At 48.9% G+C, this 57,671-nt stretch carries 47 protein-coding genes (2 of these 47 running past the window's edge); 17 read left to right on the forward strand and 30 right to left on the reverse strand.

The window, feature by feature from the left end; translation table 11 throughout:
• Positions 1-134, forward strand: partial view of a YebC/PmpR family DNA-binding transcriptional regulator gene (locus T325_RS07685; protein ID WP_036912141.1) — the final stretch only. 595 nt of this gene lie to the left of the window's left edge; only the last 134 of its 729 coding nucleotides appear in the window; its start codon lies off the left edge, out of view; it ends in the stop codon at positions 132-134.
• Positions 135-172: 38 nt separating this feature from the next.
• Here the strand turns inward: T325_RS07685 and T325_RS07690 are convergent, their stop codons facing one another.
• Positions 173-559 (reverse strand): hypothetical protein, encoded by a 387-nt coding sequence (locus tag T325_RS07690; RefSeq protein ID WP_036912143.1) that lies wholly within the window; start codon positions 557-559, stop codon positions 173-175.
• A gap of 103 nt (positions 560-662) precedes the next feature.
• Here T325_RS07690 and lepA point away from each other — a divergent pair, with 103 nt between their 5' ends.
• Both lepA and T325_RS07700 read left to right on the forward strand, forming a co-directional pair.
• Complete coding sequence (lepA, locus tag T325_RS07695) at positions 663-2,444, forward strand: translation elongation factor 4 (RefSeq protein WP_036912145.1); 1,782 nt, start codon at positions 663-665, stop codon at positions 2,442-2,444.
• Between the two features lie 34 nt (positions 2,445-2,478).
• Positions 2,479-3,081: a Crp/Fnr family transcriptional regulator gene (locus tag T325_RS07700; protein WP_036912148.1), complete on the forward strand. Its 603-nt coding sequence runs from the start codon at positions 2,479-2,481 to the stop codon at positions 3,079-3,081.
• Between the two features lie 38 nt (positions 3,082-3,119).
• Here the strand turns inward: T325_RS07700 and T325_RS07705 are convergent, their stop codons facing one another.
• The 14 genes from T325_RS07705 to T325_RS07770 all read right to left on the reverse strand — a co-directional run bounded on the left by T325_RS07705 (position 3,120) and on the right by T325_RS07770 (position 21,094).
• Positions 3,120-4,544, reverse strand: coding sequence for an ATP-binding cassette domain-containing protein (locus tag T325_RS07705; RefSeq protein ID WP_036912150.1), 1,425 nt, complete (start codon positions 4,542-4,544; stop codon positions 3,120-3,122).
• Positions 4,531-5,109 carry a crossover junction endodeoxyribonuclease RuvC gene (gene ruvC, locus T325_RS07710; protein WP_036912152.1) on the reverse strand — a complete coding sequence of 193 codons (579 nt, stop codon included), beginning with the start codon at positions 5,107-5,109 and terminating at the stop codon, positions 4,531-4,533. Before ruvC ends, T325_RS07705 begins: the two co-directional genes overlap by 14 nt.
• A 3-nt stretch (positions 5,110-5,112) precedes the next feature.
• Entirely contained in the window at positions 5,113-5,955 is an 843-nt protein-coding gene (locus T325_RS07715; protein WP_156097659.1) for a hypothetical protein, read from the reverse strand.
• 450 nt (positions 5,956-6,405) lie between these two features.
• Entirely contained in the window at positions 6,406-8,814 is a 2,409-nt protein-coding gene (feoB, locus tag T325_RS07720) for a ferrous iron transport protein B (protein WP_036912156.1), read from the reverse strand.
• A gap of 88 nt (positions 8,815-8,902) precedes the next feature.
• Entirely contained in the window at positions 8,903-9,835 is a 933-nt protein-coding gene (locus tag T325_RS07725) for a hypothetical protein (protein ID WP_146063149.1), read from the reverse strand.
• Between the two features lie 6 nt (positions 9,836-9,841).
• A complete protein-coding gene (locus tag T325_RS07730; protein ID WP_036912159.1) occupies positions 9,842-11,305 on the reverse strand; it encodes an MBOAT family O-acyltransferase in 1,464 nt (487 codons plus the stop codon).
• 5 nt (positions 11,306-11,310) lie between these two features.
• Positions 11,311-11,553 (reverse strand): acyl carrier protein, encoded by a 243-nt coding sequence (locus T325_RS07735; protein ID WP_036912161.1) that lies wholly within the window; start codon positions 11,551-11,553, stop codon positions 11,311-11,313.
• A gap of 34 nt (positions 11,554-11,587) precedes the next feature.
• Complete coding sequence (locus T325_RS07740; protein WP_036912163.1) at positions 11,588-12,307, reverse strand: SDR family NAD(P)-dependent oxidoreductase; 720 nt, start codon at positions 12,305-12,307, stop codon at positions 11,588-11,590.
• 4 nt (positions 12,308-12,311) lie between these two features.
• On the reverse strand, positions 12,312-12,734 hold the full coding sequence (locus T325_RS07745) for a MaoC/PaaZ C-terminal domain-containing protein (protein ID WP_036912165.1): 423 nt from the start codon (positions 12,732-12,734) through the stop codon (positions 12,312-12,314).
• A 15-nt stretch (positions 12,735-12,749) separates the two neighbouring features.
• Positions 12,750-14,489, reverse strand: a complete 1,740-nt coding sequence (locus T325_RS07750) for an HAD-IIIC family phosphatase (RefSeq protein WP_036912168.1) — start codon at positions 14,487-14,489, stop codon at positions 12,750-12,752.
• Positions 14,490-14,497: 8 nt separating this feature from the next.
• The gene (locus T325_RS07755; RefSeq protein WP_036912171.1) at positions 14,498-15,199 is read right to left on the reverse strand and encodes an ABC transporter ATP-binding protein; all 702 of its coding nucleotides are present in this window, start codon (positions 15,197-15,199) and stop codon (positions 14,498-14,500) included.
• Positions 15,200-15,219: 20 nt separating this feature from the next.
• Positions 15,220-18,579: a preprotein translocase subunit SecA gene (secA, locus tag T325_RS07760; protein WP_036912174.1), complete on the reverse strand. Its 3,360-nt coding sequence runs from the start codon at positions 18,577-18,579 to the stop codon at positions 15,220-15,222.
• A 92-nt stretch (positions 18,580-18,671) separates the two neighbouring features.
• Positions 18,672-19,907 (reverse strand): alkaline phosphatase family protein, encoded by a 1,236-nt coding sequence (locus T325_RS07765; RefSeq protein ID WP_036912177.1) that lies wholly within the window; start codon positions 19,905-19,907, stop codon positions 18,672-18,674.
• 26 nt (positions 19,908-19,933) lie between these two features.
• On the reverse strand, positions 19,934-21,094 hold the full coding sequence (locus T325_RS07770; RefSeq protein ID WP_036912180.1) for an Lnb N-terminal periplasmic domain-containing protein: 1,161 nt from the start codon (positions 21,092-21,094) through the stop codon (positions 19,934-19,936).
• Between the two features lie 103 nt (positions 21,095-21,197).
• Between T325_RS07770 and T325_RS07775 the strand changes: the two genes are divergently transcribed.
• From T325_RS07775 to T325_RS07790, 4 genes are all read left to right on the forward strand, one after another.
• A complete protein-coding gene (locus tag T325_RS07775; RefSeq protein WP_036913519.1) occupies positions 21,198-22,490 on the forward strand; it encodes a membrane protein in 1,293 nt (430 codons plus the stop codon).
• The gene (lptC, locus tag T325_RS07780; protein WP_081911105.1) at positions 22,463-23,122 is read left to right on the forward strand and encodes an LPS export ABC transporter periplasmic protein LptC; all 660 of its coding nucleotides are present in this window, start codon (positions 22,463-22,465) and stop codon (positions 23,120-23,122) included. Before T325_RS07775 ends, lptC begins: the two co-directional genes overlap by 28 nt.
• An 11-nt stretch (positions 23,123-23,133) precedes the next feature.
• The gene (locus T325_RS07785; protein WP_036912183.1) at positions 23,134-24,408 is read left to right on the forward strand and encodes a hemolysin family protein; all 1,275 of its coding nucleotides are present in this window, start codon (positions 23,134-23,136) and stop codon (positions 24,406-24,408) included.
• Positions 24,409-24,499: 91 nt separating this feature from the next.
• Complete coding sequence (locus T325_RS07790) at positions 24,500-26,635, forward strand: SurA N-terminal domain-containing protein (protein WP_036912185.1); 2,136 nt, start codon at positions 24,500-24,502, stop codon at positions 26,633-26,635.
• A 54-nt stretch (positions 26,636-26,689) separates the two neighbouring features.
• Here T325_RS07790 and T325_RS07795 read toward each other — a convergent pair whose 3' ends face one another.
• The 6 genes from T325_RS07795 to T325_RS07820 form a co-directional block, all read right to left on the reverse strand.
• On the reverse strand, positions 26,690-27,373 hold the full coding sequence (locus tag T325_RS07795; protein WP_146063148.1) for a hypothetical protein: 684 nt from the start codon (positions 27,371-27,373) through the stop codon (positions 26,690-26,692).
• Positions 27,374-27,462: 89 nt separating this feature from the next.
• Positions 27,463-27,879 carry an N-acetylmuramoyl-L-alanine amidase gene (locus T325_RS07800; protein ID WP_036913524.1) on the reverse strand — a complete coding sequence of 139 codons (417 nt, stop codon included), beginning with the start codon at positions 27,877-27,879 and terminating at the stop codon, positions 27,463-27,465.
• Between the two features lie 170 nt (positions 27,880-28,049).
• On the reverse strand, positions 28,050-28,610 hold the full coding sequence (locus tag T325_RS12405; RefSeq protein ID WP_051949786.1) for an HU family DNA-binding protein: 561 nt from the start codon (positions 28,608-28,610) through the stop codon (positions 28,050-28,052).
• A gap of 256 nt (positions 28,611-28,866) precedes the next feature.
• Positions 28,867-29,052: a DUF4248 domain-containing protein gene (locus T325_RS07810; RefSeq protein WP_143058282.1), complete on the reverse strand. Its 186-nt coding sequence runs from the start codon at positions 29,050-29,052 to the stop codon at positions 28,867-28,869.
• Positions 29,053-29,163: 111 nt separating this feature from the next.
• Positions 29,164-30,984: a VapE domain-containing protein gene (locus tag T325_RS07815; RefSeq protein WP_081911107.1), complete on the reverse strand. Its 1,821-nt coding sequence runs from the start codon at positions 30,982-30,984 to the stop codon at positions 29,164-29,166.
• 2 nt (positions 30,985-30,986) lie between these two features.
• On the reverse strand, positions 30,987-31,337 hold the full coding sequence (locus T325_RS07820; RefSeq protein ID WP_036912192.1) for a hypothetical protein: 351 nt from the start codon (positions 31,335-31,337) through the stop codon (positions 30,987-30,989).
• Between the two features lie 352 nt (positions 31,338-31,689).
• On the opposite strand from T325_RS07820, the gene T325_RS07825 reads away from it, so the two are divergent.
• From T325_RS07825 to T325_RS07860, 7 genes are all read left to right on the forward strand, one after another.
• Positions 31,690-33,615 carry a class I SAM-dependent DNA methyltransferase gene (locus T325_RS07825; RefSeq protein WP_036912195.1) on the forward strand — a complete coding sequence of 642 codons (1,926 nt, stop codon included), beginning with the start codon at positions 31,690-31,692 and terminating at the stop codon, positions 33,613-33,615.
• On the forward strand, positions 33,612-34,592 hold the full coding sequence (fic, locus tag T325_RS07830) for a protein adenylyltransferase Fic (protein ID WP_081911108.1): 981 nt from the start codon (positions 33,612-33,614) through the stop codon (positions 34,590-34,592). Before T325_RS07825 ends, fic begins: the two co-directional genes overlap by 4 nt.
• On the forward strand, positions 34,589-35,668 hold the full coding sequence (locus T325_RS12595) for a restriction endonuclease subunit S (protein ID WP_081911110.1): 1,080 nt from the start codon (positions 34,589-34,591) through the stop codon (positions 35,666-35,668). Before fic ends, T325_RS12595 begins: the two co-directional genes overlap by 4 nt.
• A gap of 22 nt (positions 35,669-35,690) precedes the next feature.
• The gene (locus tag T325_RS07845) at positions 35,691-36,617 is read left to right on the forward strand and encodes a hypothetical protein (RefSeq protein ID WP_036912198.1); all 927 of its coding nucleotides are present in this window, start codon (positions 35,691-35,693) and stop codon (positions 36,615-36,617) included.
• Between the two features lie 9 nt (positions 36,618-36,626).
• Positions 36,627-39,776 (forward strand): type I restriction endonuclease subunit R, encoded by a 3,150-nt coding sequence (locus T325_RS07850; protein WP_036912201.1) that lies wholly within the window; start codon positions 36,627-36,629, stop codon positions 39,774-39,776.
• Between the two features lie 35 nt (positions 39,777-39,811).
• Positions 39,812-41,596: a tetratricopeptide repeat protein gene (locus tag T325_RS12410; protein WP_051949788.1), complete on the forward strand. Its 1,785-nt coding sequence runs from the start codon at positions 39,812-39,814 to the stop codon at positions 41,594-41,596.
• 108 nt (positions 41,597-41,704) lie between these two features.
• Complete coding sequence (locus T325_RS07860; RefSeq protein WP_036913540.1) at positions 41,705-42,037, forward strand: DMT family transporter; 333 nt, start codon at positions 41,705-41,707, stop codon at positions 42,035-42,037.
• A gap of 46 nt (positions 42,038-42,083) precedes the next feature.
• On the opposite strand, the gene T325_RS07865 is transcribed toward T325_RS07860, so the two are convergent.
• Genes T325_RS07865 through T325_RS07885 form a run of 5 tightly spaced genes read right to left on the reverse strand, consistent with a single transcriptional unit; the run spans position 42,084 to position 49,754 of the window.
• On the reverse strand, positions 42,084-44,477 hold the full coding sequence (locus T325_RS07865) for a TonB-dependent receptor (RefSeq protein ID WP_051949789.1): 2,394 nt from the start codon (positions 44,475-44,477) through the stop codon (positions 42,084-42,086).
• A 51-nt stretch (positions 44,478-44,528) separates the two neighbouring features.
• Positions 44,529-45,182 carry a M15 family metallopeptidase gene (locus T325_RS07870; RefSeq protein ID WP_036912204.1) on the reverse strand — a complete coding sequence of 218 codons (654 nt, stop codon included), beginning with the start codon at positions 45,180-45,182 and terminating at the stop codon, positions 44,529-44,531.
• Positions 45,183-46,673: a phosphatase PAP2 family protein gene (locus T325_RS12415; protein ID WP_051949790.1), complete on the reverse strand. Its 1,491-nt coding sequence runs from the start codon at positions 46,671-46,673 to the stop codon at positions 45,183-45,185.
• A gap of 9 nt (positions 46,674-46,682) precedes the next feature.
• Positions 46,683-48,878, reverse strand: a complete 2,196-nt coding sequence (locus T325_RS07880) for a sodium-translocating pyrophosphatase (protein WP_036912207.1) — start codon at positions 48,876-48,878, stop codon at positions 46,683-46,685.
• 42 nt (positions 48,879-48,920) lie between these two features.
• A complete protein-coding gene (locus tag T325_RS07885; protein WP_036912210.1) occupies positions 48,921-49,754 on the reverse strand; it encodes a hypothetical protein in 834 nt (277 codons plus the stop codon).
• Between the two features lie 107 nt (positions 49,755-49,861).
• Between T325_RS07885 and T325_RS07890 the strand changes: the two genes are divergently transcribed.
• Genes T325_RS07890 through dnaB form a run of 3 tightly spaced genes read left to right on the forward strand, consistent with a single transcriptional unit; the run spans position 49,862 to position 53,332 of the window.
• The gene (locus T325_RS07890) at positions 49,862-51,136 is read left to right on the forward strand and encodes a replication-associated recombination protein A (RefSeq protein ID WP_036912213.1); all 1,275 of its coding nucleotides are present in this window, start codon (positions 49,862-49,864) and stop codon (positions 51,134-51,136) included.
• Between the two features lie 13 nt (positions 51,137-51,149).
• Positions 51,150-51,776, forward strand: coding sequence for a trimeric intracellular cation channel family protein (locus T325_RS07895; RefSeq protein ID WP_036912215.1), 627 nt, complete (start codon positions 51,150-51,152; stop codon positions 51,774-51,776).
• Between the two features lie 8 nt (positions 51,777-51,784).
• Positions 51,785-53,332, forward strand: a complete 1,548-nt coding sequence (gene dnaB, locus T325_RS07900; RefSeq protein WP_036912217.1) for a replicative DNA helicase — start codon at positions 51,785-51,787, stop codon at positions 53,330-53,332.
• Positions 53,333-53,372: 40 nt separating this feature from the next.
• Here the strand turns inward: dnaB and T325_RS07905 are convergent, their stop codons facing one another.
• The 4 genes in view from T325_RS07905 to T325_RS07920 are tightly spaced (at most 1 nt apart) and all read right to left on the reverse strand, a layout consistent with a single transcriptional unit that may run on beyond the window.
• Positions 53,373-55,034, reverse strand: coding sequence for a tetratricopeptide repeat protein (locus T325_RS07905; RefSeq protein ID WP_036912219.1), 1,662 nt, complete (start codon positions 55,032-55,034; stop codon positions 53,373-53,375).
• Positions 55,031-56,689, reverse strand: coding sequence for a DNA repair protein RecN (gene recN, locus T325_RS07910; protein WP_036912222.1), 1,659 nt, complete (start codon positions 56,687-56,689; stop codon positions 55,031-55,033). The genes T325_RS07905 and recN overlap by 4 nt, the downstream gene beginning before the upstream one ends.
• A 1-nt stretch (position 56,690) precedes the next feature.
• On the reverse strand, positions 56,691-57,599 hold the full coding sequence (locus tag T325_RS07915; RefSeq protein ID WP_036912224.1) for a type IX secretion system protein PorD: 909 nt from the start codon (positions 57,597-57,599) through the stop codon (positions 56,691-56,693).
• Positions 57,599-57,671, reverse strand: the 3' portion of a protein-coding gene (locus T325_RS07920; RefSeq protein WP_036912227.1) for a 3'-5' exonuclease. 782 nt of this gene lie beyond the right edge of the window; the window shows 73 of its 855 coding nt (coding positions 783-855); its start codon lies off the right edge, out of view; it ends in the stop codon at positions 57,599-57,601. Before T325_RS07920 ends, T325_RS07915 begins: the two co-directional genes overlap by 1 nt.

The following is a 57,671-nucleotide window of genomic DNA, read 5'->3' on the forward strand; positions in this document are numbered from 1 at the left end:
AGTTCACACGTATTCCTAACGACCTGAAAGAGGTAACTCCAGAGCAGCGTGAGACCATCGATAAGATGGTAGAGAAACTTGAGGACTTCGACGATGTCCAGACGGTTTACACAAACATGCAGCCTGAAGCATAAAAACAAAATCCCTCGCCAGTTGGCGGGGGATTTCTTATTTAATAGTCTTTATCTGTCAGAGTTACTTCCATCAGGATCTTCGAAGGGTCTTTCTCCGAACGATAGGTGTAAGTAAATCGATAATGATTATCTTTGTAGGTTTTCATCGCAGTGCTGTTCTTAAGGTTTTCCTTCAGAATCTGCTCTCCGCCGATTTCTTCCATCACCCCCTCACGATCGGCTATGCCTGTCAGTGTATAATAATAATGTAGGGTGTGGGTCTCGCGCTCAAAAGTGAGACTGTCAATGTTAATATTCTTGTCAAGTTTCGCAGGACAATTCTTCTTGGTGTACTCTCTGGCCTCTCGGGCACAACGGTCTTCAAGGGATTCCTGACAAGAGGCGAAAATAAACGCAAATAAGCCAATAAGGCAGAACTTTTTCATAATGAATGCTATTTTTTGCCTGCAAAGATACAAAAAAAAGCAAAATTATTCTGTTTCTACTCCTTTTTTTGTAACTTTGCATTTCAAAGTCAGACAAATTTACATGAATCATATAAGAAATTTTTGCATCATAGCGCATATCGATCATGGCAAGTCGACACTTGCAGACCGTATGCTTGAGTTCACCAAGACCATTCAGGTTACGGAAGGACAGATGCTCGACGATATGGATTTGGAGCGTGAACGTGGTATCACTATCAAGAGTCACGCCATCCAGATGGAATACAAACATCAGGGCGAGAACTATATTCTGAACCTGATTGATACTCCGGGACATGTGGACTTCTCATACGAAGTAAGCCGTTCGATAGCAGCCTGTGAGGGTGCGCTGCTGGTAGTCGATGCTACCCAGGGTGTACAAGCACAGACCATTTCTAACCTCTATATGGCTATCGACCATAATCTGGAGATTATCCCTGTTATCAACAAAATCGATATGCCCAGTGCTATGCCCGACGAGGTTGAAGATGAGATCATCGACCTCATTGGTTGCGACCGCTCTGACATCATTCGTGCTTCGGGTAAGACTGGTGAAGGTGTGGAGCAGATCCTCGACGCTGTGGTGGAGCGTATTCCTCATCCCGTAGGTGACGAGAAAGCACCTTTGCAGGCATTGATTTTCGACTCAGTGTTCAACTCCTTCCGTGGTATCATCGCATATTTTAAGATTGTAAATGGTTCAATCAAGAGTGGTGACCATGTGAAGTTCTTCAACACTGGTATGGAATATGACGCCGATGAGATTGGTGTGCTGAAGATGGATATGATTCCCCGTAAGGAACTGAAGACGGGCGATGTCGGCTATATTATCAGTGGTATCAAGAACTCTAAGGAGGTAAAGGTGGGTGATACGATTACACATGTCGCTAATCCGTGTTCCGCAGCCATTGAAGGCTTCCAGGAGGTAAAGCCCATGGTGTTCGCTGGTGTTTATCCCATCGATCCTACAGATTATGAGAATCTGCGTGCCTCACTTGAGAAACTGCAGCTTAACGATGCCTCGTTGACTTTTATGCCAGAATCGTCTATTGCTCTTGGATTTGGTTTCCGCTGTGGTTTCTTGGGACTACTTCACATGGAGATCGTACAGGAACGACTTGACAGAGAGTTCGATATGGATGTCATCACCACAGTACCCAACGTTAGCTATATGTGCTATACCAAACAGGGTGAGGTGAAGGAAGTACACAACCCTTCAGGACTTCCCGACCAGACGATGATTGAGCATATTGAAGAACCCTATATCAGAGCTTCGATCATTACGGCAGCCGACTATATCGGCCCTATCATGACGCTCTGTCTCGACAAACGAGGAGAACTGATTGATCAGCAGTATGTTAGTGGTAATCGTGTCGAGCTTCACTTTATGCTTCCATTGGGCGAAATTGTGATTGACTTCTACGACAAGCTGAAGAGCATCTCAAAGGGCTATGCCTCGTTCGACTATCATATCGATGGCTTCCGTCCCTCAAAACTTGCTAAGCTTGACATCCTGTTGAATGGTGAACCTGTCGATGCCTTGTCTACGCTGACCCATCAGGATAACGCCGTGACTTTCGGACGTCGTATGTGTGAGAAGTTAAAAGAGCTTATTCCACGTCAGCAGTTCGATATTGCCATCCAGGCAGCTATCGGTGCGAAGATCATTGCGAGAGAGACGGTGAAGCAAGTTCGTAAAGACGTGACAGCCAAGTGTTATGGTGGTGACGTGAGCCGTAAGCGTAAGTTGCTTGAAAAGCAGAAGCGTGGTAAGAAGCGCATGAAGCAAATCGGTAATGTGGAAGTGCCGCAGAAAGCTTTCCTTGCCGTGTTGAAGTTAGATTAGTTTAGAACAATAATAAAAGAATAATATAAGACCTATGCCTAACATTAGTATTACAACCAGAGATGTGGCCCGAGAGCTTGCTCGTCGTTATTCTACGATGACGCATGATGAGTTGGACCTTCTGGAGAGTATCCTTGTACCCATGAAGTTCGCCAAGAATGAGATGATTCTCAAAGAGGGCGATGTATGCACTAACATCTATTGGGTGGTGAAAGGACTGGTTCGCCAGTTCTATTATAAGAACGATAAAGAACTCACAGAATATATGGCGACAGAGAATTCTATCGTTATGTGTATTGAGAGCTTGTTTCACGAAGTGCCTACATATCTGCAAATCAAGGCGCTTGAGCCGACCATCCTCATCGCCATGCCTAAGGCCGACCTCGAGGCTGTGGCCATGAAGAGTGTGAACATCCAGATCCTGTATCGTAAGATTCTGGAAGAGTCGCTCATTCTGAGTCAGCATCATGCTGACATGTTACGTTTTGAGAGCGCTCAGGACCGCTATATGAAGTTGGTTAAGAATCAGCCACAGCTGGTACTGCGAGCACCGCTGGTCTACATCGCAAGTTATCTGCAGATGACACCAGAGACTCTCTCGCGCGTTAGAACAGCAGCGCTGATGGAAGGAAAATAAAAATAAAAGCTTCTCAGTAATGAGGAGCTTTTTTATTTTCAGTGACGCTCGAGAAACAGAGCGTGGTCTATACAACCGGGCAGCTCGTTCTGATAGTGCGTGACGTAGATAAGCGTCTTATTGTCGTCTTTGCAATAATCGTCAACAATATGCTTTACCATTCTCCGGTTCTCATCGTCGAGACCGTGAAGTGGCTCGTCGAGAATCAGCAGGTCGGGCTCCTTTACAAACGCACGGGCCAACAACACCAGTCGCTGTTCGCCACTCGACATCTCCATGAACTTACGTTCCGCCAGATGGCCTGCACCAAACACCTCAAGCCATTTACGGCATCGGGCTTTTTCTTCCTCGTTAGCCCTCACATACAGACCAACCGTATCTTTCAGTCCGCTGGCCACGATTTGCAAGGCAGGGATGTTTTGCTTATAACTGCGATGCATCTCTGGCGACACATAGCCTATGTGGCGTTTTATATCCCAGATGCTTTCGCCACTACCGCGTTTATGACCAAAGAGCGATATGTCGCAGGCATAACTCTGGGGATTGTCGGCACAAACCAGCGAGAGTAGGGTAGACTTACCTGAGCCGTTCTGACCAGAGAGCGACCAGTGTTCGCCTTGATGAACCGTCCAGTCCAGGTCTTTTAGTATTGTCCTTGCGCCATAGCGTATGCTTACCTTGTTAAACCTGATGACCTCTGGAGTTGCTGTCGACAAGCCTAATCGTGTAGGGTTCTGCTTTACCGCATCTTCTGTCTGCTTTGGTATGTGAGGCTTTTTGGGCATCACATGCATATCCCTTACCTCTACGATATGTGTAATGAAGTCAGGTATCTCATCGGTCTTGGCCAATACAAGAATGATTTGCAGCCCCTGCTCGCGTGAGAGTGTGTCGAGAAGATCTTTCAGTTGCTCACGTGTCTGAGCGTCGAGACCGATGAAGGGATTGTCCATAATGAGCACCTTGGGATGACTGAACAGCGACGAAGCCAGTTTGAACTTACGCAACTCACCACTCGACAGCAGGATGATATACTTGTCGAGCAGAGGCTCCAGATGAAACAGCTGATAGATGTGCTGTTGCAACGCCCTACGTTCAGGCGTGTCCTCACCAGCCAGTTGGAATGCTTCTTCAAGCTTGCTTCCTACAGTAGGTGTCTCCTCGTCAATCTCCATCTGATTCCAGCGCTGCTGTAAGAAGTACGTGCGGTCGTTATCGCCGCCGTAGGTATCTCGGAAGGATATGTGTCGTATGTTGTTATATGGCGTATCGAAGGCATATCTCACCATATCGGGAAACACAGGATGTCTCCCCGTTATCATGTCCACCAGCATCGACTTGCCCGCACCGTTACGTCCTGTGATAGCTATATGTTCCCCTTCGTCGAGACAGAAGTCTACAGGTTCCGCCATCGCCCAGTCGGGCTTCTTCGTCCTTCCGGCTATGATTTCAATCGTCTTCATCTTTTGTCTTACGCTTAGACACTTTGTCTTGGTTCTTATTCACAAAATCCTTCCATCCCCGATACTTCACATCGCTTACGGGACGCCCCATCTGCAGGTAGTGACAATAGGCTGCTCCCAGCGCATCGGTGGCATCCATAAACTTACCCATCTCGTCCTGAGGAATCTTCAGTAGTCGCTGTAACATACCTGCCACCTGTTCCTTCGACGCATTACCATTACCTGTAATGGCCATCTTGATCTTCATAGGAGCATATTCGTGGATGGGCACACCATGGCGTATGGCTGCTGCAATGGCTGTTCCCTGAGCTCTGCCGAGCTTCAGCATCGACTGCACGTTCTTGCCGAAGAAAGGCGCCTCAATGGCCATTTCGTCTGGTAGGTAACCGTCGATAATGCCGGTCACACGCTCGAAGATATGGCCCAGTTTCAGGTAGGCGTCAGGGAACTTACGCAGGTCGATGACACCCATCGTCATCATCTGTGCCTTTCCGTCCACCACCTTCAGCAGACCGTATCCCATGATCGTTGTACCGGGATCGATGCCTAATATCACTTTCTCCATCGCTTATATTGTCACCTTAAAGCGGTAGATCTTTCCTCTTTCAAGCGGATATTTTTCCGTCAGTTTTATGGCCTTGTCGCCCACTTCAAAGACATCTATTTGGTCCCTTCCACTTATCTCCTCTATGTAAGCGTTGCCTCCGAACTGGAACTTCAGCGTATAACCTTCCTCAAGATCTCCTTCGAAGAAGACGGGAGCATAGAAAGTCTGCGTGATCTCACCATCCGACATATTGAAATCACTATTGTGTCCACTATCGTTAAGATAATAGCTTAAAGAGCCGAATTCCGTCGCGAAGAAATTCCCGGTGTATTCTTTGGTCGTTACATGTAGCATGCCTCTCCTGGCAAATACCACATTATTATCTTCATCTTCTTCGTCGTCATTGGGCTTGGCAGAAATCTTGATTGTATTGATTTTTTCACTTCTATAACTCCAACCCAGGTTCTTGCAGGTAGCCTCTATCTCGAATATGCTGATCTGGTGCTTCAGGTTCACGGAGGCGAAATCTCCATGGATGGTCACCTCGCCAATCATCACGTCAGCGTCTTTAAGGGTGCTTGGATTCTCATGCTCCAGTGGCCCAAGAGGTGTAGTGAGTTCCCTCAGGACGATAAATGGGGAGCCGATATTCACATCACCAAAGAGTGAAGTTCCTGCGTAACTATCGATGTTCGGATAGAGGCAGATGATCTGGTCGCCCTCATTTCCTGTCCACGTTCCGGAAAAGTCCGCCTTCTTACGGCCATCCTCTCCTGTGGAAAAAAACTTATCTACGGCCGTGATGCCGCTTTCATCGAAGGATATCACCGTGATGGCTTCTTCTTCGTTCCAGGAGACAGTCATGCCAGTAGATGTAAGCTCGTAAGCGGTTCTGGTGTTTTGCGGTGTATCTATAGATGCGTGAATGGTTAGTGGCTTACCTTTTTTCTCCTCAGGAATCTCTGAGTCCTGACAACTGTTTAGAAACACGACCGCAAAGGCTGCCATTGTGAGGATATTTATTATGCGTTTCATCTTTCGAGCGTTTTTAGTTAGAATTCCAGAGGATCACCATTCCAGTCATACGGCATGTCCGGAACTTCTCCGCTGCCAGTCAGGAGTGGCTGCTGTTGATTAAACTGATAGGCCTTCACCGAAGGTTTCTCATACTTTAGTTTTTTTTCATTCATAAAGAGCGTCTATGTTTTATTGATTTGTGTGCAAAGATACGAATTTAATCGGTGATAATAGAATTTATAAGGAAAAAGTTTACACTATTCCCTTTTTTACGCTTACACTGTCGGTTGTAAGGGGTTATGCCATCAGACTGCCTATCTGGTAGACCAGCGCAGAAGCAATCCAGGCGACAGCCGTTGTGTATAAGGCTGCGAAGAGTGCCCAGCGCCATGAGCTGGTTTCGTTCTTGATGGCTGCTATGGTGGCGATACAAGGGAAGTAGAGCAGAATGAATATCAGATAGGCGTATGCTGCCACAGGGGTGATACCCTCCTTGATCATCTGCTGGCGAAGTCGTGTATATTTCTCTGTATCGTCGCTGAAGCTGTCATCGTCGCCAAAAGAATCATCGCCTGAGTAAAGCACACCGATGGTAGATGCCACGATCTCTTTTGCGCCTACACCAGCCAACAGGCTCACATCGAGTTTCCAGTTAAAGCCCTGAGGCGTGAAGATAGGCTCGATGCTCTTACCCATGCGTCCTATGTAGCTCTGTTCCTGCTGCTGTTCGCTGGAGAGCTCGTCGTTGTGGGGGAAGTAGCCCAGTGCCCACACGATGATCGAAGCCACGAGTATGATACCACCCATCTTCTTCAGATACTCCTTACCTTTCTCCCAAGTGTGACGCCAGATGGCTTTAGCCGTAGGCCAGCGATAGGGAGGCAGTTCCATCACGAACGGCGTGTCCTCGCCCTTGATGACCAGGGTAGCCATCAGTTTGCTGACGATGACTGCCACGAGGATACCGATGGCATACAGCGACAGCAATACCCATGAACGGTATTGTAATGAGAAGAACGTGCCGGCTATCATGATGTAAATAGGCAGACGTGCCGAACAGCTCATAAAGGGTAGTATCATCATGGTAATGATTCGTGAGCGTCGGCTCTCGATGGTACGGGTGGCCATCACTGCCGGTACATTACATCCGAAGCCCATGATCAGGGGGATAAACGACTTACCGTGAAGTCCCATCTTGTGCATCAGCTTGTCCATGATAAAGGCGGCACGTGCCATATAGCCCGAGTCTTCCATCAGCGAGATGAAGAAGTAGAGGATAAGAATCTGAGGCAAGAACACGATCACTGAGCCCACACCACCGATGACACCATCGACGAGCATGGCCTTCAGGGGTCCGTCTGGCATCGTTTCCGTGAGTTTCTCGCCCAACCATGCCACACCTTCCTCAATCCAGTCCATGGGGTACTGTCCCAAGGTGAATGTCGTCTCAAACATGATATAGAGCAGCAGGAAGAAGATCGGGAAACCCAGATACTTGTGCGACAAGACGCGATCAATCAGGTGGGTTGTCTTATAAGTGTCTTTCTTCGTGCCGGTCTTGAACTCAGCCTCTTTCAGCGCACCTTGTATAAAGCCGTACTTGGCATCCATGATAGCTGTCTCTGAGTCGTCGCCAGTCTCTTCTTTCACACGTGCCGACGCCTTGTCACGCTCATTGGTCAACGTTTGGAAGTCTTTCATGCGCTGTTCACTCGACATGTGTTTTCCCAGATAGTCGAGCACCTGACTGTCGTGTTCCAACAGTTTCAGCGCAAGATATCGGGTAGAGTAGTGCTGGGTGATATGCTCGTCGGCCTTCAGGTATTTCTGAATGCGGGTGATACCGTCTTCTATCTCATGCCCGTAGTTGATGTGCAGGTGTCGTGAGAACTTGCTGGCTCCCTCGTAAACCTGGATTACTGCCTTGAACAGCTCTTTCACGCCCATTCCGTTCTTGAATGAGGTAGGAATCATAGGCATACCGAACAGTGTGCTGAGCGTATCGAGGTTCACATGGTCGCCACGACGTTCAAACTCGTCATACATGTTGAGGGCACACACCATGCGTATGTTCATGTCCACCAGCTGGGTTGTCAGGTACAGGTTACGCTCCAGGTTAGACGAGTCGATCACGTTAATCACCACGTCAGGCATCTTCTCCGTCAGGTGTTCTCTCACATAGAGCTCCTCGGGTGAATAGCATGACAACGAGTAAGTACCTGGCAGATCAGTCAGGTTGAACTCATAACCGAACATGGAGGCATGTGCTTCGGTGGCATCAACGGTCACACCGGAGTAGTTGCCCACGTGTCCGTGCGCTCCTGAGGCGAAATTGAAAAGTGAAGTCTTACCACAGTTAGGATTACCCACCAGTGCCACATTGATGACACGACGCTCCTTCATGGCCTCGTGGTGGATATAGTCGTCTTCATGTCGATGGTCGTCGGGGTTGATACTGAAGGTGGTGGCTTCCATGGGTGTTTCTGCCGACACAACCTCGATATTGTCAGCTTCCTGATGTCGCAATGACACCTCATAACCCATCAGCTTATATTTGACAGGATCTTGCAATGGCGCGTTCAACAGCACTTCCACTTCCTTGCCCTTGACGAATCCCATCTCAATGATACGTTTGCGGAATCCGCCATGGCCCTGCACCTTTACTATAACACCTTTCTCACCAGTCTTCAGTTCCGACAGTTTCATATGATAATCTTACTTCTTAAATCCGCTGCAAAGGTACGAAAATAATCTTGCAACTCAGTTGCATCCGATTGCAAGTTAACTAAAATACCTACTTATGAGGATAGATGACCTCGGAAAGCATTTGTGAGAACTTCTCAGCTCCTGTATCTGTGAGATGACTCGAGTCGTTGAAGTCGTCGGCCACAAAGCCTTCGGCATAAATGAAATTGTAGAATTCGATATGCGGGTATTTCTTCTGAAGCTTTTCTATGAACTCCATCATGTCGCGATACATCGTCTCTGTAATACGGTCTTTATAGGTCTCGTAAACAGGGGTTGTCACCAAGAGGAAACGTACGCCTTTCTTCTGAGTCACCTGAGCGATGTCGTCATAGACCTGCCACATCTCCTGATAGGCCTCTTTGTCAATCTCCAGGTCAGGCGACAGTAAGGCTGGTCGTGCCTTCGTTTCCCATCCGCTGTTACGGTCCTTGATGTCGAGTTTCACATAGCCTAACGAGTCGCATTCCTGCAATACCTGCGTGTTGTTCCAGAAGCGCGACATGAAGTTCAGTTTTGAGTTCAGTATCTCAGACCAGTACCAGATAGGGTCGATACGGGTACCCATATATTTTGTATGCATGCATCGGCAGGTGCCTACCAGACTGACGGGCCCTTGACCGTTCTGATGCTCCTGAATCTCTCGGTTGAAGAAGAAGTTGGTATAGTCGACAGGCATCACCAGCACCTTCAGACTGTCCATCCGCGGAACATACATCTCTGCTAAGGCGGCATCGTATTCTTTCAAACGGGCGGAAATGGCCAGATTAAAAGTCCCCTCACCAATCATTTCCGGCTTTACCGCTTCCTCTATATGCGAACTGCCCAGAAGCAGCACCTTGATGTCGTTCAGATGTGCCTCCATGTACTGATGCTTATAAGCATAGATGTTGGGCCTGTAAAGAAGTGCCACCTCTATGATAGCAATCATGAGTACGAGCAATGTCGCGAAACAAGAGAGTGATATGATAAACTTTTTCATCTTTCTTTAGAATTGGAAATAAATGAAAGCCTGGCTCTGACCGGTAAAGGTGATGATGAGCAGAATCAGAAACAGATAGAGTCCCCAGCGTATGATTCTGTTGTTGAACAGCGGGGTGTCCGAGAACTGCAGCGCATGCTGCTTGTCACGCTGAATCCACTCAAGAGCCAACAGGATGATGGCGAACAGACAGAAGAGCTTACTGTAACTGTCGATGATCGATGGTCCTTCGAAACCGTTGGTTACGAGGCATGAGAAATACTCATAGGCTTGTCCGATAGAGGGCGCACGAAAGACGGTCAGACCGATGGTCACTAACCCGTAGGTGGCTACCATCTTCCAAAGGTCCTTGGCAAAAGGCAGACCGTGGTTGTTGGCTTTCAGTTTCTTTCTCTTACCGAAAGCGCCTGAGAAGACCAGAGGGATGAACAGTAATCCGTGATAGAGACCGAAGAATCCGTATGTCCAGTTGGCGCCATGCCAGAATCCGATGACAAGCAGATTGATGATGGCTGCAAAGGCGATACCCCAGTTTCCTATCTCGCGGAAGGCGATGTTCAATGGCATAAACACATAGTCGGTAATCCAACTGGTGAGCGACATATGCCAGCGTCGCCAGAATTCAGCCATGTTACGTGCCAGGAAGGGATGATTGAAGTTCCTGGCAATGTCGAATCCTAACAGCTTGCCTACACCAATGGCCATATTGGAATAACTGTCAAAGTCGGCATATAGCTGCAGGGGATAGATCAAGGCAGCTATCAGCAGTGTCACCGATGACAATGACGAGTAGCTGGCCCATGCCTGGTTGGTGATCATGGCCAGGTTGTCGGCGATGCACATCTTCGTAAACATACCCCACAGGATCTGTCGGCATCCGTCTGCTGCCAGCGCATAGTTGAGCGTATGAACACGCTGCAACTGAGGCAGAAACTGGTTAGGACGGTCGATAGGTCCCGACAGGATCGTCGGGAAGAAGGATATGTAGTCGGCAAACTCTAACAGACCACTCGGCTGAATATGTTCGCGATGTATCTCAATGATATAGCTGATGAGCTTGAACGTAAAGAAGCTGACGCCGATAGGCAAGATGATGTTCAGCGTACTCCAGTTCACGTTGAACCCTATAGCCTGCAGCACGCTGGCGATAGAGTCGGCGAAGAAATTCAGATACTTGAAGTAGAACAGCACGGCAATGCCCAGGACGACGCTGAACGTCGTGATGTGCGAGGCTTTGCGTGTGTGTTCCTGGTCCATCTCATGACGCAGCCAATGACCAAGGTAATAGAACACCAGGATAGCTCCCAGAAGCAGGGCCGTCATGCGCCAGTCTGTATAGCCGTAGAAAAAGAAGCTGACCAGTAACAGCCAGACGTTCTGAAAACGCGGGTTACTCCGACAGACTGGCAGGTAGTATACGATGAATACTACGACGAAGAATATCAGGAAACTGAAGGAATTAACAACCATCGGTGTTATTTGATTTTCTCTTCCATTGTATTAACCATCTCTCCGACATTCTTCCACTTCATGATCTCAAGAGATGTGAACTTAATACCGAAAGCCTTCTCAATAGCCACGATCAGCTGAATATGACTCAGCGAGTCCCATTCTTCAATGTCATTGGCACTGGTCTCGTCTGTCAGTTCCACTTCGTCCAGATCGAGTACGTCAATAAAGATTTCGCTAAGCTTGTTAAAGATTTCTTTTCTTTCCATTGTATGATTCTTTTTACTTGTTTTCCTTTTTACTTTAAAACATGTGTTGAGCCGCGTTGATAGGTATCTCAACGCCATTCAGCTGCTGAGTGGTATTCAGCAACTGGCACACGACCTCTGCAACCTCCTGTGGCTTCAGGAGCTCTTTCAGCGGATGGGCATTCTTCATCTGTTCCAACTGGAAGTCCTCCACCTGTCCGAAGTCTGTCTGCATGTAGTCGGGAAGGATGCAGTTCGAAGTGATATTAAAACGCCCCAGTTCCTTGCTCATGCTCTTTGACAGCTGACGGATATAGGCCTTTGTCGCTGTATAGACGGAAAAGCCTGTTGGCGGCACGTCCATCACATAAGAGGTAATGATATTGATAATCTTACCGAACTTACGTTTTCTCATCCCTGCAATACAAGCTTGCGAGATCTTGATGAGCGGCATGACATTACATCTGAACGACTCTGAGAACGCCTCAGGGTCTGTCTTGAAGAAATGTGTGCCTTGGGGATTGCCTGCATAGGCATTATTGATAAGTACGTCAATGCTTTCTGCCTCGAGGTTCTCTACAAACTGATTGACACTGGCCTCGTCGCAGAAGTCCACCTGAACGGCTTTCACGTTCTTATAGCTGTCTGCAAGGGCTTGAGCGTCAGCCTCATGCCTGCAATATGTGAAGATAATGTTGTGACTGGCGTCAGCCGCACATGTCTCTACCAATGCTTTTCCTAATCCGGTGGAACCACCTGTAATCAATATGTTCATAGGCTTAATGAGCTAAGAGTCCTATTTGTACATGACCTTTCGCAACCAATTGCTTGCCTGCTTCGTCCATCTTATAGAACTTCAGTTTGTAATTGATGATATTCACAGCCTCAGATACGGTATCGATACTGGCCTGCAGCGTAATCTGATCATTCAGGAATACCGGCTTGTGGAAACTGATATCCTGCGACTGGATCATGACGTGTGGAGTGGGGAGGCACATCCCGACAAAGTGCGAGATGAAGGCATTGAGGATATTCCCGTACATCACACATCCCTTGAAACCCTTTTCGCGAGCAAATGTCTCATCAGTGTGCAGTGGGTTCATATCCCGACTGCAGCGCTGAAAGCTATCGTACACCTCTTGTGTCACCTGATAGACTTGCTCTATATGAGCCGTCTGTTCTGCGAGTTCTGTTATTGTCATCTCGAAGAAGTCTTTTTATGCTTTTTCCGTTTCAATATAGCATTCCCTCTCCACATACTGGTCTACATCCAGTACGTACTGAGTGGTAGGTGTCTCTTGAAGAAGCTTGAAACCAAGTTCCGGGTAATGGTGCTCTACCATCTTGTTCTTTAAGGTAGGCAGGTATTCTCCGACAATCCTCTTGTACCCCTGCTCTTTGGCATATCTCACCATCGTGTTCAGGGTGAAGTTCTCCATGCCTCTCTTCAGCACGCGGCAGCTCATAAACCATGTGTCGACAAAAAGCGTCTCCGCGTCTTGTTTCTTCATGATGATAACCGCAATAAGACCGTTATCGCCAAACTTGTCTTCAAGCGTGAAGCTCAGGTCTATCACGTCAGGATCCTGTGCCAGTGCCTCGATGTCGGCTTCTGTGTAGCGGATGGTTCTCAGGTTAAACTGATTGCTCCGCTGCGAGAGCTGTGCCACACGTGGCGTGTTGAACTTGGTGAATCCGCTGACAGTCGATACCATGTTGAGCGATTTCAGGAAATCGGCTTCGTTGCTGAAAGTCTTCTGCAGCGACACGCGCTGGGCTTCCACCTGATACTGCTTGGTGCGGTCCTTGTCGGCCTGACTGTACGATGCCGTCTCAAAGAGGTTCAGCGAATACAGGTATTCCAGATATTCTCCCGGGTCCTCGGGCAGTTCGGGCACTGTGATGCCTGGTATGTTCTCGCGGACCATGTTTCTTTCAAAGGGATTGTCATCGAGGAACACCATCGAGTCGAATCCGATGTTCAGAATGCTTTGTATGGTTCGTATATTGTCGACCTTGGTTTCCCAGTTTGCCTGGAATACGGCGATGTCGCTCAACTTCAGCACCATGTCCGGATGCTTCTCAAACGGCTCTTTGGCGGTGTCTTCATTGTTCTTTGAAGCCACACAGATAATGATGCCTCGCTGCTTCAGTTTCTTAAACCACATCTGGAATTCGGTGAAAGCCTTACCGATGCCCAGTCCGTGTCCGAGCTGTATGCCTTCGATGCCGTCATCACCGATCACGCCTCCCCATACCGTATTGTCGAGATCCAGAATCAGACACTTCTTGAACTGTCCCTTGACGGCACAGATGATGTCCATCACGCGACTGGCCACATAAGGCAGTGCGTCGATACTCAGCACCATCTCTGTACTCACATATACATTGGGAGCAAACATGAAGTCTCTTCCGAACTTGTTCTGCAAACCGGCTATGTCACAGACATACAGGTTTGGGTATTGCTGTGAGAGATCCATCAGTGCCATGTTCAGACTGCGCACCTGATAGGTCAGCGACGATGTTACCTTGGTGGCATAGCTGCCGAACACGGTATCGTCGATCTCCGGATAGTTGAGACAGATGATTTTCTTGTTGGCAAAGGCAGGATTGCTGCAGACCGATGCGACGAAGTCGGTTCGCTCTTTAGCCAGGTTCTCCTGTTCTGCAACAGTCAGCAGGGCATGCTTTTCTCCGAGTTTGTGGGTTGACTGGAATAAGACGATAAAGTCTGCATCAAACTGATACAGCTCGCTTGAAGGGTCGAGGAACTGACGCTCTACCTGATTATACTCAGCCTCGAAGAGGTTAATGTTGTATCCGCACTCAACGCCGACACCTCTGATGGCTGTGGCTAAGAACTGGGTAGCTGTGTCTCCTACAAGGGCAACCTTAAACGAGGGCAGTCCTTCTGGGATGTTTTTGGTCTTCTTCTTCAGTTCTTTGAATTGCAGCATACGCGGTATTACTTAGTTTCGAAATAGTTTTCCAATTCAGCACGGGCCGATCCGTCGGTGTTGGGCATGTCGTTGATGATATGTCCCTTCTCAAGCAGTGTGATACGTGTTGAGATGTCAATCGTGTGCTGCAGGTTATGACTGGAAATCAGGATGGTAGCACCCGTCTGACGGTTGTATTCCGTCAGCTCGTGCTTCAGGATGTTCTGCGACGAAGGATCCAGGAAGTTGAACGGCTCGTCGAGAATCACCAGTTTCGGACGATTGAACAGGGCTGAGATGATACCCACCTTCTGCTTGTTACCTGCAGAGAGGTTGCGAATCAGCTTCTTTTGCCCGAACACCTCACCGTTCGACAGTCGCTCGAAATCCTTCAACCGCTCGTCCACGGCCTCGGGTGTCATGTCGGTAATCTTGCCGATGAAGGCGAAATACTCCTCAGGTGTCAGGAAGTCAATCAGGAATCCCTCATCGATATACGAACCGGTGGTAGCTTTCCATTCCTCACCCTGTGCGGGGTTCATGCCGTCGATGAACACCTGTCCCTCGTCGGGCTTGAGCAGATCAAGCAGCATGCGGAAGAGCGTTGTCTTACCTGCACCGTTGTTACCTACAAGACCAAGGATATCCCCGTCGTTGATGGTCAACGCGGGAATATCACATGCTATATTCTGTCCGAAACTCTTTTTAAGGTTTTCAATCTTAATCATATCTTCATTGGTTTGGGGGATTAGACAATACCCTTTCCGTGACAGTTCTTGAACTTCTTGCCAGAACCGCAGGGACATGGATCGTTACGTCCGGGCAGCTTATCCTTTACGATGGGAGCGTGCTGCTGGGCACGGGTGTCGTGCTGTGCGGCTGCTCTCTGATTAGGATCAGTCAACTGCTCCTCGCCGACCTGCTGTTTCGACTCGGTGTACTGCTGGCGCTGTGTGCGCTGTTCTGGAGCGGCCTCCTGTACCTGCTGCTGCAGCTCAGGAATCTGTCCGCGTGTCAGGATAGAACAGATGCGGTTATACATCTCGTTGATCATATCGTCCCAAACCTTGGCGCTCTCGAGTTTGAAGATCAGGAGCGGATCCTTCTGCTCGTACGAGGCATTCTGTACAGAGTGCTTCAGCTCGTCGAGCTGGCGCAGGTTCTCCTTCCATGAATCGTCGATGATATGCAGCAGGATAGCCTTCTCAAACTCCTTCACCACGCTCTTGGCCTCACTCTCGTAAGCCTCCTTCAGGTTACATGGGATGTTGTACATCTTACGGCCGTCGGTGATGGGCACCATGATGCGCTCATACATCTGGCCCTGGTTCTCATATACATTCTTGATAACGGGCAGAGCCACGTTCTGAATGCGCTCGGTCTTACGGTTGAAGTTGCCGATAGCAGCCTGGAAGGCATTCTCTGTCAGCACCTCACGCTGCTGGTTGATGAACTCCTCGCTTGTGAAAGGCACCTCCATCGACAGTACGTGCAGGAACTCTTCCTTGCAGCCCTCGTAGTCGTTGTTCTCGATGATGTTCACCACGCGGTCCCAGATGATGTTGGCGATATCCATACCGATACGCTCACCCATCAGGGCGTGACGGCGCTTCTCGTAGATCACGGTACGCTGCTTGTTCATCACATCGTCGTACTCGATCAGGCGCTTACGGATACCGAAGTTGTTCTCCTCAACCTTCTTCTGCGCACGCTCGATGCTTCTCGAGATCATGGGGCTCTCAATCATCTCACCCTCCTTGAAGCCCAGACGGTCCATCACCGAGGCGATACGCTCAGAGGCGAACAGACGCATCAGCTTATCTTCCAGAGATACATAGAACACTGAAGAACCCGGGTCACCCTGACGACCGGCACGACCACGCAGCTGACGGTCTACACGGCGGCTCTCATGACGCTCTGTACCGATGATGGCCAGACCGCCTGCAGCCTTTACCTCGGGCGACAGCTTGATATCGGTACCACGACCTGCCATGTTGGTAGCGATGGTCACGGCACCCAGTCCGTTGGTCGACTGACCTGCCAGAGCCACGATGTCGGCCTCCTTCTGGTGCAGCTTAGCGTTCAGCACCTGATGAGGAATCTTTCGCATCGACAGCATCTTCGACAGCAACTCAGAGATCTCGACCGACGTTGTACCGACGAGGGTAGGACGTCCTGCGTTACGCATCTTCTCGATCTCCTCGATCACGGCGTTATATTTCTCACGGGCTGTCTTATATACACGGTCATCCTGGTCGTTACGGATCACAGGACGGTTGGTAGGAATCTCCACCACGTCGAGCTTGTAGATATCCCAGAACTCACCAGCCTCGGTCGAAGCGGTACCGGTCATACCTGCCAGCTTGTGATACATACGGAAGTAGTTCTGCAGGGTGATGGTGGCGAATGTCTGTGTGGCAGCCTCTACCTTCACGTGCTCCTTGGCCTCTACAGCCTGGTGCAGTCCGTCGCTCCAGCGGCGACCTTCCATGATACGGCCGGTCTGCTCGTCCACGATCTTCACCTCGCCGTCGATGACCACATACTCGTCGTCCTTGTTGAACATACAGTAGGCCTTCAGCAGCTGCTGCAGGGTATGTACGCGCTCACTCTGTACGGCGTAGTGGTTCAGCAGCTCGTCTTTCTTGTCGAGACGCTCCTGATCTGTCAGACCAGTCTCTGCCTCGAGTGCCGACATCTCCGATGTGATGTCGGGCAGCACGAACAGCTCGTTATCTTTCACCTCGTTAGCCAGCCATGCCGTACCCTTATCGGTCAGGTCGCAAGAGTTCAGTTTCTCGTCAACCACGAAGTAAAGGGGCTCCACGCACTCAGGCATACGACGGTTGTTGTTCTCCATGTAGATATTCTCTGTGTTCTGCATGCCGGCCTTGATACCCTCCTCAGAGAGGAACTTGATCAGCGGCTTGTTCTTCGGCATAGCCTTGTGCGAACGGTAGAGCGACAGGAAACCGGCGTCGAGCTTCTCCTGACCATCCTTCTTGTTACCAGCCTCTACCAGCTTGTTACCCTCGGTGATCAGTGCCTTGGCATCGGCCAGATACTGGGTGGCCAACTGTCGCTGCACACCCACCAGCTTCTCTACCAGCGGCTGATACTCCTCGAACATCTGGTCGTCGCCCTTGGGGATAGGACCAGAGATAATCAGCGGTGTACGGGCATCGTCGATCAATACCGAGTCAACCTCGTCGACGATGGCGTAGTTATGTGCGCGCTGTACCAGGTCGGCAGGCGAGATGGCCATGTTGTCACGCAGGTAGTCGAAACCGAACTCATTGTTCGTACCGAAGGTGATATCAGCCTGATAGGCCTTACGACGCTCCTCAGAGTTAGGCTGGTGCTTGTCGATACAGTCAACGCTCAGTCCATGGAACATGTAGAGCGGTCCCATCCACTCAGAGTCACGCTTAGCCAGATAGTCGTTCACGGTTACCACGTGTACGCCGTTACCGGTCAGTGCGTTCAGGAATACGGGCAGGGTAGCCACGAGGGTCTTACCTTCACCCGTTGCCATCTCGGCAATCTTACCCTGATGCAGAACCACACCACCGAACAGCTGTACGTCGTAGTGAATCATTTCCCACTTCAGGTCGTTGCCACCGGCAGTCCAGTGGTTGTGGTAGATGGCCTTGTCGCCATCGATGGTGATGAAGTCCTTACGTGGGTCGGCTGCCAGCTCACGGTCGAAGTCGGTAGCGGTAACCACCGTCTCTTCGTTCTGTGCAAAGCGGCGTGCTGTCTCCTTGACGATGGCAAACACCTCAGGCATCACCTCGTTGAGGGCGTCCTCGTAGATTTCGAGCACTTCCTTCTCGATCTTGTCGATCTGGGCGAAGATGTCGGCACGCTCGTCAATCGGTGTGTTCTCGATCGTTGCCTTCAGTTCTGCGATACGTGCCTTCTGCTCGTTGGCAGAGTCCTGTACCTGCTTCTGTAATACCTTGGTACGCTCACGGAGCGCATCGTTGTCCAGACTCTCGATCTGTGGAGATACGGCCTTCACCTTCTCCACAAGGGGTTGAATGAGTTTCATGTCGCGGGTGGACTTATCACCGAACAGCGACTTCAGAATCTTGTTAAAATTCATATCTTAATATATTTTTTTCCTATTAATGTTTATAAAACGGGTGCAAAGATACAAATAATTGGCCGAAACACCAAATATTTGTCGGATATTGTTCAGAACAATGGCTCTGATTTGCACGCGTTGGGTGCCCTGATACGGATGGCCTTGGCAATAGAGGGGGCTATCCGTTCGATGGAAACGGGTGTTTTAATGGTTTCAGACATGATGCCCGAACCATATATGATAATGGGAAAATAAGCCAATTGGGTCTTCACGGGCGACTGCTCGTGGGTGTCTTCATTCTCAATCTGCCAACCGGGATCCAGCTCAATGACGAGATCGCCCGTATGTGCTTCATAGAGGTGGTTCTCAACAGCTTTCACGCCCGACATCTGCAGCAGGAACTCCTTGGCTCGCTGCAATACTTCGTTTGTCGTAAGGCGCTTATTCTCTATCAGTTGCCTGCTGATGTACAACTGATTCTTGAAGTGTGCTTCAACATACTTGCCCTGTCCCCACAGACCTCCGAAATACATGTTCAGCAGGTTGGCTGTGCGGTTGATGTAGAATGTACCTGCAGGTATGTTGAAGCGCTCCAGGTCGGCACGTTTCTCCTCGGTATATCCCGTACTGGTTATCAGGAATAGCGCCTGGTCTTTACCCACCTGCGCCTCTGTCTGCTGCAACAGACGTGCAATCTCCTGGTCCAGCTGTATGTAGGTCTGTCGGTCATTGCCGCTGGCGTCGTAGGTCAGCAGCAGCAGGTCGGCAATCGAGTCTTGTCCCAGCGCATGGTCTGCCATGCATCTCAGCGCCCGGTCGGTAATGTCGGCTGCCGTCCAGCCTTTCTTCGGCGTGTCGTTCCATACCGTTCCGTCGGCAGTATGCCCTGCCGCCAGCATCGCCACCTCCTTGGTAGGAGCCACGGCAAACACCTTTCCCTGTCCCTGGGTGGCGCGTTTCAGCTCGTCGCCGATGGTCGAAACCGCCATGTCGCCTGGTGTCGGCGATACAGGGCGCAGCGACTGACGGTCTATCCACTGACTACCCGTAATGGTGTGATAGAACGGTGTGGTACCGGTGACTACTGACGAAATGGCAGAAGCCCTGTCAACATCTGCAAACGGATAGCGGGCATTCTCGAACACCAGTCCTTCGGCCAACAGCTTCTGCAGCCCCTCCCTCGACGAGAACGCTGGCGCGTAGAGGTCGAGCAGGTCGCTTCTCAGCTGGTCGACGGTGACATTCACGACAAGCCTTGGAACCTGTCTGGTTCCTGCCTGTCCCTGTGCCTCGGCATGCCATGCCAGAATCGACAGAAGTGTGATATAGAGATAACGATTCCTCACCGTTTGTCTTTTACTGTTTTACCTTTTTACTGTTTTATCTTCAGGTTTACTATCGCTCTTATCAGCAAACATAATGCCACAATTGAGATACCCTCGGCATAGCTCTGGAACACCCCTGCGATGGCAAACAGCATGAGCATCGTGAGCAGCACCCATCCCCACTTGCGTCGTTTCCCCTTGATGATAGCGGGGATAAACACCAGCGGCAGCGGGTTGAACAGCAGGATGTTCAGATTGACGGATGTCGTAGGATGCTGCGAGAAGATCATCACCGTCAGCACGATACCCGCCAGCGACTGTATGGTCATGAGCGTCACGTCCCACCATTTCATGGTCTTCTTGCGCTTCCACTCATAGAGGGCGATGCCTATCGACAGCAGCAAGAGCAACAGTGCCACTTCCGTGGGCGACAAGATGAAGTCGGGCTCTATCCGCTGCACACCCGGTGCAACGATCAGGCGCTGCTCCTTCACCAGCGGACGGTATTCGCCATTGGCATATATCCTTGCCCTTGCAAAGTCGTGCATCAGGTTCATCGGCAGGAACTCCTGCTCCGTGCGACTGGTCTTGAAGTCGGCCTTCAGTCCCAGCAGCATGTCGTTGCCGCACTTCGACCACAGGTGGTTGCGGTTACACTCGCGTACCATATCCCTGAAAGTCGGGTTGTAGTCTTCACGCGCCTCATACACCACCTGTCCGTTCACGCAACTCTCAATCACGTCTCGGGGCTTGGTAGAGCAGTTGTTGTAGAAGAAGTTATAGCGGTAGACACGGTTCCCGGGCTCCAGGTTCTTCGCCAGGGCCTCCTGTAACAGGCGCTTCTCGTCGGCCGTCAGGTTCAGCACCTGTTCGGTCACGCTGCTGCCCCATTGCTGATAGTAGGGCCAGAACACGTCGAAGGGGTAGGCCGCCAACTCATAGTCGGTCAGTCCGAACACGAACCTCAGGGCGAAGTAAGGCTTGCTAAAGCTGAACATACCCCAGTTGAACACCAGATCCTGGTCGCCGTCGTGCCAGCGGATGGCAGAGTGACCATACAGACTATATATCTCTTCGTGAGGCGAACAGGTAATCAGGCTCACCTCGACGGAGTCCATGTCTTGCGCAAAAGTAGGGCTTACGCTGCATGCTGTCAGCAGGAAAGATGCAGCTAAGAACCTCTTAAATTTCTTTTTTAAATGTTTCACGATGCAAAATTACTCTATATTTTTCAGTAAAAAGCGTTTTTCTCGATTTTTTTCGATAATTTTGCACGCTGAAATGTTTTTCTATAGAAATAAAGTACAAAATATGAATAAAATTCTCGCCGGCCTCGTTTTGGCAACCATCACGACAACGGCTATTGCTCAGAGTAACACGAATTCACCCTACAGCCAGTTCGGCTTGGGCGACTTGACCGATCAAAGCGTAGGTTTCAATAAAGGTATGAACGGCGTCGGCCTGGCCATGCGCAAGGGAAATGAGGTGAACCCCATGAACCCCGCATCGTATAGCGCCGTCGACTCGCTGACAATGATCTTCGATGCCGGTCTTTCCGGTCAGACCACGAATATGAAGGAAAACGGTGTCAGCCTCAATGCCAAGAGCGGTGGCTTCGACTATGCCGTCGGTATGTTCCGCCTCATGAAGAACGTGGGCGTGTCGTTCGGTGTCATGCCATATTCGAATATCGGTTATAAGTATTCTTCATCCACCACACTGACTGAGATGCAGACCCGTGTGGCGAGCAACTATGAAGGCTCTGGCGGTCTTCACCAGCTCTATATCGGTGCCGGCTGGAGAATCTTCAAGCCCCTGTCTGTCGGTTTCAACCTGTCGTATCTCTGGGGCGAGTACAACCGCAGCATCACCACCGCCAGCTCGTCGGCCATCAACACGCTGTCTAAGCAGTACACCGCCGACATCAGCAGCTACAAGCTCGACTTCGGTATGCAGTACCAGCAGAAGCTGGGCAAGAACGACTTCGTGACCGTAGGTCTCACCTGGTCGCCAGGCCACAGCCTGAAGTCTGATCCCGAGTGCCTGCTCATCAACAGAAACACCACTATCGGCAAGTCGGATACCACCACCGTCAGCCTTACCGACGGTCTGACGCTGCCCGACGCCTATGGTATCGGTCTGGCCTACAGCCACGCCAACAACTTCCGTGCAGGCGCCGATTTAACCATGCAGAAGTGGGGGAGTGTAGACTTCCCTCATTACGACGGAACCAGCTACACCCTTCGTTCCGACATGCTGAAAGACAGTTACCGCATGAACCTCGGTGCCGAGTGGACACCACGCCCTGCAAGCCGTCAGTTCTTCAGTCGCGTGCATTACCGTTTCGGTGTGGGCTATGCTACACCTTATTATTATATTAGCGGTCAGGAAGGCCCTAAGGAGTATAGTGCCAGCCTTGGTTTCGGTATCCCCATCTTCAACGGATACTATGCTAACCGTTCTGTCCACAGTGCCTCGGTGCTGAACATCGGCTTCCAGTGGGTTAACCGCTCTGCCGACAATCTGATCAAGGAGAATACCTTCCGCATCAATATCGGCTTCACATTCAACGAGAGATGGTTTGCAAAGTGGAAGGTAAACTAGTCGCGACAGTCGCTTTCGCTGCGATGTTATGGTCGTGCAACAAGGCAACGGAGCATACTGCCCCTGCCATTCACGACCGTGACTCCGTCTCCGTGATGACGTCTTATGGCGTCAACACGCTGATCAGCGATTCGGGCGTCATCAAATACAAGATCGTGACCGAACGCTGGGACGTGAACGACGTCAAGAACCCTTCTTGCTGGACCTTCGACAAGGGCGTGTTCTTCGAGCAGTTCGACGAGAAGCTGCACGTCGAGGCCTATATCCAGGCCGACTCTGCGTGGTATTACGACAAGAAGAAGCTCTGGCACCTGCGCGGCAGGGTTCGCATACGCAACAACAACGGCCTGCTCTACGAGAGCGAAGAACTCTTCTGGGACGGCATGCGCCATGAACTCTATTCCAACGTGTACTCTAAGGTCACCACACCCGAACGCTCGATGGAGGGCACCTACTTCCTGAGCAACGAGCAGATGACCCACTATACCGTCAGCAACTCGAAGGGTTCGTTCGAGCGGTCTGACATGACGGGCGAAGAGACCAAGGACGGCCAGAAGGCACCCGCCGACACCGCGAAGACGGAGCCCATATTGCGTCCTCAGACCACGAAACACGCCCGAACAGCCTACTAACCCTGTGAGATATGGATTATGAGATAATTATCTGGCTGCTGGTTTCAATGCTCTTCTCCGCCTTTTTCTCAGGCATGGAGATAGCCTTTGTGGCGAGCAACCGCCTGCGTGCTGAGATGGACCGCGAGAAGAACGGTCTCTCTCAGAAAGCCATCGCCAAGTTCTACCAGCACCCCAACAATTTCGTGTCTACCATGCTGGTAGGCAATAACATCTCGCTCGTCATCTATGGCATCCTGTTTGCCCGCATCTTCGACGCCACGCTCTTTGCACCGTTCAGCGATGGCGTCCGAGTGACGGCCGACACGCTGCTGTCGACCCTCGTGGTACTCTTCACGGGCGAGTTCCTGCCGAAGACTATCTTCAAAAATAATCCTAACACTTTATTGACTTTCTTTGCCGTTCCGGCATGGATCTGCTATGTCGTGCTTTATCCCATCTCACGTTTCGCCACATTCCTGTCGAAGGGCCTGCTGCGCCTGGTAGGCATCAGGATGAAGAAAGGCGCTGAGGAAAGGGAGTTCACGAAGGTCGACCTCGACTATCTGGTGCAGGCCAGCATCGACAATGCCGACAATGAAGACGATATCGGCGAGGAGGTGAGAATCTTCCAGAACGCGCTGGAGTTCTCGGAGACGAAAATACGTGACTGTATGGTGCCGCGTACTGAGATCGACGCCGTAGAAGATACGTCTACCATCGAACAGCTGATGCAGGTGTTCATCGAGAGCGGCCATAGTAAGATACTGGTCTATCATGAAGACATCGACCACGTGATCGGCTACGTCCATTCGTCCGACATGTTCCGCATCCATAACTACCAGCTGACGATTGTCGAGTCACAGCTCATCAGAGAGATATCGTTCGTGCCCGAGACCATGCAGGCCTCGAAGCTCATGCAGCAGCTCATGCAGCAGAAGCGCTCGCTGGCCGTGGTCATCGACGAGTTCGGCGGTACCAGCGGCCTGGTGTCGCTCGAGGACATCATGGAAGAGATCACGGGCGAGATAGAAGACGAACACGATAATACCAACCTCGTGGCCAAGCAGCTTGGCGAGCATGAGTATATCCTGTCGGCCCGTCTTGAGATCGAGAAGGTGAACGAGATGTTCGACCTCGACCTGCCCGAGAGCGACGAATATATGACCGTCAGCGGACTGATACTGCATGAATATCAGTCGTTCCCCAAGCTCAACGAAATCGTCAGGGTAGGGTGTTATGAATTTAAAATTGTAAAGAATACAGCCACTAAGATCGAATTGGTGCATTTAAACGTTGTCGGATAGCGAAAATAATTCATGGAAATTTTGGCTAATTCAAAGAAAAAGCTTAATTTTGCACCCGTTTTTATGAATAAACTTAAAATTAAAAAATAAAATGGCAGCATTAGGAAAAATCCGCAAAAGAGGGGTAGCCCTCGTTTGTATCATAGGCCTCGGCCTGTTCGCCTTCATTGCTGAAGAAGCTTTCCGTTCTTGCGAAGCAACCAAGAACCAGCAGCGTCAGCAGATTGGCGAAGTGTTAGGTAACAAAATCAATGTTCAGGAGTTCCAGGCTCTCGTCGACGAGTATCAGGACGTTCTGAAGATCACTCAGAACCGTGACAACTTCACGGAGGAAGAGCTCAACAGCATCAAGGATGAGGTATGGAGTTCTTACATCAACGAGCAGATCATCCAGAACGAGGCTGAGAAGCTCGGTCTGACCGTGACCGACCAGGAGCTTCAGAACATGCTCAAGGAGGGCACCAACCCCATGTTGTTGCAGACTCCCTTCGTGAACCAGCAGACAGGTCGCTTCGACGTGACCATGCTCACCAAGTTCCTCGACGACTACAAGAAGGCATCAACCAATCCTCAGGTAGCCGAGTCTTACCAGAGCATCTACAAGTACTGGCAGTTCATCGAGAAGCAGATCCGTCAGCAGACCCTGGCTCAGAAGTATCAGGCTCTGATGGCCAACTGTCTTATCTCTAACCCCATCTCAGCCAAGATGGCTTTCGAGGGTCAGAACCAGGAGAGCGACATTCAGCTGGCTTCTATTGCCTACAGCTCAATCAACGACAACGACGTGAAGATCGACGATAGCGACCTCAAGGCAAAGTACGACGAGAAGAAGGAGATGTTCAAGCAGGAGGTAGAGACCCGCGACATCAAGTACGTAGACTTCCAGGTAGTTGCTTCTGCAGCCGACCGCAAGGCTCTGGAGAAGACCATGAACGACGCCAGCAACAAGCTGCAGAGCGGTGCTACGCCTTCTGAGGTTGTTCGCAAGGCCCAGTCACAGTTCCCCTACACTGGTATCGCAGCTACCAAGCGCGCTTATCCCTCTGATATCGCCGCTAAGCTCGACTCTATGGCCGTAGGTCAGACCACAGCTCCCTTCGAGACCAAGTTCGACAACACCCTCAACGTAGTAAAGCTCATCTCTAAGACTCAGATGCCCGACTCAATCGAGTATCGTCAGATCCAGGTTGGCGGCGCTACCGTAGAGGCTGCTAAGAAGACCGCTGATAGCATCTACAACGCACTGAAGGCCGGTGCCGACTTCGAGGCTCTTGCCCAGAAGTACGGTCAGACCGCTCAGAAGCAGTGGCTCACCTCAGCTATGTATGAGAACTCTACCACCATGGACGAGGAGTCGAAGAACTACCTCAATGCCATCAACAGCCTCGGTGCCGGCGAGCTGAAGAACCTTGAGTTCGCTCAGGGCAACATCATCCTTCAGGTAACCGCTCGCAAGGCCATGGTCGACAAGTATGACGTAGCCGTTATCAAGCACACCATCGATTTCTCTAAGTCTACATATTCTGAGGCTTACAACAAGTTCAGCCAGTTCGTAAGCGAGAACAAGACCATCGAGGATATGGAGAAGAACGCCGCTAAGTTCGGTTTCACCGTTTCTCCCCGCAAGGACCTCTACAACTCAGAGCACAACGTGGCTGGCCTGCGCGCCACCCGCGAGACCATGAAGTGGATCTTCGCTGCCAAGGAGGGTGAGGTTAGTCCTCTCTACGAGTGCGGCAACAACGACCACCTGCTGGTAGTAGCCCTGACAAAGGTTAACCCCGTAGGCTACCGTTCACTCGACGGCGTGAAGGACATGCTGAAGAGCGAGGTTCTCCGCGACAAGAAGTTCGAGCAGATCAAGGCCAAGCTGGAAGGTGTGAAGGACATCGCCGCTGCTCAGGCCAAGGGTGCTAAGATCGACTCTGTCAACCAGATCACTTTCGGTGCTCCTGTATTCGTACAGTCTACAGGTGCCAGCGAGCCCGCTCTGGCAGGTGCTGTCTCAGCTGTTAAGGCTGGCGACTTCAGCAAGGCCGTTGTCAAGGGTAACGGTGGTGCATACCTGTTCAAGGTGCTGAAGAAGAGCAACCGTGAGGGTGTGAAGTTCGACGCTAAGCAGGTTGAAGCTCAGCTGCAGATGCAGGCTACTCAGGCTGCCCGCGTATTCATTCAGGAACTGTATCAGAAGGCAGGCGTGGTAGACAACCGCTATCTGTTCTTCTAATAATCAGAATAATCAAATAAAAAAGCCCCGCCGAATCGGTGGGGCTTTTTTTTGTTATCGGATGTACGTTGCTTCAAAGCCGTAACAGGTCACGCCTGGGGGCGCGTCGGTCACATCGCTGGTGATGTCGCCATAATTGAAACCGCCGAACGTTACCGTTTTCCCGTCGAACTTCTTCAGTTTATTACTGTTGTGGATTCCCCAGATATAGTAGCGTGCACTGTCAATCTCGATATAGTGGTCGCGGGCATCCTGAGCCGTCTGTACATAGGGAGACTGTGGTATGTAGTGCAGCGTACCAGTGAGACCTTCAACGTATGGTGTAACAGAATAGACGCAGGTCCAGTTTCTGACATTATAGAGTTCCCTTTCGGGTACCGTACTTCCGTCCTCATAATAGAATTCACAGTGCATGCATGAACTTAACATGTCAAAGATGTAATAGACGGTCTTGTCATGCAGAGTGCCCTTGTAGACCTTATCCCAATCGTTTACAGGGCGGACTTCCAGTTTCTTATTGATGTGTTCGATCAACCAGGCGGGCAACTGATTTGTAGGTACCAGGTTCACAGCCACGTCCTCGTCAATGCCGTAAGCGTGGATATAACCGTTCTCTGCATTAGACCACTCAGGGTCGTCGTCGCTTGAACAACCCACGAAGAGCGTCAAACCAACAATCATCGGAAGTGCCTGCCATAAGCGTCGGCACGTTTTCAGGATCATCATAATTTTTCTCATATTCTGTTAAGTTTTAGGGGTTTACTACTATCTTTATAACCTCTCAGCCCTGCTGAATACTGCATGCCCTGAGTATGAATTATGATTCTTTAACAGTTGAGATATTCACCAACTACATTCTCGATACACGGACAGGCCTTGTGCGGGTTCAGGTCGTGATGACCCACGATGAGCGCCCGGGGGTAGCGCCCGCGCAGGTCTTTAAGCAACCTGCGCAGCGCTACTTTCTGCTCCTCCGTGCGGGTGTCGGCGGGTTGACCTCGGGCGTCGAGCCCGCCCTCGTAGCACACGCCGATGGAGTGGCTGTTGTGGTTCTGGCAGTGGGCGCCCACCATGTATTCCGGACGACCGGTCTCAATCTGTCCGTTACGACGGACCACGTAGTGGTAGCCGATGCCGAGGTGGAAACCCCGCTGGCGGTGCCATGTGTCGATCTGAGCGGCCGAAGAAGTCTGGTCGGGTTTCACTGCCGAACAGTGAATCACAATCAGAGTGATGGTTCTCATCATTTGATGCACGACTGTGCAAAGAAGGTTGTTATCACCAGGGCAATCATCGATCCGATGAACTTCAGGATCTTCCCGATCTGCGTTTTCTTCAATTTAATCATAAAGCTGAAATTCTTAAATTAAACATTCTTCATTTTTCTTTTTTGCAGGGTAGGTCCCTTGAAACACTACTCTCCGGAAGAGGTGGCTGACTGCTGCTGGAGAATCCAGTCAGCCAGCGGCGTTACCTTCTTACCATACTTCTTGTTCTTCGGATTCGTCTCACTGGGTGTGAGGTCGATTTTCTCCTCCACGCCATAGGTCGCAAGGGCACACTTGCTCTTGAACACGCGTGACGTGATATTAGCCTCGCCAGTGCCCTCGGGGATAAATCGGATATGGACGCCCTTGATGTAAACCGAAGCGTTCCATTTGCCTGCCAACAGCTCCTCCCTGCTGATGCCGTTTTTTTCTGCCTCGATGGTAGGCATGAACGTGCCGAGCCCGTCAATCTTCACGGGGTTGCCCTGCGACAGGAGCTCGACGATGCATCCCGACATCTTCTTGAGCACGCCCTCGATCACGTCGGCACCGTAGATGCTGTTGTGCTCAGCCATGTGACGGGTCAGACCGTCGAGCGAGATGGTCTCCTTCTCCTGAGGTTTGGGATAGTACTTGCCGTAAGCGGCGTTCAGCGGGTTTTCGTTCTTTCTGAGGTTGATTCCGAACTGAGGATTCTTTACTGCCATGATTTTTGAATTTAGAATTAAAAAACTTAGAAACTTGAGTGCAGTGACTCAGAGATTGTCGTAATGAAACTATGGGATTGTCGTAATGAAACTACCACTTAGTCGTAATGAAACCCTCACTCAGTCGGCGCCTTACTGTCGGTCGGGGTGCGACTCTCTCCTTGTTTGCAACGGCAAAGTTACAACATTTCGGAGGGCGCTTCCGGCTTTAGGCCACGCAGGTCGAGATAAACCGCATAAGTCGAGATAAACCATGTTAATCGTCGATGTCGATGCAGTATTTCTCAGCGAGAAACATCACAACGTTTGGTGGCAGCACACGGGCATTTGCTTTCAGTCCCATGGCCTCCAACTGCTCTGCATGAGGCTTCAGCCACTCCCTCAGCGTGTCGACGCTCACGCCTGCCTTATAGGCCAGTTCACTTTTAGTCATTGCTTTCATAATCTGTTGTGTCATTTAGGTTTTTTGAAAAACTTTCCGCGCGTACGTACAGGAACTTTTCTGCTACTGACTGAGTTCACGTACGTACGCAGGAGAAAGTTTGGCTGTTTTTCAGAACGGCTCTGCAGAATCGGTATCCGTCTTTATCATGTGAGCCATCTGACGCCCCAGGGCGTTGATCTCCTCGGGCATGCGTCTGACGGCCAGATAGCCGTGCATGCCGTCGCACTCGACACTCTGGAATCCCAGTTCGAGAAAAGCCTGATCGAGCGCCTCGATGTGCAGCTTATGGGCGATGTTACCCGACATCTGCTGCAGGGCTGTGCCGGTGTCGATAAACTCACCGGTGTCGCCGCCACTTGGCAGACGATAGTAGCGATATACCAGCTGCTTCTCGATGTTGGCCACCTTGAAGCGGTTGTTACGCTTGTCGATGGCCACGGTGTCGTTGTCGGAGAACCAGTACTGGAATCTGTTGCGGTACAGATAGTAAGCCTGTGCATAGATGCCCTTGTAGTTGAAGGGCTGGCGTATAGGCGACTCGATGTGCTCGACCTTGAAGGCCAGCCAACGACGGGTGCCCGTAGGGTCGTTCAGGAACTTCTCGTTGTTGCCCGTGCCGCAGAACGATGCGATGTGCGGACGGTGCTCTACGTAACGGCCGTAGGCAGGGCGTGCGTCGATGTACGAGAGCGTGATGGCACGCTTCATCTCGTTCATCTCGCGCCTGCTCATGGTGTCGAGCTCCTCACAGCATATCAAGCCATATTGCGACATGGCGAGCAACGCATCCTTGTCGGTACGACCTATTCCCATCTGGGTGCTGAAGTAGCTGCGCAGTTCGGGAGGCAGCAGATGGTTCATCCAAGTGGTCTTGTAGATGCCCTGCTTACCGATAAACACCAGTATCATGTGGTTCACGACTTCGGGATTGAGCCACGACGCCACCATCGCGACGAGCCACTTACGGAAACACTCCACGAAGATGCGCCAGTCGTCGAAGTCGCCCTCAATGCTCACACCTGCAGCAGTGCTGAGGATATAGTCATCACCGTCGTACGACGGCAGACTGTCGAAATAAGCCTGGAACGGGTTGAAGTCTTTCACGAAGTCAGAGCCCACCAGATGGTCAATCACGTCGCGCTTCACATTCTTCACCTTGCTGATGTGCCGATAGAGGGTGTTGAGCGTTTTATCATCGAAGTTGAGCCACGCCCCGCTGCCTTCCACGGCCCCGTCCTCCAGCCAGCGGTATTCCCGCCGTCGTGTAATCAGGTTATGGCGCAGCTCTATATGCCGACTCAGCCATTCTTCAATCTCCTCAGAGCTCATATACATCTCCCTGTAGTTCTCCTTGCGTTCTCTCAGCCCCTCCCGGCTCTTGACCCGACTGGTCTGCCGCCTGCACCCTTCCTTGATCTCCCAAACCAGGAAAGGGTCGGCCATAGGGTTGTAATAGGCGTCACCGTCGCGGGCCAGGGGAATACACCTGCTGGCATCCTTGCCCTTCTTTACCGACTGTGCGCCCAACAGCTGCTCATAGTAATCGTTGCCGTAGAGAAAGGCCTTCCTGTAGAACTGACACTGGAGCCGGAGTTCGTAACCCTGATCGAGTTCGTAAGGGTAGAGGATAACGAGACTGTCGGCTACCGTGAACAGCATCAGAGTGTGCGGGTCGTCACGCGCCTCTTCACGGAGCTTCGCCATACTGTCGTGGTCTAGATGACTGAACACGGCTGCTGAGAGCTGTGATAAACACGTGAGGTCTTTCTGATGGATGCCACCTTCATACACGCCCTGTACCATCAGTACAGGCTGGTAGCCCGGCGGCCATTCACCGTTTTTAATGTTCTCGGCCACTTGCTGAATGGTCATCCGTTGCGGGCAAGTGTCCTTACTGTGACTTAGTAGTGATAATTGATGATTAAACATAGTTATTGATGGTAAATATTTTTACGTCTATTGAGTGCGCGCTTGATCGTGTCCTTCCTCGTTTTGATGTTTTCGTTAGAAGCCAGATTGGTGTTTTCTGCCAGATAAGCAATCAGTTCAGGCTGACTGACGGATAGATATCCCTTGGCGATGACCCAAACAAAATGTTGGTACACTTTCCATTTCATTCCGGGCTTAAATTTAAACTCTAATTTAACTAAATCTCTAGGATTTGTGGACTTCGTAGCCTCGCTAACCTGATCACAATCCCTCACGATTCTCATTGCTTCGTTCCTGAATTCCGGCACGAAGAGTTTTAAAAAGGTGTTGGCCTTTTTTCTGTTATTCTCCATTTTTTCTTGTTGTTTTTGTTGGCTTAGATTTGTGCCGAAAGTCTAGTCAACACGTCCCCTTGCCTATGTTGTTTTTGTTTACATTGTGCCTACAAAATTAGTAATAAAGAACTATATGAGCAAACATTCTTTGCTTTTTTTCCCTAAAACACGGTCCAAACCCAAAAATTCATGTCCCGCCTTTCCCTCCATCCCCCCAAAAAACACCAATTTTCCGCCCGATATCTGCCATTATCCGCCATACATAAGATAGCCGAAAAAGATGCTTTTCATTTTTCATCAAAAAAATTCTCTTTTATCATTTCTTTTTCGTATCTTTGCAATCAATATTAAAATCGTAAAAACAAAATTAATGATAAACATAAGAAAACTTGAAGCAGAGTTGTGGGAATCTGCTGATTTGCTGCGTCAGGGAAGTAAACTGACGAGCAACCAGTATTGTATGCCTGTGCTGGCTTTGCTCTTCCTGCGTTATGCCTATAGTAGATATAAGATGGTTGAAGCAGAGATTCTGCAGAGCCGCCCCATGCGTGGTGGGCGAGTGATGCCTGTAGAACCCAGCGACTTTGCAGCTAAGAGTGCCCTCTATCTCCCTAAGGAAGCCCAGTTCGACTATCTGGTGAATCTGCCGGATAATATCATCGCTGCTGGATTAAAGACGAAAGACGGTAACGATATCAACTCCTTAGGCGAGGCTGTGAACAATGCCATGCAACTGGTGGAAGACCAGAGCGAACAGCTCATAGGTATTCTGCCCAAGACCTACACCAACTTCTCAGATGAACTGTTGCGCGAGTTGCTGCGTATCTTCAACAATAAGACCATCGATGAAGTAGGGGGCGACGTGATAGGGCGTATCTACGAATACTTCCTCTCTAAGTTTGCCAAGGCAGTAGCCAGCGATGATGGCGTTTTCTTCACGCCTAAGTCACTGGTAAAAATGCTGGTAAATGTACTGGAGCCTAAGCAGGGCGTGATGCTTGATCCTGCCTGCGGTAGTGGCGGTATGTTTGTGCAGACGGGTGACTTCGTGAATGCTGCAGGCATGAATGCCAACACCAACATGACCTTCTTCGGACAGGAGAAGGTGGAGTATAATGCCCAACTCTGTCTGATGAATATGGCTGTGCATGGACTGAATGGAAAGATTGTTTCTGGCGATGAAGCCAACTCGTTCTATCATGATGCCCACAATCTGGTAGGCAAGTGCGACTATGTGATGGCCAATCCGCCTTTCAATGTGGATAAGGTAAAGGCTGAATCTGCCTCTGCTGCAGGTCGTCTGCCCTTTGGATTGCCTGGCGTGAATGCCAAGACGAAGGAGATTGGTAATGCCAACTATCTTTGGATCAGTTATTTTTATGCTTACCTGAATGAGCATGGACGAGCTGGATTTGTGATGGCCAGCTCTGCTACAGACAGTGCCAATAAAGATAAGGATATTCGCGAAAAGCTGGTTAATACAGGCGATGTAGATGTGATGGTAAGTGTAGGTAATAACTTCTTCTATACGCTGTCTCTGCCTTGTTCGTTGTGGTTCTTCGACCGCAATAAAAACGAAGCCATCCGTGATAAGGTGCTCTTCATCGATGCCCGTAACTATTATACTGTTGTCGACCGTACCCTGAATGAATGGACGGAGTGGCAGCTGCGCAACCTGCAAGCCATCGTACATCTGTATCGTGGGGAAAAAGAGAAGTATCAGCAACTGCTCGTAGAATATAATAATGCCGTTGATGAAGCTGTTGCTGCTTTAAGAGAACAAGGCCAACCTTTCAGCGATCTTATCGACAAAGATACCCAAGCCCATTTCTGGGGCATAATGGGCTGGATTAATGATGCAGGGCATGACTATGCAGAGCTGAAAAAGAGAGTAGAAGACCAAATAAGACAGACAAAAGCCTGTGTAAAATCTGCTGAAGAATTTATTGAAAAGCGCAAGGTGAAAGCCATGCGAAAGGCTGGTGATGGCTTCTGCGAATACCTTAATGAAATCCTTACTATCATTAATGAGCGCGAATGGCTTGTATCTAAGTTTGGTGAGGATGGTCAGTACCAGGATGTACTGGGCCTCTGCAAGATTGCCACCATTCAGGAGATAGCAGAAAAGAACTACTCGCTGACACCTGGTGCCTACGTAGGCGTCGCTGAGCAGGAAGATGATGGTGTCGATTTCCATGAGCGCATGAACGAAATTCATGCCGAGTTGGCAAAACTGAACAGCGAAGCCAATACTTTGATGGAAGAGATTCAAAAAGCTTGGGAGGAACTGAAATGAGCAAGATGTCTTTCCGCTTCTATAAGGACCATGAGGTTAGAGCCATTTGGGATGAAGAAAAGTCCCAGTGGTGGTTTTCTATCGTGGATATTGTTGCAGCCATTACCGAAAGCCCCAATCCGCGAAAATATTGGAGCGTGTTGAAAACCAGGCTGAAGAAAGCAGGAAACGAGTTGACTACACGCTGTAGTCAACTGAAAATGACTTCAGCCGATGGAAAACGCTACGCTACCGATTGCTTTGCACAAGAGGATATCATCAATCTGGTAAGGGTGATTCCAAGTCCCAAGACAGCCGATTTCCTCGATTGGTTCATTTATAGTGACAACACCATTGACGGACAAAGCAAGAAGAAAGCTTATACCCTCGTTGAGAGTGGCTTGTTAGAAACGCTGAAGCCTGGTACTGTCAAGGCTTTACAGCAGATTCATGCTTATCTCTTTGGTGGTCTTTACGACTTCGCAGGAAAGATACGCACGAAGACCATTTCAAAGGGTAATACGCTGTTTTGCCTGGCAGAATATCTGCACGATAATCTGAAGACTATCGAGCAGATGCCGGAGACGACATTCGATGAGATTGTCGACAAGTATGTGGAAATGAATGTGGCTCATCCTTTCATGGAAGGCAACGGACGTTCTACTCGTATCTGGCTTGACTTGATTTTCAAGAAGCGATTGAAGATGTGTGTGGATTGGAGTAAGATAGACAAGAAAGACTATCTGGACGCGATGATTGCGAGCCACATGGATAGTACCAGAATCCGCGAACTGCTAAGACAGGCAATGACAGACCGTATTGACGATCGCGAAATCTTCATGAAGGGTATTGACTATTCCTATTACTACGAACAATCTGATTTTGTGAGTGAGGAGCCAAACTCGTTTGAGCTTGACCGAACGAGAGGATTGTCGAATGAAATTCAACAGGAGGATGGCGCAGAAGTAATTGATGAAGGAAAGGAGGGCCAGGCATGAGTGAGTGGAAGAAAGTGAAGTTGGGAGAGATTCTCCAAGTGAAAAAGGGTGAATACATAACTAAGAAGGATGCAAAGGAAGGTATTTATCCTGTAATACTTGGTGGAAAAGAGCCCGCATATTATATTGACAGATATAATCACACAGGGAAAGCTATTGTTATTTCCAGAAGTGGCGCATCTGCTGGATATGTTTCATTTTGGAATGAACCGATCTTTGTTACGGATGGTTTTCTTATTGAGCCAAAGGATGATGTAAATTTTGAGTTCCTCTATTATATATTAAAAAGCAAGCAAAGGGAACTACATAATACCCAAAAGGGTGCTGCAATTCCACATGTTACACCAGCATTAATTGGATCCATAGACGGTCTATTACCTGATGTAATCACTCAGAAAGGCATTGTTTTAGTCCTCTCTCGTTACGACTCATTGATAGAGAACTATCAGAAGCAGATAAAGCTATTGGAGGAAGCAGCGCAGCGACTTTATAAAGAATGGTTCGTTGATCTCCACTTCCCTGGCCACGAAAACACAAAGATTGTCGACGGCGTTCCATATGGGTGGGAGAAGAAAAAGGTAGGTGACATTACTCCAATAAAAACAGGAAAGAAGGATGCTAACTACGGAACCTCTGATGGTGATTATCCTTTCTTTACATGTTCACAAGAACCAATTAAAGCACCGTCGTATTCTTTTGATGCGAATGCTGTTATTCTTGCAGGAAATGGAGATTTCAATGTTAAGTTGTATAGAGGTAAATTTGAGGCATACCAAAGAACGTATGTTCTTGAACCTTACGACTCTTCAATGCTCTATCTCTTATATTATTGTGTATATGTGAACATAAATAAACTTGCAACTGGTGCTAGTGGTTCTACCATCAAGTTCTTAACAAAAGGTATGATTGATTCTCTAGAGATGTTTGTCCCAATAGAAACAATTGTGGCACGTTTCAATCAGTATATAGAGTTCGTTCAAAGTGAGAAAGAAAGGATTCTGTCTCAAATCCACCTCCTGACAGAGGCCAGAGATCGCTTGCTACCTAAATTGATGAGTGGCGAGATATTAGTATAAAACAATTTAAACACTATAACTTATGGTAACAACTATTATTTCTATTATTTTGAGTGCTATAATTGCATTTTTCATTGCAAAATGGCAAATGAAAAAGAATAAGATAGTGCATTTCTCTATTAATTCTTATGACATTGGTAAAGGGTTAAGTAATGAATTCCCAGAATTCCAACTTCACTTTGGCGGTGAAGGTTTAGCAGATAATGTTATGGTTCTTAAAGGTGGGTTCATGAACACTGGAAGAAATGATATAAATGCACTAAAAGGAGATGCCGATATTAAAATAATTCTACCAGAGGAATGTAGGGTAAAAGCTGTAAAGGTATTTCCATCAACAGAAGGTTTAATAGTTACCGCAAATAAAGATAAGGAGAATATCATTAACTTCGGTATCAGTGAATTATTTAAAACCAATGAATATTTCAAATACACTGCAATAGTTGAAACATCTGGAAACATAGAATATTTGTATGATGAATTAGTTTTTCAACATAGAATATTAAATACAGAAAAAATACGTAATGCACACATCGGGCAACATATAAATAGATTCAGAAAATCAATATATAAATTGATTCTACCTACTTATCTAATAATGTGTTTGTTGTTTGTTCTTTTATCTATATATCAGAAAGTAAATTTCAAAATATATCAAGAATCGACTGGTAAAGAAGTAAAAATACATATAGATCCGCATTCTAATTTATATGTTGATGAAGGAATTTCTGTTCCATTTATTACTGATGAGATAATATCTCAAAAGGAACTCAATGAGGATTACAGAATCGTTCCTATAACAAAATTTAGATGGAATAATGTAGAGTTTGTTACGGCAATCATTATATTCCTAGTTTTAGTAGTATTTTTGTGTCTTCATTATTATCTGTTTGGTTCTGATTCCCATATTATAAATGTGATTTCAAAAAACGAGAAAGATAAAATTCAATAATAGCATTATATGGCAAAGGACTATAGCGAAGATCAACTGATACAAAAGAGTACAGCCGAGTTCATGGAAAAAGAACTGGGTTGGAAGAGCGTCTATGCTTTTGACCAAGAGACATTAGGCGCAAATGGTACGCTGGGGCGAAACGGCTACCATGAAGTGCTGTTGACACGTCATCTGGGGCAGGCCCTGAAGCGACTGAACCCCTGGCTGACGGAGAAACAGCTGCGGGAGTGCATGGAGCGTATGACGGAGCACATGAGCTCGCAGACGCTGATGCAGATTAACGAACAAAAGTATCAGCTGATTCGTGATGGTATCGCTGTAACTCGCACAAAGCCTAATGGCGAGACGGAAGAGGTGAAGGCAAAGGTCATAGACTTTGCTTCGCCAGATAAGAACGAGTTCCTTTGCGTCAGAGAGTTGCAGGTGCATGGTGCCTTGTATCGTCGCAGGGCAGACATCGTGGGCTACGTGAATGGCATCCCCTTGTTGTTTATGGAGCTGAAGAACCACGATGTGGAGGTGGTGGATGCTTTCAACAAGAACTATCGTGACTATCTGGATACCATCCCGCAATTGTTCTATCATAATGCCTTCATCATGTTCAGTAATGGACTGGAGGCAAGAGTGGGAACGATTGATTCGAAATGGGAGTTCTTCCATGAGTGGAAACGACTGACAGAGGGAGATGCCGGTAACATGAAACTGCAACTGCCGGTGATGTTGCAAGGTATCTGTAAGAAGGAGAACTTCCTGGACCTGCTGGAGAACTTTATCCTATATGACCATAGCGGAGGAAGGATAGCTAAGATTCTGGCTCGTAACCACCAGTATCTGGGTGTGAACCAGGCTGTGGAGATGTATCGCAACCGCCAGTACCTGAACGGTAAGTTGGGCGTGTTCTGGCACACGCAGGGCAGCGGTAAGAGTTATTCGATGCTGTTCCTGGCACAGAAGATTCGCCGTAAGTTTGAGGGCTCGCCCACGTTCCTGATTCTGACAGACCGCGACGAGCTGAACAAGCAGATCAGTGATACGTTTGAGAACTGTGGACTGCTGGGTAATGTAAAGGCCAAGGCGTTTATCGCCAGCAGTGGCGAGGACTTGAAAATGAAGCTGAAGGGGAATCCATCGTTTATTTTCTCGCTGATTCAGAAGTTCAATGATGCTAATGCAGACCCTATCTATCCTGACCACGACATTATCGTGATGAGTGACGAGGCCCACCGCACGCAGAACGGTATCTTTGCAGACAACCTGATGCACATGCTGCCAACGGCTCATCGTATCGGCTTCACTGGTACACCATTGCTATCGAATGATAATATCACGGCACGTACGTTTGGTGGATATGTGAGTATCTACGACTTCAAACGGGCTGTGGAGGATAAGGCTACAGTGCCCCTTTATTATGAGAATAGGGGAGAGAAGCTGCAGGACCTGAAGAATCCGGAAATCAACGACGAGATAGCGGCTGCTTTGGAAATGGCTGGCGATCTGGATGCCTCGCAGTTAGCCAAACTGGAACGTGAGTTTGCCAAGGAGGTTCATCTGCTGACAGCCAAGAAGCGTCTGCGCATAGTGGCTCAGGATTTCGTGCGTCATTACACCGACCTCTGGACTTCAGGAAAGGCGATGTTCGTCAGTTACAACAAGGTAACGTGCGTCCGGATGTATGATTATGTGCAAGAATACTGGCAGCAGGAGATTAAGCATTTGGAGCAGGCGATAGAGAAATGTGACTCACAACAGGAGGTGCAGGAGATGCAGCGCAAACTGGCGTGGATGAAGGAGACGGATATGGCTGTGGTGGTATCGCAGGAACAGAACGAGATACAGACTTTCCAGAAGTGGGGCTTGGATATCAAGACTCATCGCGAGAAGATGGAGAAGCGCGAGCTGGATAAGGAGTTTAAGGACAATAACTCGTCACTGCGTATCGTCTTCGTCTGTGCCATGTGGCTGACTGGTTTCGACGTGAAGACGCTCTCGTGTCTCTACATCGACAAACCCATGAAGGCGCATACGCTGATGCAGACCATTGCCCGTGCCAACAGAGTGGCGGAAGGCAAGACGAACGGACTGGTGATAGACTATATCGGTATCGTGAAAGCCTTACGACAGGCTTTAGCTGATTATACGGCTAATCCTGAAGGTCATGATGGCAATGATCCTACAGTGGATAAGAAAGAACTCATCAAGCATGTGCTGGAAATAATCGCTGCTGCTACAGATTTCTTAAAAGAACACGACTTTGAACTGAATAATCTGATTCGTGAAGAGAATTTTATGAAGTTGTTCTTGCTGAAGGAGGCTGCCAACGCCATGTGCGAAACAGCGGAGATACGTAAGACCTTCTGTACCTATGCTACCACGCTGCTGAAGCTCTGGAAGTATCTGGATCGTGAGGATATCACAGCAGAGATCAAACAACAGAAGGATGCCATCGAGGCCATTTATAAGGAACTTCAGAAGAAACGCCAGCATGCAGACATCACAGACCTGAGCGTTGCTATCAATAGTATTGTGAATGATCACTTGGAAATCGATTCGAGTAAGACTCATGATGATGGGCCAACTCGTTTCGATATCAGTGGTATTAACTTTGAACTGCTTAGGCGTGAGTTTGCCAAGAGTCGTGAGAAGAATCTGGTGTTGAAGGATATTCAGGAGTTGCTACAGGAGCGTATCGCCCAGATGTTGGCAAAGAATCCATCACGCATCAACTTCTACGAGAAATATCAGGAGATTATCCATGATTACAACAACGAGCAGAACAGGGCTACTATCGAGAAGACTTTCGATGATTTGATGAAGTTGTCGAACGAGCTGACAGAGGAAGAAAAACGTTATGTGAGCGAAGGATTTGAGAACGATGAGCAGCTCTCGATGTTTGATATCCTGATGAAGGATAATCTGAGCAAAGAAGACATTAAGAAGATCAAGAAAGTGGCGGTAGAACTGCTTGACAAGATCAAGCAGCAGTTGGCAGGTATGGATCATCCCTTCGACAAACCCAACACCAAGGCCACCATCATTGTTACCATTCGCGATGTGCTTTGGCAGGAACTCCCAGAGAGCTATAGCGAGGAAAGCATTCCCCAATATCGCGATGCTGTATATAATTACGTGAGCCAGCACTATAATGGCGTGGCATAAATGTAAAACTTCAGAAACCTAAACATTAAAAAAATATGAGAGCTAAGTTTACCGTTGTATTGTTGCTGTTTGTATGCCTGAGTGTTTTTGGGGCACAAACAACGCCTGTTACCGTTAGTCAACAAGAATCTGTTTCGCAGCTGCAAGCAGAAAACGAAGCGATGAAGAAGCAACTGGAGAATCTGGAGAAGGAGGTTGAACTGTATCGCGGGGATATTAAGGATGAAATCTCAAGAGTGAATACCAATATGACTCTTTGGTTTGCTGCTATAGCATTAGTGATGGCTATTCTTGGTGTCTGTGCTCCATATTTCATAAATAAAGATAATAGAGAACGCTTGGAAGAAAGGTTTTCCGAAATGAAGGAAGATTTAGGAAACCAAGTTCAAACTGCAGCAGATCAGGCAACGACAGCTACAAATCATGCAAGTAAAGCAAAAGAATCATTCGAAGAAATACAATCTCAGATAAAATCAGTTAAGGATCAATTAGCATCTGCATCAGAACAAGTTAAAGAATCTACCATACAAGCAATAAAAGCAGAAACAGCATCTGACTATATGCAGTCACAGATGAAAAACATTACTGAACAAGTATCTTCTGCGACAGTACAAGCTATGGTTGCTACAGAACAAACGAAACAGGCTAAACAGGCTGTTGAAGAGATAGAAAAATTAAAGAAGCAGGTATCAAAAATACAAGAAAAGATCAATCAAGATACAATTGCTGCTGAGAATGCAGCAAAAGAAGCCAAAGCAAGCCAATTGTTTGCTGAAGCTTTGAATGAAGAGAATTCACTTAAGGCGATAGATTTGTATTCAAAAGTTCTAGAAATTAATCCAAATTATGCTGATGCATATAACAATCGTGGAATATTGAGAAAGAACATGAAAGATCATGAAGATGCACTTCAGGACTACAATAAAGTAATAGAACTTGCTCCAAATGATAGCGATGCATATTATAATCGAGGAATATTAAGAGAAGAAATGAATGACCAAGCAGGTGCACTTCAGGATTATGATAAAGCAATAGAGCTTGATCCAAATTGTGGCGATGCATATTATAATCGAGGAATATTAAGAGAGGAAATGAATGACCAAGCAGATGCTCTTCAGGATTACAATAAAGCAATAGAGCTTGATCCAAATAATGTCGGTGCTTATAATAACCGAGGCAATTTAAGAATGGAAATGAATGACTATGAAGGTGCTCTTCAAGATTATAATAAAGCAATAGAACTTGCTCCGAATGATAGTGACTCTTATAACAATCGAGGCAATTTAAAAATGAAAATGAATGACTATGAAGGTGCTCTTCAAGATTATAATAAAGCAATAGAACTTGCTCCGAATGATAGTGACTCTTATAACAATCGAGGCATATTAAAAAAGGAGATGAATGACATAGAAGGCGCTCTTCTGGATTATAATAAAGCAATAGAACTTGATCCGAATAATGCTGACTCATATAACAATCGTGCAGATTTTTATTTGCAAATAAAAGACTTGGATAATGCATTAAAAGACGCTAACAAATCAATCGAATTAGGCGGTGAATACTTTTCTTATGTCACCTTAGGTGAAATCTTTATGGCAATGAATAATTATATAGATGCGATAAATGCTTTTACTCAGGCGATATCATATGATCCTAATAGTATAGAAACGTTGGAATATCGGGCTAAATGCTATCGGAAATTAGCAGAAGCAGAGCAAGACCCTGCAAAGAAAGCGGATTTGATTGCTAAGGCTGAAGCTGATGAGAAGATAGTTAAATCATTGAAGAAAAAGAAAAAATCCGGGAATGGAGAAAAATGATGAGGGGAATGGAAAATAAAGCAGATGACTACAGAACTGCACGATAAACTGCACGATAAAGTTCCTAATAAAGTTCCTAATAAAATTCCTAATAAACCATATAACCAGATGAGTAATTTATTGTATCTTTTACTTGCTATAGTCTTTGAGACGGGGGCTACTTCGCTTTTGAAGATGGCGGAGGGATTTACACGGCCATTGCCAACGGCTGCTTCTTTGGTGTGTTACCTTGTGTCGTTGTATTGTCTCAGCGTGTGCTTGAAAACGATTCCTATTGGGGTGGCATATGCCATTTGGTCGGCACTGGGGATTGTTCTTGTTACCTTGATCGGGGTCATCGCCTTCAAGCAAATGCCTGACTGGGGGGCAATCATCGGGCTGAGCTTGATTATCGCAGGTGTCGTGGTGCTGAACCTGTTCTCAAAGATGACTGTACATTAAAAATAGCAGCTCTAAAGGTGCTTTAGAGCTGCATAAAGTCTAGAGTCTAGAAATCGAGACGATAGAAGAAGTTGGGCAGGGAGATGCCGCTCTTGTCGTAGCGCAGCTGGCCGGTGTTGAGGTCGTAACGCTCGGCATAAGGCGTCTCGTTCTGCAGGATATTCAGTCCCTCGAAAGCAATGGTGTGACTCACCTTCTTGCCTGTTATCTTGTAGCTGACGGTGAGGTCGAGGATGTTGGTGGGGTCGAACTGAAGGGTCATGACCTCGTCATCCTTATAGATGGGCTCGTCGTCGAGGATGCCTGCTGCTACCCGGGCTTTCATGGCTGCTAAGTCGATAGGGGTGTGGCGCAGACCGCCCTGAAGGGTGTACTTCATACTGATGTTGAACACGTTCTGCTTGCGTTTACCCATCATCCACTCTTTACCGCACAGCAGCTTGATCATATAACCGCGATCGTAGAGCTGATTGCGCCACTTCTTGTCGAGACCACGATATTCTGACTTGAAGAGTGAGGCGTTGACCTGTCCGTAGAAACCGCGGGTCATGTATTGCTCGAGTGTGACGTCGGCGCCGTAATTGCGGGTGTTACCCTTGTTGACGAGTGGCTCGTCGATGAAGTTGAACAGGCGGTTGACGGTGCAAAAGGTGGAACCGTCGATGCCCACAGGGGTGTCGAAGCCATACTGATAGTAGGCGTTGAAGCGGAGATTGAGGTTGTCGGTGAACTTGTAGCTGTAGGTGGCCAGCACGTGATGGGCCTTTGAGAGACCAAGGTCTTTATTGACCAGACGGCCAGCGGCATCGCGTACGAAATAGGCATCGAGCTTCTCGATCATCGAATGCAGACCATAGCCGATGGAGAACGAGTTCTTGGCATCGGGCTCCCATCTCAGACTGACACGGGGCTCTACGCTGAAATCCTCGGACAGCAGGAAATAGGAGGCGGAAACACCGAGGTTGATGCTCAACCCCTCAGCAGGCTTCCACAGGTTGGACCAATAGAGACTGGCCAGACCGGTATCGCTCTTGGTGTCGTAGAGCGGCGTGGCGGGCACGGGTTCATAGACGTTCTCGGCCGTGCGATAGCTGAGGTTGAAGAAACGGTGTGAGTATTCGCCGCCTATTTGGGTGAGCCAGCGTGGCGTGACTTGTTTAGAAAACTCGGTGTTGAAGACTAAACGGTCTTCGTTCTGCTTGAGATAGTAGAAAGGATACTCCTTGCCATCGAAAGAGACTGGTTTGTTGTCGGCATCGAAAACAAGACCTACATAGTTCATATCGACCTTGTTATGCTGCATGTTATAGGCAGCGGTGGTGCGCCAGACCCATTTGTTGTCGAAATGGATCTTGTGGGTGGCTCCTGCCACGATATTATACAGATGACCTGTCTGGCGTGAAGCATCGTAGACGGTATGTGTGTCCTCGATGTTCATATCCGTATCGTCCGATTTGTCGAAGAAACCCAAGGAGAAGACCGAGAAGGTGCCTGCGTGCTTAGTGGGGAAGTTGAGTTTCAGCGAAAAATCGCTGAAGTCGTAGTCGGTGTCCACGATGTCGATAAGCCCCAACTTACTGGCCAGACTGGTGAAACCATAGCGGAAGTTGAAGATGTAGCTGGAGTTGCTTTTCTTGGACAGCGGACCTTCGGAGGTGATTTCTTCGGACACGGTACCTATCTGAATGAGATGCTCGTGTTTCGAACTGTTGCCGTTGCGCATCTTAACATCAAACACACCGCTGAGCGCATTGTTATAGTTGGCATTGAAGGTGGAAGTGAAGAAATCGGAATTGCCGATGACATTAGAGTTCAGTGCACTTACCATGCCGTAGCCTGCATCGTATAGGCCGGAAAAGTGGTTGGGCGTGAAGATCTCGATGCCCTCCAGACGGTACTGCATGAACTGGGGCGCGTTGCCATGGACGGAGATGCCGTTGCCATCGCCTTGGCCTGCCACACCAGCAAAGGCGGTCACCAGACGTGCGGGGTCATTATAGCCGCCTGCGTAACGGCTGGCCTCTTCCATAGACAGCATGACACCGCCAACGAGAGCCGTGGGGTTTACTGTGGCTGCCTTGTTGACACGGGGACGTACAATGACTTCGCCCAGCTCCTGGCTGTTCTCACGCAGGGCTATATCGATGACGACCTCCTTGGTTCCTGCCACGAGTACTTCTTTCATGATGCTGGGCTCGTAGCCAATATAGGTAGCCTCGACGGTATAACGACCTGAGGGACTGACATTACCAATGTGGTAGTTGCCGTCGATATCGGTGATGCCGGCTTTGTCGGTAAGTTCGGTAATCTTGACGGTAGCACCAATGAGGGGTTCGCCGCTGATAGCGTCGGTAACAGTGCCGCGCAGTGTCTGGGCATGGGAATAACTCACGCAAAACAGCAGGATAACTGCCTGCAGAACAAATAGGTTCTTTTTCATAATTGTTTTTAATTAAAAGTGTTAATAGATTGATGATGTCTTGATATCTTTTTATTGGGGATGGTATTCGAAGTGCTGGTAGTCTTTCTTCGTGCGCCAGGAACCACCCCAGCTGAAGCCGTGCTTGAGGAAGAGGCGGTAGCAGAGGTCGCCTTTCTCTATCTTGTAGCGATAGCTCTTGCTGCGGTCGGCATAGGGTTTGCCTGTGGCGGGTTCTACTATCTGACGGCCTCGTTTGTCGTAACGGATGTAGGGGTTGTAGAGGGGATTGATGTCGATAGCGAGACCACGTGCGTGGTAGGACAGCTTCTGAGTGCCCGAGACGGTGCGATAACAGAAACAGCTGGAGTTGTTGGCGCGCATCTGGCGCTCGTCGTCGGCATCGTAGTCGTCGGCCAGACGGATGCGCTGGATGGGGTAGTGGGCCTTGTAGAGCTCACGGAAGATGGACAGCAGCTTGGAGGCTATCAGACGGTTACAGATGAGTTCGCCCTGATGGGGCTGATTGTCGTAGTCCCAATGGAGCACCCGCAAGTAGCGCAGGTCGCTGCGCTGGATATAGGGATTGGCCACGTAGGTCTTTCCCTGCATCTTCTGCCATATGCTGTCGGGAATCGACTCTGCGGTGAAACCTTCCTGCGCATGGAGCGCCGGGAAAGGGATAAGGGTTAATAGATATAAAAGCAATAAACGGTACAACCTCATTTATTTTGCTACTTTTTTGTTTCCTTCGATATAGACACCATGACGAACCGGCTCCTGATCGAGACGGATGCCGTCGATGGTGTAGTATTGGGTGTTAATAGATTCATCTGTCCTCGTGGCACGTATGCTGGAAGAGAGACCCTTGAACTCTTTGACGGCTTTGTCGACCTGCTCGAGGAACTCACGGCTGGAGTGAAGACGGGCATAGACGACACTGCCTACAAGGCGACCTGCCTCGACGTCGGTCTGCCAGTGATAGCCTGTGATGACACGACCCTGACCGAACTGGTAGGCGCGCTTGAGAAGGGCATCCTGACTGGTGCGGGTGATCTCGGAGATGACCAGGGCCATGAGCCAACTTCCTGAGGCGTGACCTGATGGGTAAGAGCCTGTATCGTAAAGGCTGGCCTCATCGTCGGGATATGATGTGCCTTCGTTCAGCTGTACATAGGGACGTTTGCGCATGTAATAGGCCTTGGCTTCCTGAGTGGCTGCATTGCCAGAGGGGTGAACACGGTTGATGAGTTCGTAGATCTCGGGGGTCGTAGAGGCTGAGATGTTGACTCCCAGTATCTGGGAATAAATCTCACAGAAATGCTTGGCATCGTATTCTACATCATCGATGGCCGTCTGTCCCTGCTGATCGTTATAGCGTATGCTCTTACCGTCGTTATAGGCCATCATGTCGTAGGCAAAACGGATGCACTGCGAATCGGGTGGAACGGGGAGATAGGTGAGCGAACTGGGCAGGTCCTTGGTGTCGATATACGGACCATCGTCGGCACGGGTGGTGGCAGGGGTTCTGGTGCCTGTTATCTGTTCGTACTCTGACTTGGCGGCGGTAATCATCTTACTGAAGCCGTCGTGCGTATGCAGGCGCGACAGAACAGCACTGGCTATGAGACAGCCTGCATAGGTGTCGCTATCCCAGCTGTAGCCTGAGATGACGGCACTGGTGCCGAACTGAAGGCCACGGGCGAGCAACTGATCCTGGCGGTCGTTGCACACCTCGGTGAGAATGAGGGCGCAGAGCCATCCGGTAAGTGCCTGAGCCGAGGGATAGGAACTGACGGAGCTATACTGATTCTCACTGCCCGGGAGGAGCGAGGACTCGTTGAGACGTGTATACGGGCGACGACTGAAGAAGGCTGTCTGACCAGCCTGTGTGGCTAAGTCGCCATAGCGCATGCCGTACTCCAGAATGGAGTAGATCTGAGGGGTCTTGGAATAGGATAGCTCTATACCCAGCACTTTTGAGAACATGGTCAGATAGCTCGACAGGTCTAATGACATATCACTAATGGCCTGTTCGCCCCGACTGGTATTACGCACACTCTTGCCCCAGGTGTACTGCGCATAGTCGTTGACATACCACATGGACAGTTCGCTTGGCGGACCCGGCAGGAAATCGGGGGCATTGGGAACATCCTGTGCATGGAGGTTCATGCACAGGACGGTTGAGATGATGAATATTAGTTCTTTCTTTTTCATTTCACTATTTTATGAGAAGGCTACCGTGAGACCGGCCATGACAATGCTCACCATAGACATGAGCTTGATCAGAATGTTGAGCGACGGACCTGAGGTATCCTTGAAGGGATCGCCAACGGTATCGCCAACGATACAGGCCTTATGGGCAAACGAGCCCTTACCACCGAATGCGCCTTCTTCTATATTCTTCTTGGCATTGTCCCAGGCGCCTCCGGCATTGGCCATGAAGACTGCCAGCGTGAAGCCACCAGCCAGACCACCGACAAGCAGTCCAAGAACACCGGCGACACCAAGGATGATTCCTACGATGATAGGAATGATGATGGCAAGAACCGAGGGGATGATCATCTCGTGCTGAGCGGCACGGGTAGAGATCTCAACACAACGGCCATAGTCGGGCGTACCTGTGCCTTCAAGGATGCCGGCAATCTCGCGGAACTGACGGCGTACCTCCTGTACCATCTTCTCGGCTGCACGACCAACTGCCTCCATGGTCATTCCGCAGAACAGGAAGGCGGCCATGGCACCGATGAAGGCTCCTACGATGACGCGCGGGTTCATGAGGTTGATCTGGAAATAGTTCATGAAGTCGGGGATGGTGGCATTCGAGGCGTTGATCACGTCGCCTGCCACGTTGGTGAGCGTCTGTCCGGCACGTGTCATGGCAATCTTGATTTCTTCAATATATGATGCTAACAGGGCCAGAGCGGTGAGGGCGGCAGAACCGATGGCAAAGCCCTTACCTGTGGCGGCTGTGGTGTTGCCCAGTGCATCGAGGGCATCGGTACGATGACGAACCTCTTCGCCCAGAGAGCACATCTCTGCATTACCTCCGGCATTGTCGGCGATAGGTCCGTATGCGTCGGTGGCGAGGGTGATACCCAGCGTAGACAGCATACCTACGGCGGCGATACCGATACCATAAAGACCATGTGAGAGCGACTCGGACGACATGGAGAGGTCGAAGCCATTAGCGCAGAGGTAGCTGAGCATGATGGCCACGCCGATGGTGATAACGGGGATGCAGGTAGATATCATACCTGTACCGATGCCCTTGATGATAACGGTAGCAGCACCAGTCTGTCCGGCCTCGGAAATCTTCTGTGTGGGCTTGTAGGAATGGGAGGTATAATACTCGGTGGCCTGACCGATGATGACACCGGCTGCCAGACCTGAGATGACGGAGAAGGAAAGGCCGAGCCAATTCTCGATACCCAGAAAGTAAAGGATAGCGAAGGTGGCAACGGCAATCAGGATGGCGCTGACATTGGTGCCGAGTGACAGAGAATGCAGCAGATCCTTCATGGTGGCGCCTTCCTTGGTGCGTACCAGGAAGATGCCTAAGAGCGAGAGAAATACACCCACAGAGGCGATGAGCATGGGGGCGATGACGGCCTTGAGCTGAATCTCGAGACCTGCCACACCAAAGGCGGCAGCTCCGAGGGCTGCGGTAGAGAGTACAGAACCGCAATATGACTCATACAGGTCGGCACCCATACCGGCCACGTCGCCTACGTTATCGCCTACGTTATCGGCAATAGTAGCGGGGTTACGGGGATCGTCTTCGGGAATATCGGCCTCAACCTTACCCACGATGTCGGCACCTACGTCGGCTGCCTTGGTATAGATACCGCCGCCTACACGGGCAAAGAGGGCCTGCGTAGAAGCACCCATACCAAAGGTAAGCATGGTGGTGGTGATGGTGATGAGGGCCATCTCGTCGCCTGAATAGAAATGATTGAGCACGAGGAACCAGATGGCAATGTCGAGCAAACCTAAACCTACTACAGTCAATCCCATGACGGCACCTGAACGGAAGGCTATCTTAAGACCAGCATTAAGGCTCTCACGGGCTGCGTTAGCCGTGCGGGCTGAAGCATAGGTGGCTGTCTTCATGCCGAAGAAACCTGCAAGACCAGAGAAGAAACCACCAGTGAGAAAGGCAAACGGAACCCAGGGGTTCTGGACGTTCAAACCATAGGCCATAAAAGCAAACAGCGCACAAAGCACTACGAACACAATGGTTACGACTTTGTACTGCTGCTTGAGATAGGCCATAGCACCTTTACGAACATAAAGCGCAATCTCTTTCATGCGGGGCGTTCCTTCGTCGGCCTTCATCATCCGCGAGAAGAAATACCATGCCATGCTCAATGCCACAACCGATGCGATAGGCACGAGCCAAAATACTGTAGGAATATTCATAGATAGGTTTTTAAATTATTGGTAATTATGGTTTGTTTCTGTTTATTCGTCTACAAAGTCAATCAGGCCACTTGCTTCTTCATCGGAATCCTCACTTCCCAGATCCATCATCGTTGAATAGTTGTCTTCGGTTATATCCTCGTCGTTGGGATCTTCTACTTCATCGTCGATATCGTCGTGTGAACTGTAGTTGTCTTCTACTACTACATCCTCATCGTCGTTCTCGAGGTCATCGTCTGAATTACCTCCAGACTTGGAGAACTGCATGCGGAGCTTCTCCTGTTCGGGCTTCAGCTTCGCAAAGATAGCTTCAACCCATCCGCCCTTAGGCACCTCAAGCACTTCGAAACCGTCTTCTACCTTCTTGTCGTACATGCCGCCCTTCTTGTGCAAACGGTCTTTGGGAAGGGTCGTGGTAGAGATGTCGAAACCACTGAGGATGATATCCTGAATAGACTGAGACAGGGAATCCCAGCCGCCTCCGAAATTGCGGTCGATCACTTCAAGCAACTTGGCTGCTGAGATGTGGCGGATATTCTCGTAGGTAAGATCGGTTACACGGACGATGGGGCGCTTCTTGACTGCCCAGTGAAATTTCAGGTTATCGTCGAACTTAATCGTTGTTACCTTATAACCACGATTCTCAAAACTCTTCTTCGCATTTGTGTCGTCTTCTTTCATATCTTCAATCAGGAAGGCACTCTTGAAGATGTCGAGATAGTGCTGGATGTTCTCCTTGACCTCGGCATCTTTGACAGCGGCTTCCCACATACGGAAGACATCATTCTCCTGGATGTCCCATACGCTGCTCTTGGTGATAGACTTGATTGATAAAGAGGGATTACTTTCGGGTTGTTGTTGTTTTGTTCTTGCCATATTTTCCTTAATTTTTCTGCAAATGTAACCACTTTATTTTTTATTCGCAAGTTTTTAGGCGATATTTTTTGTAATTTTCGCATTTTAGCGTAACTTTGCAGGCAAATATGGCACAACCATTAGCTGAAAGACTTCGTCCTCATACGCTTGATGACTATATCGGACAAGAACATCTGGTAGGTGAGGGAGCCGTCCTGCGAAAAATGATAGACGCAGGGCGTATTCCGTCTTTTATACTATGGGGACCGCCAGGAGTGGGAAAGACCACGTTGGCACAGATTATAGCCCACAAGCTGGAAACACCTTTCTATACGCTATCGGCAGTGACCAGTGGCGTGAAGGATGTGAGAGAGGTGATAGAGAAAGCCCAGAAGGGAAGATTCTTCAACGAGGCATCACCTATTTTATTTATCGACGAGATACACCGTTTCTCAAAGTCACAGCAGGACTCGCTTCTGGGGGCTGTAGAGAAAGGTATTGTGACGCTGATTGGTGCTACCACGGAGAATCCGTCGTTTGAGGTAATCCGACCATTGCTGTCGCGCTGTCAGCTGTATGTGCTGAAGTCGCTGGAGAAGGATGATCTGCTGAAACTACTTGACAGAGCCATTCATAAAGACAGTGTTCTGAAAGAGAAGAATATACAGCTGAAGGAGACGGGCGCTCTGCTGAGATATAGTGGAGGTGATGCTCGTAAGCTGTTGAACATCTTAGAATTAGTTGTAGAAGCTGAAGTGTCGGATGAAGTTCTGATAACCGATGAGATTGTAGTGAACCGACTGCAGCAGAACCCGTTGGCTTATGACAAGGAAGGTGAGATGCATTATGACATTATCTCGGCCTTTATCAAAAGTATTCGCGGATCGGATCCCGACGCAGCCTTGTACTGGCTGGCCAGAATGATTGAGGGTGGGGAAGACCCGCAGTTCATTGCACGCAGACTGGTGATCAGTGCGGCAGAGGACATAGGACTGGCAAATCCGAATGCGCTTTTACTGGCTAATGCGGCTTTTGATGCCGTTATGAAGATCGGTTGGCCGGAAGGAAGAATTCCGCTGGCAGAGGCAACGGTCTATCTGGCTACATCGCCTAAAAGCAACAGTGCCTATCTGGGGGTAGATGCAGCCCTGCAACTGGTAAGACAAACAGGCAATCAGCCTGTGCCGCTGCCCATACGCAATGCACCGACACAGCTGATGAAAGATCTGGGTTATCATGACGGTTATAAGTATCCGCACGACTATCCCGGACACTTCACACCTCAACAGTATATGCCTGACGCTTTGGTGAATGAGCGGATATGGCACGGACAGCACAACCCGACAGAAGAAAAGCTGTATCAGCGGATGGTGAACTACTGGGGAAAGAGATTCGAGGATTAGAATAATATTACAGATGGATCAGGAACTGATTATCAAAATCATAGAATTACTGGGAACCTTTGCCTTTGCAATTTCCGGTATCCGACATGCTGCTGCCAAGCAGTTTGACTGGTTTGGCGGTTATGTGTGCGGTGTGGCGGTGGCTATTGGCGGTGGTACAATACGTGACGTGATGCTGGGAACAACACCTTTCTGGATGACGACCCCGATCTATCTGATATGTACGGCCGTTGCACTGTTGACAGTGGCTTTCTTCGGTAAATGGATGGAGCCGCTGAAGAATGCATGGTTTGTTTTCGATACATTAGGACTGGCTCTGTTTACGATAGCGGGTATTCAGAAGAGCCTTGCCTTTGGACAGCCTTTCTGGGTGGCTATCATCATGGGATGTATAACAGGTTCGGCTGGTGGTGTGATTCGTGATGTGTTGCTGAACAACGAGCCCGTGATATTCCATAAGGAGATTTATGCAATGGCCTGCGTATTGGGCGGTCTGGTGTATTGGGGAATGGCTGCATTAGGACTATCGACGGAACTGAGTGCTATCAGCAGCTTTCTCGTAACCTGTATCATCAGATTCCTTGCCGTTCGCTACCATATATCACTCCCAGTTTTGAAAGAAACGAATAGTAAATTGTAATATAAGATATGCCTGAACAAGAAAAAAACAACCGACGAAGAGTTAGGAAACAGCAACCTGTGGATAATACCTACGGGCATTTACAGCCTCAGGCGTTAGAGGTGGAGAAAGCTGTTCTGGGTGCTCTGATGATTGACAAGGATGCGTATGCCATCGTCTGTGAGACCTTACGCCCTGAGAGCTTCTATGAGCCTCGTAACCAAATGGTATACGCAGCCATCCGAGACCTGAGCATGGCAGAAAAGCCCGTTGACGTGTTGACTGTAACGGAACAGCTGGCGAAATCGGGTACGCTCGAGGAGGTGGGTGGTCCTGGCTATGTAGCAGAGCTGAGCTCGCGTGTGGCATCTTCGGCTAACATAGAATATCATGCTAACATCATTGCGCAGAAGTCGCTGGCGCGTCAGTTGATCTCGTTTACGAGCGGCATTCAGACTAAGGCGTTTGACGAGACAATTGATGTAGAGGACCTGATGCAGGAAGCCGAAGGTGAGCTGTTTGAGTTGTCGCAGCACAACATGAAAAAAGACTATACGGCTATCGACCCTGTGATTGACCTTGCCATTAAGGGCATACAGCAAGCTGCAAAGAATACAAACGGTTTGACGGGTGTATCGACGGGATATACGAAACTCGACGACATTACCAGTGGCTGGCAGCCTTCCGACCTGGTGATCATTGCAGGACGACCTGCCATGGGTAAGACGTCGTTCGCACTGTCGATGGCAAAGAATATTTCAGCAGACCTCAGAATACCGATGGCTTTCTTCTCGCTTGAAATGTCGAACGTGCAATTGGTGAACCGTCTGATATCTAATGCCTGTGAGATTCAAGGTTCGAAGATTCTGAACGGTCAGTTGCAACGTGATGAATGGGAGCGACTGGACAGACGAATCAATAACCTGCTGGGAGCACCGCTGTATGTTGATGACACACCAGGCTTGTCTGTGTTTGAACTTCGTACAAAGGCACGCCGACTGGTACGTGAGCATGGCGTTAAACTGATAATGATTGACTATCTGCAGCTGATGAATGCCAACGGTATGCGTTTCTCGTCACGACAGGAAGAGGTGTCGACCATCTCTCGTTCGTTGAAAGGACTGGCAAAGGAACTTGATATACCTATTCTGGCACTGAGTCAGTTGAACCGTGGTGTTGAGAGTCGTGAAGGACTGGAGGGTAAGCGTCCGCAGTTGTCTGACTTGCGTGAGTCGGGAGCCATCGAGCAGGATGCCGATATGGTGTTGTTCGTGCATCGTCCGGAATATTATCATATCTATCAGGATGACAACGGACGTGACTTGCATGGCATGGCGCAGATTATCATTGCTAAGCACCGTAAGGGTGCGACAGGTGATGTGCTGTTGACATTCCGTGGTGAGTTCACACGTTTTGAGAATCCTGATGACAGAGGCAGTTTGAGTAGTGGTGGATCTTCGTCAGGAGGTGAGATTCTCGGCTCTAAAATCAACGGTTCGGGCAGTGCCGGAGATATCAGCCCGTTTGGCGATGCACCGCTGCCACCTCCACCAGCAGACGGTCCGTTACCATTCTAAAAATAATAAATCCCCGCTGTTCTGGCGGGGATTTTTATTTCTATTGATATTTCTGTATTAGAGTGTCGGCCTGAAGATTTCCCATGTCTTTGGCTTTCTGCAGGTTGGCTATGCCATCCTTCTTATTTCCTTTCAGACACTGTGCCAGACCAAGGAACATATAGGCGTCGCTATCATTAGAATCGATACCTATCATCTCATTAGCTGTATCTATTGCGTCGTCGAGAAGACCGACACGTACCTGTAACGATGCTTTCTCGGCATAATAGAATGTCTCCTGTGGAGCCATCTGGATGGCACGGTTGATGTCGTTCAATGCCTGCTGATAGAGTCGGCCTTCGATTTCTACCTGATGACGCAGATAGTAGAAGTTATCATTGATTTCGGCTTGCATCAGTGCTTCGTAATCATTGAGATCATTCACGGCATCACGAGACTTTCCTGCTGCTCTACGAGCTTCAGCACGTGCCAGCAGATAAGGAGCCGCGTCTTTCAGATAGGGCTTGGAGAATGTGTTCATGGTTGAATCCAACAGGGCAAGCATAGCGGTGGTATCCTTCAGCATTTCCTTGCATTTAGCAGCTGCATAGAACACCTCGGCGGTTTTCTGTCCGTTTTGTGCCAGTTCGTCGTAGATGGTATAGGCAGGATCAAATTTCTGCTGAGCATACAGGATGTTGGCTTCCAGCTGACGATATGAGGGCTGGGGGTTGAGGGCATTGGCAGACTGGATTTCCGTCAAGGCCTTGTCAAGACTCCAATTGGCATAGGGCTGAGCACTCTGGAATATCTCCTTGTTATATATCATACGGGCGTAGGCGTAATGTGCTTCGTCCTTCTTCTCTGCCAGTTTCAGAGCAGTCTCCATATCTTTCTCTGCATCGGCAAAGTTTCCGTCAACCACAGCCATCTGGGCACGCTGCATAAAGCCATCGGGAGCCTTAGGGAACTTCTGAATGAAATCGTTAACCAGTGTGACATATTCGGCAGAATCCATCTGACTCGCTGAAAGGAAAAGGGCTAACACGGCATCCTTCAGACTGCCAGGCAACTCTTTCTTGATTTTCGTAAGCTTCAATGTTGCCTCATTCATACCGAAAGCGGAGATCTTCAATGAATCAACAAAGCGGGCACTGATGGCATAGTTCAATGTGTCCTTGTCGTTTGCCGGTTGCTGCATCATTCCGATCACCTCGCCCGACTCATTAATTAACGGACAGCTAATGGTATTGTGGGGCATACTCAAAGCAACGGTATAATAGGCATAGTCCTCTTGGAACGTCTCTGCTTTACGAATGGCTCCACTTGATATGTTCTTTGTCTCACGATAGGGCAACAGCCACGCCAGACTACCTACCGGGGCCACTGACGAGCTGACAATAAGTGGCTGTGTCTTCCCGTCGACGCGAAACTTGACGACGTCATACATGTCATTGGCTCCAAGAATGCTGACGACATTCATTTCTTTGCCCTGCGAATCGATGATGACAGCACGCAAAGCTCCCTTAAATGGTGTATAGTTGCTGACAGCTTCACCATCAGAACCTACGAAATAGCCATTGCTGCTGGCTATCAACGATCCGTCGGCTGAGAAGGTTTTCAGTGTGAAGACGGACTTAGTGGCCTTCTTAACCCAACTTGGCTGGGCAAAGGCGCTGCCTGCCATCATGAGCAGACAGAATATCATAATCATTTTCTTCATAATCTTAATAATTGTTTGGCATTTTGGATAGCAGCATCGCTCACTTCGCTTCCACTGAGCATCTGCGCTATTTCCTTTATTCGTTCATCAGTAGTCAGAAGCCTCATGCTACTCTTTGTACCAGAGGCGGTCTCTTCTTTCTCCACTTTATAATGGGAAGTGCCAAGTGCGGCAATCTGAGGCAGATGAGTAATGCTGATAACCTGACGCTCATGTTGCCCCATCTCCTGCATAATCTGAGCCATCTGCTCTGCAATCTTACCACTGACACCTGTATCGATTTCGTCGAAGATGATGGTAGGCAACTTGACTGCACCACTGATCATAGCCTTCAGGGATAGCATCACACGAGCAATCTCACCACCAGAAGCAACCTGTGAGACTGGCTGGAGTGGGGTGGAGGTATTGGCACTGAACAGGAAAGCAACCTTATCCTGTCCGCTATGACCTAACTCTGTTTCTACAATCTCTGTACTGAATCTGACATTAGGCATTCCTAATGGAACGAGCTTTGCCTGCATCTCTTTCTCTATCTGTTTAGATGCCTTGACTCGCAGTTTCGTGAGGATGTCGGCTTCCTGTCTGGCTTGTCTCTCCAGTTTCTCCATTCGCAACTCCAAGTCAGCCAAGGCTTCGTCGCTATTCTCGATATTACTGAGCTGACGCTTGAGTTCGTCGCGCTTCTCAATTAGTTCATCAACAGTCTCAACATGATATTTCTTCTCAAGATCATATAAGCGATCAAGACGGTTATTGATAATATCCAGTTCAGACGGATCGAAATCGATGTTCTCTAACTGGGTGTTAATGTCTTGCGCAAGGTCTTTCAACTCAATATAGCTTTCCTCGATACGCTGTACATACTCACTGACATCGGGGAAAACATGCTCAACAGCCTTGAGTGATGACAAAGAATTGCGTAGCGACACCACAACACCATTATCTTCTGCTGACAAGGCATTGTCGGCCGTATACAGAGCGCTCTTGATGTCCTCCGAGTGTTCCATCGTCTCACTCTTCTGCTCAAGTTCTTCTTGCTCTCCAGACTGCAGGTTGGCTTCTGAGAGTTCATTGCATTGGAACTGCAGGAAATCCAGATTCTGGCGATTACGCTCGATATCCGCCTTCATCATGTCGAGTTCATGCTTGACAGTCTGGTAAGCCTGATAGGTCTGCTGATACTTTGCCAGTTCCTTTGCATCATTGGCTATCACATCGACAACACTCAGCTGGAAGTCCTGCTTATTGAGCAGGAGATTCTGATGTTGTGAATGCACGTCGACCAATCGTTCTCCAAGCTCTTTAAGCATTGAAAGCTGAACAGGCGTGTCGTTGATAAAAGCACGGCTTTTGCCTGAGGCAGTCAGCTCACGACGGATAATGGTTTCTTCAGGATCGTATTCTATGTCGTTCTCGCTGAAGAAGTCTTCCATATCATATCGTGAGAGATTGAAGAGGGCTTCTATCACGCATTTCTCGCATCCTTGTTTGATGGACTTCGAGTCTGCCCGCTGGCCAAGGAGAAGACCGATGGCACCAAGAATGATGCTTTTACCGGCTCCCGTCTCACCAGTAATCACTGAGAAGCCTTGAAACAGGTCGATGTCGAGTTCATCGATCAGCGTAAAGTTCTTAATATATAAATGTTTAAGCATATCAGTTCTTTATTTGGTCCCAACTGTTGCTTTGCGAGGCATTGATACTCATGAGCAGTTCGTAAATCCGCTCTTTCTCTTTTTGCGTACCTTTGCCTTTGTAGATACTCACCAGCTCATCCTTCTTGTAGTCGGTCCAGATCTGCGGAAGCAGACTGAGCGGTTTGTCACTATGAGCTTTCTGAAGATGTGTTTCTAAAGCCGTAGTTATCTCTATTCGTCCACGTTCAGGATTGTTGGCCATCTCGTCAAGTCCCTTGCGATAATAATCATATTGCAACTGACGGAAAGGTGTTAATGCCTCGTCGAGATAATCATTGATGATGGCAAAACGGTTACGGCTGTCTTCAAAGGATTTCCAGCCAGGGAAACCCAGATTCTGAGCGTTATTGACAAGATACATACAACGCTGCAGAATATCGCTACCTCCCATTGGACTGAAACTGTCAAGGTCGAGACCTATCATCAGATAGGCATAATAGGCGAGTAGGGCAGTGAGTTGATTGTCTATATTCTCATCCGAGAAATTCAACTGATCGAACTGCTGGAATTCGAAATTAAAACTGCCGTCTCTATTATTATATAAGGTAGAGGTGTAGGCTGAATTGAACACTGGGCGATTGGCTTGGATAAGCGCTGTACATTCAAAGCGGTTTTCTTCTCTGACGTATTTGGTAACAGTCAGATTCAGGCTACATTGAATACGCTCGTTTTTCTGAAACTGAAGTTCTGTCCACTGGCGTTCATTCATGAACTGCTCTATTGTCTGCTGAAGATTCTCGAACACGCTCACATCCGTACCTTGTATCTGACTATGGTTCACATTAACCTTAACTTGCAGCTCCTGGGCTTTTAAACCAGAAACTGCAAGCATAAACAAAATTAATATGTTAGTCCTCAATACTCTCATTAGCCTCTCTGAGCCTCGCGCAGACGAATTCTCGTCAGTACTTGTTTCGTGTTGTACGTGAAGTCACCAGCC

The sequence above is a fragment of the Prevotella sp. FD3004 genome, assembly GCF_000746155.1.
In the GTDB taxonomy this organism is placed as follows: Bacteria; Bacteroidota; Bacteroidia; order Bacteroidales; family Bacteroidaceae; genus Prevotella.

Excerpts from the sequence above, each read along its gene's own strand:
- T325_RS07690 (WP_036912143.1), bottom strand. The coding sequence starts at position 559 with ATGAAAAAGTTCTGCCTTATTGGCTTATTTGCGTTTATTTTCGCCTCT.
- lepA (WP_036912145.1), top strand. The coding sequence starts at position 663 with ATGAATCATATAAGAAATTTTTGCATCATAGCGCATATCGATCATGGC.
- T325_RS07700 (WP_036912148.1), top strand. The coding sequence starts at position 2,479 with ATGCCTAACATTAGTATTACAACCAGAGATGTGGCCCGAGAGCTTGCT.
- T325_RS07705 (WP_036912150.1), bottom strand. The coding sequence starts at position 4,544 with ATGAAGACGATTGAAATCATAGCCGGAAGGACGAAGAAGCCCGACTGG.
- ruvC (WP_036912152.1), bottom strand. The coding sequence starts at position 5,109 with ATGGAGAAAGTGATATTAGGCATCGATCCCGGTACAACGATCATGGGA.
- T325_RS07715 (WP_156097659.1), bottom strand. The coding sequence starts at position 5,955 with ATGACTGTCTCCTGGAACGAAGAAGAAGCCATCACGGTGATATCCTTC.
- feoB (WP_036912156.1), bottom strand. The coding sequence starts at position 8,814 with ATGAAACTGTCGGAACTGAAGACTGGTGAGAAAGGTGTTATAGTAAAG.
- T325_RS07725 (WP_146063149.1), bottom strand. The coding sequence starts at position 9,835 with ATGAAAAAGTTTATCATATCACTCTCTTGTTTCGCGACATTGCTCGTA.
- T325_RS07730 (WP_036912159.1), bottom strand. The coding sequence starts at position 11,305 with ATGGTTGTTAATTCCTTCAGTTTCCTGATATTCTTCGTCGTAGTATTC.
- T325_RS07735 (WP_036912161.1), bottom strand. The coding sequence starts at position 11,553 with ATGGAAAGAAAAGAAATCTTTAACAAGCTTAGCGAAATCTTTATTGAC.
- T325_RS07740 (WP_036912163.1), bottom strand. The coding sequence starts at position 12,307 with ATGAACATATTGATTACAGGTGGTTCCACCGGATTAGGAAAAGCATTG.
- T325_RS07745 (WP_036912165.1), bottom strand. The coding sequence starts at position 12,734 with ATGACAATAACAGAACTCGCAGAACAGACGGCTCATATAGAGCAAGTC.
- T325_RS07750 (WP_036912168.1), bottom strand. The coding sequence starts at position 14,489 with ATGCTGCAATTCAAAGAACTGAAGAAGAAGACCAAAAACATCCCAGAA.
- T325_RS07755 (WP_036912171.1), bottom strand. The coding sequence starts at position 15,199 with ATGATTAAGATTGAAAACCTTAAAAAGAGTTTCGGACAGAATATAGCA.
- secA (WP_036912174.1), bottom strand. The coding sequence starts at position 18,579 with ATGAATTTTAACAAGATTCTGAAGTCGCTGTTCGGTGATAAGTCCACC.
- T325_RS07775 (WP_036913519.1), top strand. The coding sequence starts at position 21,198 with ATGAATAAAATTCTCGCCGGCCTCGTTTTGGCAACCATCACGACAACG.
- lptC (WP_081911105.1), top strand. The coding sequence starts at position 22,463 with ATGGTTTGCAAAGTGGAAGGTAAACTAGTCGCGACAGTCGCTTTCGCT.
- T325_RS07785 (WP_036912183.1), top strand. The coding sequence starts at position 23,134 with ATGGATTATGAGATAATTATCTGGCTGCTGGTTTCAATGCTCTTCTCC.
- T325_RS07790 (WP_036912185.1), top strand. The coding sequence starts at position 24,500 with ATGGCAGCATTAGGAAAAATCCGCAAAAGAGGGGTAGCCCTCGTTTGT.
- T325_RS07795 (WP_146063148.1), bottom strand. The coding sequence starts at position 27,373 with ATGAGAAAAATTATGATGATCCTGAAAACGTGCCGACGCTTATGGCAG.
- T325_RS07800 (WP_036913524.1), bottom strand. The coding sequence starts at position 27,879 with ATGAGAACCATCACTCTGATTGTGATTCACTGTTCGGCAGTGAAACCC.
- T325_RS12405 (WP_051949786.1), bottom strand. The coding sequence starts at position 28,610 with ATGGCAGTAAAGAATCCTCAGTTCGGAATCAACCTCAGAAAGAACGAA.
- T325_RS07810 (WP_143058282.1), bottom strand. The coding sequence starts at position 29,052 with ATGAAAGCAATGACTAAAAGTGAACTGGCCTATAAGGCAGGCGTGAGC.
- T325_RS07815 (WP_081911107.1), bottom strand. The coding sequence starts at position 30,984 with ATGTTTAATCATCAATTATCACTACTAAGTCACAGTAAGGACACTTGC.
- T325_RS07820 (WP_036912192.1), bottom strand. The coding sequence starts at position 31,337 with ATGGAGAATAACAGAAAAAAGGCCAACACCTTTTTAAAACTCTTCGTG.
- T325_RS07825 (WP_036912195.1), top strand. The coding sequence starts at position 31,690 with ATGATAAACATAAGAAAACTTGAAGCAGAGTTGTGGGAATCTGCTGAT.
- fic (WP_081911108.1), top strand. The coding sequence starts at position 33,612 with ATGAGCAAGATGTCTTTCCGCTTCTATAAGGACCATGAGGTTAGAGCC.
- T325_RS12595 (WP_081911110.1), top strand. The coding sequence starts at position 34,589 with ATGAGTGAGTGGAAGAAAGTGAAGTTGGGAGAGATTCTCCAAGTGAAA.
- T325_RS07845 (WP_036912198.1), top strand. The coding sequence starts at position 35,691 with ATGGTAACAACTATTATTTCTATTATTTTGAGTGCTATAATTGCATTT.
- T325_RS07850 (WP_036912201.1), top strand. The coding sequence starts at position 36,627 with ATGGCAAAGGACTATAGCGAAGATCAACTGATACAAAAGAGTACAGCC.
- T325_RS12410 (WP_051949788.1), top strand. The coding sequence starts at position 39,812 with ATGAGAGCTAAGTTTACCGTTGTATTGTTGCTGTTTGTATGCCTGAGT.
- T325_RS07860 (WP_036913540.1), top strand. The coding sequence starts at position 41,705 with ATGAGTAATTTATTGTATCTTTTACTTGCTATAGTCTTTGAGACGGGG.
- T325_RS07865 (WP_051949789.1), bottom strand. The coding sequence starts at position 44,477 with ATGAAAAAGAACCTATTTGTTCTGCAGGCAGTTATCCTGCTGTTTTGC.
- T325_RS07870 (WP_036912204.1), bottom strand. The coding sequence starts at position 45,182 with ATGAGGTTGTACCGTTTATTGCTTTTATATCTATTAACCCTTATCCCT.
- T325_RS12415 (WP_051949790.1), bottom strand. The coding sequence starts at position 46,673 with ATGAAAAAGAAAGAACTAATATTCATCATCTCAACCGTCCTGTGCATG.
- T325_RS07880 (WP_036912207.1), bottom strand. The coding sequence starts at position 48,878 with ATGAATATTCCTACAGTATTTTGGCTCGTGCCTATCGCATCGGTTGTG.
- T325_RS07885 (WP_036912210.1), bottom strand. The coding sequence starts at position 49,754 with ATGGCAAGAACAAAACAACAACAACCCGAAAGTAATCCCTCTTTATCA.
- T325_RS07890 (WP_036912213.1), top strand. The coding sequence starts at position 49,862 with ATGGCACAACCATTAGCTGAAAGACTTCGTCCTCATACGCTTGATGAC.
- T325_RS07895 (WP_036912215.1), top strand. The coding sequence starts at position 51,150 with ATGGATCAGGAACTGATTATCAAAATCATAGAATTACTGGGAACCTTT.
- dnaB (WP_036912217.1), top strand. The coding sequence starts at position 51,785 with ATGCCTGAACAAGAAAAAAACAACCGACGAAGAGTTAGGAAACAGCAA.
- T325_RS07905 (WP_036912219.1), bottom strand. The coding sequence starts at position 55,034 with ATGAAGAAAATGATTATGATATTCTGTCTGCTCATGATGGCAGGCAGC.
- recN (WP_036912222.1), bottom strand. The coding sequence starts at position 56,689 with ATGCTTAAACATTTATATATTAAGAACTTTACGCTGATCGATGAACTC.
- T325_RS07915 (WP_036912224.1), bottom strand. The coding sequence starts at position 57,599 with ATGAGAGTATTGAGGACTAACATATTAATTTTGTTTATGCTTGCAGTT.